Genomic DNA, 57,671 nt, shown 5'->3' on the forward strand with positions numbered 1-57,671 from the left:
CGACAGTGGCGACGCCATAATTTTTCCAAAGCTTCCGTCAACGCACGGTTATCGAGGTCAGCCACACCTTTTTTTACCAAAACGACAAAATCCATAGACGGCAACGTGTGTTGATGCAAACGGAAGCTTTCGCGGGTTAGGCGCTTTATCCGATTACGTTCGTGAGCACGTTTGACATGTTTTTTGGCGACGGTAAGACCGATGCGGGGATGCCCCAGCTCGTTCAGGCGGCCGAGGATGGTGATTTGCGGCGTGCCAGCCCGTAGTGGCTGCTGGAAGACGAAAGTGAAATGACTGGGAGTTAACAAACGTAACTCCCTAGGAAATGCTAGCTTAACCACTGAGATGGTTAGCTTTTATTACTTAGAAACAGTCAGACGAGAACGGCTTTTCGCACGACGGCGAGCCAGAACTAGACGACCATTTTTGGTGGCCATACGAGCACGGAAACCGTGGCTACGGTTGCGCTTCAATACGGACGGTTGGAAAGTGCGTTTCATAGCGATTTCTACCTAAACTTAAAATAATTACTGATTCAGTAAACGCGTTTGGCTGCTCGGAGTGAAGACACCGACGCCTCAATCGCAACATATAAAGAAGCGGGATTGTAATAATTGTACAGTCCTGAGTCAATTGACATTGCGCACGCCCGCACAGAAGTTTTCTGTATCGGGAGTTTACCAAGAGCCTGTCCGTGTTTACTGCTGGTCTCTTTTTGACCTGAGCCATCAAGATAACAGTCATCACACGTAGGGCTGAAGATTATACGGACTCCCGAATAAAGCGCAAGGATCGCCGTGAGATCCTTTGTGGAATAATGAGGATCAGTTACCGGAAAAGGGGAAGGTAGTACCAGTATAATCTGAAATATTTCGGGATCGTTGACGATGAGGGGCACGAAAAGCTGTGCGCTGGGTTACACTCCCAGCAGAAGTTATGCCCTGTGGATAAAAAGGATCTAATCTGTGAGGAAGGGGAGGATCTATTGCTCCTTTTGCGCTATGATCCGCCATTCCGATCGCATCTACTACTCTGGGATCACTACTCCGGGATCGTGGGGAGATGTTAGTCGTAAAAACAACCGAAAAACGGTTCGCATGTCACCTTGGCTTGCTACAGGCCTATTGGCGTGTGTCAAAAACGATGAGTTGCAAAAATCCTGATTTCTTTCTTTTATTGATCTTGTTCGAGTGGAGTCCGCCGTGTCACTTTCGCTTTGGCAGCAGTGTCTTGCCCGATTGCAGGATGAGTTACCTGCCACAGAATTTAGTATGTGGATACGCCCCCTACAGGCGGAACTGAGTGACAATACTCTGGCGCTTTACGCCCCTAATCGTTTTGTGCTGGACTGGGTCCGTGATAAGTACTTAAACAATATCAATGGTTTACTTAATGACTTCTGTGGTAGTGAGGTTCCCTTACTGCGTTTCGAAGTGGGAAGTAAACCGGCGGTAAGAGCGGCACACAGTCATCCAGTTACAGCCAGCGTTAGCGCGCCTGTCGCTCCGGTTACTCGCAGCGCACCTGTGCGCCCGAGTTGGGATAGTTCGCCCGCTCAGCCTGAACACTCTTACCGTTCGAATGTTAACCCGAAGCACACATTTGATAACTTCGTTGAGGGTAAATCGAACCAACTGGCCCGGGCAGCAGCACGTCAGGTGGCTGATAATCCGGGTGGTGCGTACAACCCGTTATTCCTCTATGGCGGTACAGGCTTGGGTAAAACTCACCTGTTACATGCCGTGGGGAATGGCATTATGGCCCGTAAAGCCAATGCCAAAGTGGTTTACATGCATTCCGAGCGTTTTGTGCAAGATATGGTTAAAGCCTTGCAGAACAACGCGATAGAAGAGTTTAAGCGCTATTATCGTTCGGTTGATGCACTATTAATCGATGATATTCAGTTCTTTGCCAATAAAGAGCGTTCGCAGGAAGAGTTTTTCCACACCTTTAATGCTTTGCTGGAAGGTAATCAGCAGATCATTCTGACGTCAGATCGCTATCCAAAAGAGATCAATGGCGTAGAAGATCGTCTGAAATCGCGGTTTGGTTGGGGTCTGACAGTGGCGATCGAGCCACCGGAACTGGAAACCCGTGTCGCGATTCTGATGAAGAAAGCGGATGAAAATGATATTCGCTTGCCGGGTGAGGTCGCGTTCTTTATTGCCAAGCGTCTGCGTTCTAACGTGCGTGAGCTGGAAGGGGCATTGAATCGTGTGATCGCCAACGCCAATTTTACGGGCCGGGCAATCACCATTGATTTTGTACGCGAAGCGCTGCGTGACCTACTGGCATTGCAGGAAAAGCTGGTTACTATCGACAATATTCAAAAGACTGTTGCTGAATATTATAAAATTAAGGTCGCTGACCTGCTCTCCAAACGGCGTTCACGTTCGGTAGCCCGCCCACGTCAAATGGCGATGGCGTTGGCGAAAGAGCTAACCAACCACAGCCTGCCTGAAATCGGCGATGCGTTTGGTGGCCGCGACCATACCACGGTGTTGCACGCTTGCCGGAAAATTGAGCAGTTGCGTGAAGAAAGTCACGACATCAAAGAAGATTTCTCTAACTTAATCAGAACATTATCCTCCTAGCGCTATGAAATTTATCATTGAACGTGAGCATCTGCTAAAACCGCTGCAACAGGTCAGTAGCCCGCTGGGTGGACGCCCTACGTTGCCTATTCTGGGTAACTTGTTGCTGCAAGTGACGGAAGGTTCTTTGCGCCTGACCGGTACCGATCTGGAGATGGAGATGGTGGCCTGTGTTGCCCTATCCCAGCCCCATGAGCAGGGTGCTACCACAGTGCCCGCACGGAAGTTTTTTGATATCTGGCGCGGTTTGCCGGAAGGGGCCGAAATTACCGTCGCATTAGATGGCGATCGTCTGCTGGTGCGCTCTGGCCGTAGCCGCTTCTCGCTATCCACCTTACCGGCGGTAGACTTCCCTAATCTGGATGACTGGCAGAGTGAAGTTGAATTCACTTTACCGCAAGCCACCTTGAAGCGTCTGATTGAGTCCACTCAGTTCTCGATGGCCCATCAGGATGTGCGCTATTACTTGAATGGTATGCTGTTTGAGACCGAAGGCGAAGAGTTGCGTACGGTCGCGACCGATGGCCACCGTTTAGCGGTATGTTCAATGCCGATTGGCCAAACACTGCCGTCACATTCGGTGATCGTGCCACGTAAAGGCGTGATGGAGTTGGTGAGGTTACTGGATGGTGGTGATACACCGCTGCGCCTGCAAATTGGCAGTAACAACATCCGCGCCCATGTCGGTGATTTTATTTTCACCTCTAAGCTGGTCGATGGCCGTTTCCCTGATTATCGCCGCGTATTGCCGAAAAATCCGGACAAAACGCTGGAAGCGAGCTGTGATTTGCTGAAACAAGCTTTTGCCCGAGCGGCTATCTTATCTAATGAGAAGTTTCGTGGCGTTCGGCTCTATGTTAGCCAAAATCAGCTCAAGATCACGGCCAATAACCCTGAGCAGGAAGAAGCAGAAGAGATCCTTGATGTCAGCTACGACGGGACGGAAATGGAGATCGGTTTCAATGTCAGCTATGTGCTTGATGTGCTTAACGCACTGAAGTGCGAAGATGTGCGCCTGTTACTGACTGATTCAGTTTCGAGTGTGCAGATCGAAGATGGTGCCAGTCAGGCCGCGGCCTACGTTGTCATGCCAATGCGTCTTTGAACTATGACGGGCTATTTTACTTGCCAGCTTGAGATTGGGCAGTGCTCGTACTCCTCACGTACTGATGTACGCTCCGGGTACTGTGCGCTGGCCGCACTCAATCTGCCTGCGACAATTACGCCCTCTACCAGAGTTAAAACGATAGCGCCATTAGCCATTGATAGTTTGTTCGCTCTTACGGTTCGATAATGAAGAAATTTGCAGCATGGCTTTGACGCGTTTACTGATTAAAGATTTTCGCAATATCGAATCGGCAGACTTGGCGCTGGCGTCGGGTTTTAATTTTTTAGTCGGCCCCAACGGCAGTGGCAAAACCAGTGTGTTGGAGGCGATTTATACCTTGGGTCATGGCCGCGCTTTTCGCAGTTTGCAGGCCGGGCGAGTGATTCGCCACGACTGTGCCGAGTTTGTGCTGCATGGTCGGGTTGATGTGAATGAACGTGAGTCATCCGTCGGCCTGAGTAAAAGCCGACAGGGTGATAGCAAAGTGCGCATTGATGGCACTGACGGTCATAAAGTGGCTGAATTGGCACAAATGCTGCCGATGCAGTTGATTACCCCTGAGGGTTTTACGTTATTGAATGGCGGGCCAAAATTTCGGCGCGCTTTTTTAGACTGGGGTTGCTTTCATAACGAACCTGGTTTTTTTACGGCCTGGAGCAATCTGAAAAGGTTACTTAAGCAGCGTAATGCCGCGCTGCGCCAGGTTAGTCGCTATGCGCAAATTCGACCATGGGATCAAGAGATAGTCCCGTTGGCCGAGCGTATTAGCGAGTGGCGGGCGGCATACAGTGACGCAATTGCGGCAGATATTTCAGCCACATGCGCCCTGTTCCTGCCAGAGTTCGCCCTGAGTTTCTCTTTCCAGCGCGGCTGGGATAAGGAGAGCGACTACGGTGAGTTGCTGGAACGCCAGTTTGAGCGTGACCGCGCGCTAACCTATACCGCCATCGGGCCGCATAAAGCGGATTTCCGCATTCGGGCTGATGGTACGCCGGTAGAAGATCTGCTATCGCGCGGTCAGCTAAAACTGCTGATGTGCGCACTGCGGTTAGCGCAGGGTGAGTTTCTCACCCGACAGAGCGGGCGGCGTTGCCTGTATCTGCTTGACGATTTTGCTTCCGAATTAGACACCGGCCGTCGTCGTTTATTGGCCGAGCGTTTGAAAGCTACCCAGGCCCAGGTTTTTGTCAGCGCAGTGAGCGCTGAGCAAGTGGCCGACATGGTGGGCGAAAAGGGCAAGATGTTCCGCGTGGAACATGGCAAAATAGAGGTTCAACCACAGGATTAAAAATGAGCGAGAAACGTTGATGTCGAATACTTATGACTCCTCAAGTATCAAGGTATTAAAAGGGCTGGATGCGGTTCGTAAGCGTCCGGGCATGTATATCGGTGATACTGATGACGGTACCGGTCTGCACCACATGGTATTCGAGGTTGTGGACAACGCTATCGACGAAGCCCTCGCTGGCCACTGTAAAGAAATTATCGTCACCATCCATTCCGACAACTCGGTTTCTGTACAGGATGATGGCCGTGGTATCCCAACCGGCTTGCATGAAGAGGAAGGGGTATCGGCAGCTGAGGTCATCATGACCGTGCTGCATGCGGGCGGTAAGTTTGATGATAACTCTTACAAAGTTTCCGGCGGTTTGCATGGCGTGGGTGTGTCAGTTGTTAACGCCCTGTCTGAGAAACTGGAGCTGGTCATTCGCCGTGAAGGTAAAGTTCACGAGCAGACTTACAAAATGGGTGTGCCGCAAGCACCTCTGAAAGTGGTGGGTGAAACTGATCTGACCGGGACTACCGTGCGTTTTTGGCCGAGTTTCGAGACCTTCACCAATAACACCGAATTCCAGTATGAAATTTTAGCTAAACGACTGCGTGAGCTGTCATTCCTGAACTCAGGTGTTTCAATCAAGCTGAAAGACAAACGCAACGACAGAGAAGACCACTTCCACTACGAAGGCGGTATCAAGGCGTTTGTTGAGTACCTGAGCAAGAACAAAAACCCGATCCACCCGAAAGTGTTCTACTTCTCTACCGTGAAAGATGACATCGGTGTGGAAGTGGCATTGCAGTGGAATGATGGTTTCCAGGAAAACATTTACTGCTTTACCAACAATATTCCACAGCGTGATGGTGGTACTCATCTGGTTGGTTTCCGTACGGCGATGACCCGCACGCTGAACAGCTACATGGATAAAGAAGGTTACAGCAAAAAAGCGAAAATCAGTGCCACCGGTGATGACGCCCGTGAAGGTCTGATTGCCGTGGTTTCGGTAAAAGTGCCAGATCCTAAGTTCTCCTCACAGACCAAAGATAAGTTGGTCTCTTCTGAGGTGAAAACGGCGGTTGAAACACTGATGAACGAGAAGCTGGTTGAGTATTTGCTGGAAAACCCAACTGACGCCAAAATCGTGGTCGGTAAAATCATTGACGCAGCCCGCGCCCGTGAAGCCGCGCGTAAAGCCCGTGAAATGACCCGCCGTAAAGGCGCGCTGGATTTAGCTGGTCTGCCAGGCAAACTGGCCGACTGCCAGGAGCGTGACCCGGCGTTGTCCGAACTCTACTTAGTGGAAGGGGACTCTGCGGGCGGCTCAGCTAAACAGGGCCGTAACCGTAAAAATCAGGCCATTTTGCCGCTGAAAGGTAAAATCCTGAACGTTGAGAAAGCGCGTTTTGACAAAATGCTCTCTTCGCAAGAAGTGGCAACGCTGATCACTGCGCTGGGTTGTGGCATTGGTCGGGATGAATATAACCCGGACAAATTGCGCTATCACAATATCATTATCATGACCGATGCCGACGTCGATGGCTCTCACATCCGCACGTTATTGTTGACCTTCTTCTACCGTCAGATGCCGGAAATTATTGAGCGTGGACATGTATTTATCGCTCAACCGCCACTGTACAAAGTGAAGAAAGGCAAGCAAGAGCAGTACATCAAAGATGATGATGCGATGGAGCAGTACCAGATGTCGCTGGCACTGGATGGCGCAGCATTGCACATCAATGCCCATGCACCGGCACTGGCTGGTGAGCCATTAGAAAAATTGGTTGCTGAGCACTACAGTGTTCAGAAAACTATCGCCCGCATGGAACGCCGCTTCCCGCGTGCTCTGCTGAATAACCTGATTTATCAGCCAACTCTACTAGAAGAAGATTTGAGCAATAAAGAGGTTGTGACGCAGTGGATTGATTCGCTGGTGGTGTTGCTGAATGAGAAAGAGCAGCACGGCAGCAGCTACAGTTCAGTGGTGCGCGAAAACCGTGAGCGTCAGTTGTTCGAGCCAATTTTACGTATCCGCACCCATGGTGTGGATACTGACTATGAGCTGGACTTTGATTTCATCCATGGTGGCGAATATCGCAAAATCTGTCTGTTGGGCGATAAACTGCGTGGCTTAATCGAAGACGACGCCTTTGTTGAACGTGGCGAGCGCCGTGTACCGGTTTCAAGCTTCGAAGACGCACTGGATTGGTTAGTGAAAGAGTCCCGTCGTGGTCTGGCAATCCAGCGCTATAAAGGCCTAGGCGAAATGAACCCAGAACAACTGTGGGAAACCACGATGGACCCAACCAGCCGTCGTATGCTGCGAGTTATGGTGAAAGATGCCATTGCAGCAGACCAGTTATTCACCACCCTGATGGGTGACGCGGTTGAACCTCGTCGTGCCTTTATCGAAGAGAATGCGCTGCGCGCAGCCAATATCGATATCTAATCTGCGGGTAAGATAAGCGATAAAAGATCCAGAGCAGGAGACTGTCTCTGGATTTTTTTGTCTGAAAACCGCCCTTATCGTCGCAACAATCATGTGGCGCACAGACTTACTAGCATTTGAGCGCTGAATCGCGTTAGCATGAGGTATTAGTTAAATAAATTTGAGGACCCTATGGCTATTGAATTGATCGCTATCGATATGGACGGCACCTTACTGAATCCACAGCATGAAATCACACCACGAGTAAAGCAGGCCATTGACGCCGCTCGCGCAAAAGGTGTTTGCGTGGTATTGGCCACGGGCCGGCCCTATATCGGGGTCCAACGCTATTTACGCGAATTGAATATGGAAAACAGTGGCGATTATTGCATCAGTAATAATGGTGCATTGATCCAAAAAGCTGCCACCGGTGAATGTATTTTGCAGGAAACCCTCAGTTTCGAAGATTATCTCTATTTCGAAACATTATCGCGCAAAATGGGCGTCAGTTTCCAGGCTTTTGATTTTGATACCTTATATACCGCCAACAAAGACATCAGCAAATACACTCTACATGAAGTGCTATTGACGGGTATCCCATTGAAATATCGTGCCGTGGAGGAGATGGACCCGACATTACGCTTTCCAAAAGTGATGATGATCGATGAGCCAGAGGCTCTTGACCGCGCATTAACAATGATGCCCGCTGAGGCTTTCGAGCGTTTCACCATCATGAAAAGCGCACCTTTCTACCTGGAAATTTTGAGTAAGCGAGTTGATAAGGGGACGGGGGTGAAAATGCTGGCTGACCATTTAGGCATTGCACAGGAAAATGTGATGGCGCTGGGTGATCAGGGTAATGATATCGCGATGGTTAATTACGCTGGCGTGGGTGTGGCGATGGGGAATGCTATTCCTGAACTAAAAGAGATTGCGCAGTTTATTACTACGACGAATAGTGAAGATGGTGTGGCGGTGGCAATTGAGAAGTATGTAGTTTGATTTTTGATTTCTGGTTAAGTGATGATCGGTTCGGTTGACACGAGATTAGTGCTCACCTAACCTCTGATGCCTCAACCGCCAAAGGGGTTACAAGCGCGTAACCCCCTTGGAACCCCTGCGCTAGCGCACGTGCTCGGTTGAGATATCAGAGGCAAAGTGAGCGCTGATGTCATATCAACCAGCGCTGTTCATCAATCCAAACTAAATCAAACACCAATCCAAACTAAATCAAACCAAAAAAACCATCACTGAATAACACTCATCACACTCTTTTGTGCCGCCATCATCGCCGGATATTTGGCGACTAAATTAGCCATCATAGTGTTATACAACGCCGCTTGCTGTGGAGTCTGGAACTGAACGCCGCCATTATTAAAGGTGACCTGCGTACCCTGCTGTTGCAGGAAATCCCCTACCTGGGCCAAATCTTGCACAAAAGCAGAAACTACCGGAATGGCTGGGATCAACACATTGGCGGGCTGAGTCACAATATTATCAAAGGCTTTACTGAATACCGCTTTCAAATCATCAGGCTGTTTCAACGCGGCTACAGCACTATCGGCCTGGGTTTTGGCAGTGCGGATCTGCTGCGCCAACAGGTTCAAAGCACCCGCTGACTGCTGCAATGCATCGCGCTTATTGAGATAATCCTGCGCCACACGAATCTCATTGATCTGTGCAATAGCAGGCGTCAGGCTAGCATCCACAGATTTCGTTAGTTGCTGCGAAAAAGTGACTAAAATCGCGTAATCGCTGACATAAGGGCCAAACTTCTGCTTTTGATCTTCACTCAGTGTTGGCAGCTTCATCCCGCTACGCATTACGGTGTTTTGCAGATAATCAATAAAAGCCTTACGTTGTTCTGGCTCTTTATCACCGCAAGCAGTGAGTTGAAACACTACCAGTAACGCCAGGAATGGCGCAAACCAACGCGAATATCGGGTCGTATTCAATGCAAAAGTCATGTGAAACTACTCCTGTAATAGGGACTTATCTTCACTACATCCCACTCTTATCACCCAATGACAGTGTTAAGGATAGCTAAGGGGAGCGATAAACGCTCCCCTACTGACGAGCCAAATACCAGACTTACTGTAACAGCGAAATATCAGCAACCTGCAAGAATAGCTCGCGTAATTTACTCAGCAATGTCAGTCGGTTAACGCGAACCGCATCATCTTCCGCCATCACCATCACGCTGTCGAAGAACTCATCGACGGTTTCCCGCAGCGCAGCCAGTTCCACCAATGCCTCTTTATACTGACCGGCAGCAAAGATGGGTTCCAGCTTATCGCGCAAGACCACCAAGTGAGTCGCCAGTTTCAGCTCTGCCGGCTCTTTTAGTACCGAAGCACGGACATGGTCATTCAGGGTATCAGTCGATTTTGCCAGAATATTCGACACGCGTTTGTTCGCGGCAGCCAGTGTGGCGGCAGCATCGAGTGTACGGAAATAGGTTACCGCTTTCACCCGAGCATCAAAATCAGCCGGTCTGGTTGGACGACGCGCCAATACCGCCTGAATGGTATCAACGCTATGACCTTCATCCTGATACCAGGCACGGAAACGGCCCAGCATGAACTCAATCACTTCATCGACCACTTTGGTGTTGGTCAACTTGCTGCCGTACAGGCGCACCGCCTCTTCGGTCAGGGTTTGCAGATCCAGCGGCAAGTTCTTCTCGACGATAATACGCAGCACACCCAATGCCGCACGGCGCAGTGCAAACGGGTCTTTATCGCCTTTCGGATGTTGACCGATACCAAAGATACCCGCCAGCGTGTCCATTTTATCGGCAATCGCCAGCGCACAGGCAATGGGATTAGATGGCAAATCATCGCCCGCAAAACGTGGCTGATACTGCTCATTCAGTGCAACCGCAACGTCTTCAGCTTCACCGTCGTAGCGGGCATAGTGCATCCCCATCACACCTTGAGTGTCGGTGAATTCGAAAACCATGTTGGTCATCAGGTCACACTTGGAGAGCAAACCGGCACGCGTTGCGTGGTTAACATCCGCGCCAATTTGGGCGGCAACCCAGCCTGCCAGCGCCTGAATACGATCGGTTTTATCGCGCAAGGTGCCCAGTTGCTGTTGGAACAGCACGGTTTCCAGACGTGGTAAATTATCTTCCAGACGTTTTTTGCGGTCGGTATTAAAGAAGAACTCTGCATCAGCCAGACGTGGGCGAACCACTTTCTCGTTACCGGATATAATCTGCTGAGGATCTTTAGATTCAATATTGGTGACGAAAATGAAGTTTGGCATCAAATTACCGGTGGTGTCATAAACCGGGAAATACTTCTGATCGCCCTTCATGGTGTACACCAGCGCTTCCGCAGGGACGGACAGGAATTTCTCTTCAAATTTGGCGGTCAATACCACCGGCCACTCTACCAGTGACGCCACTTCTTCCAGCAAGCTTTCGCTCAGATCGGCGACACCGCCAATCTTCTGTGCTGCCAGCTCTGCATCACGCTTGATGATAGCTTTACGCAATTCATAATCGGCGATCACTTTGCCGCGTTCCAGCAGGGCCTGCGGATATTGCTCGGCATTATCAAGCGCGAATTCCGCTTCACCCATAAAGCGATGACCACGGATAATGCGGTCTGAATCGATACCCAACACGGTGCCAGGAATTAATTCGCTGCCTAACAACATGGTCACAGTATGGACTGGGCGAACGAATTGAGTCTCTTTATCACCCCAGCGCATCAGTTTAGGGATCGGCAACTTAGCCAGTGCGGCATTAACCATTCCCGCCAGCAGTAATTGGGCCGATTCCCCTTTGACATGAGCGCGATACAGCAGCCATTCACCTTTGTCTGTGACCAGACGCTCAGCTTGATCGACGCTAATCCCACAACCGCGTGCCCAACCCTCAGCCGCTTTGCTAGGTTTACCTTCAGCATCAAATGCTTGAGCGATTGCCGGGCCACGTTTTTCGACTTCGCGATCGGCCTGAGCGGCACTTAAATTCACTACTTTTAGTGCTAAACGGCGCGGTGCGGCATACCAAATCACCTCGCCATGAGGCAAATTGGCGCTATCCAGCTCGGCGGTAAAATTGGCAGCAAAGGATTCGGCCAGAGAACGAAGAGCCTTCGGCGGCAGCTCTTCCGTGCCGATTTCCACCAGGAAAGTCTGTTGAGTCATGACAGCCTCTTAGTTCTGATTCTTTTTGCACATAGGGAAGCCCAACGCCTCGCGGGAGGCATAATAAGCCTCGGCGACAGCTTTGGTCAGTGTGCGGATACGCAGGATATAACGCTGACGCTCAGTCACTGAGATGGCTTTGCGGGCGTCCAGCAAGTTAAAGGTGTGGCCTGCTTTCAGAATACGTTCGTAAGCTGGCAGCGGCAGTGGAGTTTCCAGCGCCAGTAGCGATTTAGCTTCTTTCTCATACTGCTCAAAGCAGGAGAACAGGAAATCCACATCGGCATATTCGAAGTTATAGGTGGATTGCTCCACTTCATTCTGATGATAAATATCACCGTAAGTGGTTTTGCCCAGCGGGCCGTCACACCAAATCAGGTCATAGACGCTATCTACGCCCTGAATGTACATCGCCAGGCGCTCCAGACCATAGGTGATTTCACCGGTGACTGGTTTACATTCCAAACCGCCGACTTGCTGGAAGTAAGTGAACTGTGTCACTTCCATCCCATTAAGCCACACTTCCCAGCCCAGACCCCAGGCCCCCAAAGTTGGGTTCTCCCAGTTGTCTTCGACAAAGCGAATGTCATGGATAGTCGGGTCCAGACCCAGCTCTTTCAACGAACCTAAATAGAGTTCCTGAATGTTGTCTGGCGAAGGTTTAATGATCACCTGGAACTGGTAATAGTGTTGCAGGCGGTTCGGGTTTTCACCGTAGCGACCATCGGTCGGGCGGCGTGAAGGTTGCACATAAGCGGCAGCGATTGGCTCAGGGCCAAGTGCACGCAGGCAGGTCATGGGGTGGGAAGTACCCGCGCCGACTTCCATGTCCAGTGGTTGAACAATGGTGCAGCCTTGGCGCGCCCAATAGTCCTGTAACGTCAGGATCAGGCCCTGAAAGGTCTTGGTATCAAACTTTTGCATGTTGGATTCGCACGCGATACAAGTGGATTAAAATAGAATAAGGCAGTATACCCGTTGACTGGAAGATATACAGCCAGAATCCAGTAACACATGCGAATTGATGTGAAAAATAACCTCAACTATTCAGCCACTCCGCTACCAGGTAATGGGGGGCGGGGCTAAAAAATAGTGCTGATTCTCCTTTATCGTTACTATATTTTTTATTTTTCTCTCTTTCCATTCGGGGTTGGGATCACAATAAGAGGTGCCGGGTTCCAGCGTGCAGTCATCATCTCTGATGTCACTTATGTGAGGGGGAAAAGAGGGTGTCGAGGCAAATACCGGGCCAATACCGATTACGGAAATAAGCGGGGCAACTAATACCAGTCGTCTTATAAAATAGCTATTCATAGTAAAACCTCATTATCAGGCTAATTAATGGCAAAAAATCAATATTAAATTCTGCCTACTGATTAATTATCGTGCGGTTAACCTGATAATCAAGAATATGCTAATACAAAAAAGCGATAGGTTGCTTATCTCCGCCTGAACAGCGATTATCCCCAACGATAGCTGACAACAAAAAAGGCAAATAAATATGAGCTTACAACGCTGCGGCTGGGTTACAGCTGATCCGCTCTATCTCGCTTATCACGACACTGAATGGGGGATCCCGCGCACCGAAAGTCAGGCGCTGTTCGAAATGCTGTGCCTGGAGGGCCAACAAGCGGGGCTGTCGTGGATAACCGTGCTGAAAAAACGTGAGCGCTATCGTCAGTGCTTCCATAATTTTGATCCGGCCCGTGTGGCAAAAATGGGGCCAGCTGATGTCGAGGCACTGATGCAGGACAGTGGAATTATCCGCCATCGAGGGAAAATTCAAGCCATTATTACCAATGCCCAAGCCTATCTCGCGATGGAGGCCAACGGAGAGGATTTTTCGCGTTTTATCTGGAATTTTGTTGATGGCGAACCCAAAGTGAATCATTGGTGGTGTCTGGCCGAGTGCCCTGCCACCACACCGACCGCCGAAGCAATGTCAAAGGCACTGAAAAAACGGGGTTTTAAGTTTATCGGCGCCACTATTTGCTATGCATTTATGCAGGCAAGCGGTCTGGTGAATGATCATCTGGCAAGCTGCTTCTGCCATCCGGATAACGCACTGAAATGATTAGAGATTATCAACCTGACGATCTTGATGCTCTAATGCCATTATGGCTGACCAGTACCATTGCCGCGCATCCTTTTGTTGCCGAGCAGTACTGGCACGAGAGCAGCCCGTTGGTGCGTAATACCTATCTGCCAGCGGCAAAAACCTGGGTCTATTTACAACAGGAAGCCGCTCCCGGCTGCGGGGAATCTATTGTTGGATTTATCAGTATTCTCGAAGAACAACTGGTGGGGGCCTTGTTTGTTGAGCAATCTTTTCATGGTAAAGGGATTGGCAAACTGCTGATGGATTACGTTCAACAATGCTATAACACACTGACACTGGAAGTTTACCAACAAAACCAGCGCGCCTGCCGCTTCTATCATCGGCAGGGTTTTACAGTCATTGGGCAAACTTATAATATTGAAACTCAAAGTACGATCCTGACGATGCACTGGCAGCGCCCACTTAATTAATCCCCTTTTTTATTTCCCCTATCACCTGACAAACTTTAATAATGCCAGCGGCGAATAACCACATTATTCTGTTGATGAATATATATTCACAATGGAGATAATAAAGATGGCTAATATAAAAAACAAAAAAATCCTGTTGTTTACATTAATCTATCAACTATTTATTGGAATAGCTTTCGCCACAGATAACAAAACAAAAAATACAATATATGGCATCGATAATACGTCAAAAGAAAATATACAAAACTGCTTATATTACAAATACAACACTCAAAACAACATACCCTGCCAGAATGCATCTAATATTACAGATGAAACATGGATCCCTATTGATAAAGACAGTAATTTAGATATAAAAACAATTGATTGCGATACAGACTGTCATATCACCAATACCATGACCCTACCGCTCTCTGCTATTTTCCCTCAGGAGAGTTCAGATACACAAAATCAAGAAAGATCACTATTACTTAGCTTTGAAGTAACCAATAACACCTTTGATATTACTTTTAATAATTTTATGGATGTCACTGTTGATGATGGCATGGTTTTAATTATGTCACCGGACTCACAGAGAATTGATTTCCCGTTACATAAAGAGGCAACACATATTTCTTTTCTGTTCTCTTGGCTTAAAGATGAATTATCTCTCAGTTTTTTAGAAACGGCACAAGATGAATTACTCCATGTATCCCCGACAATTTCAATGTCTCTTGGTTATCTCATTAATCAAGAGCCCCTCGATGTAGCTATTTTTAATAGTAATTTTCGGCAACCGCTGGTTTTACAAAAAGTGATGATGGCAATACACAGTGAGCCACAGAGAACCAAACGCGGCGCGGCAGGGATCGCGGGATGCTTTATATCTGGCCCACTGGCACTCTACAATGTCGTGACCCAAGGGCGTTGTAATCAGGTTGAGTCGGCGTGGCAACATATTAAGACATTTTTTGCCGGAAAGGATGCATCCAACAGAGTGGTGGCCGGCACGAGTGAGCCTTTAAAACCTAAACCTGTTGCGGTGACCGCCGCACTGAAAAAAGCCCCCCTGAGCCTCACATTATCCCAGCTAAATACCGGGCTACATGGTCAGTCGCTAACCCTACCCGCCGTGTCTCATTATTGCCAGACACCATTAGAGCATGTTATCGGTGCCCGTTTTCCCCGTCAAATCAGGTACTCCTGTGCCACCTGGCTGTCATCGGTATTAGCCGATTTTACCCTGCTGTTCGGTAGCAGTTTACGCACCTGGTCAACGGAGTACCTGATCCAGACACTGAATGGTATTTTGGACAGAAATGCCATTGACAGTGACCACGATGCTGTAGATGCCTTTATTCGTGAGCCAACTGCGGGTAATCGCTTGATCAAAACCATTAATGATGTCGCCGAGGAACAAGGCCGATCCGTGTTAATTGATAGCATCACACAATCCTTCGCCCTCGCTGAACAAAATTATATTCAATATTTAATGACCAATAACCCGCCGGGGGCCAGCAACACAGAGTCCTCTGCCAGTTGTCATAGTGAAAGTGACTACGACAGTGAGAACTTTAGTGATAGCAGCGATAGTGACAGTGACATCGCATCACCGCAGCAAGCTCAGCAATATCCGCTGGGAACATATCAGATGCCAGTCTCTTCCTATGTTTATCAAGACGTACTGCCCCGCATACTGCATAACGGCGAGTGGCAGGTAACACCAGAAAGATTCGATATTGAAGTCATTCAGGGCACTCACGAGCAAACCCGTCACAGCCTATATGACTTACTCGAAACCGTCGCAACATGGGAAAACACATATAATGAACAGAACGTTCACTGTAACCACCATGGCATATTCCCGACCGACATGGAGACCAATCGATATGCAGGCCAAATAACCAGTCGGCTAATAAAAAATTATGCCCAGCATCCTCATCCGGATCAGACCATTATTGTTGTGAGATTCAATCATCAAATTGTCAGTGCCAGTATTGCAGGCAGCTACTCTAATGGTGTCAATCCGACAATTAAGCACGGCACAATCAGGGCAACATTAACCAACCCAGCCTACGTCTTAACACCTCAAATGGAAGGCGCAATCAGAGGCGCGGGATCAGCCGCACTGCACGCCATGATCCAGCAGCTAAAAGCCAATGGTGTCTCTATGATTGACGCCGAAGTGATTTCGACGCCCTCAGCAATGATTAAAAAACGCATAGGTTTTGTTTTCATCCCTGACCCATGGGAGGCTTACCGCTTCTCCCCTACACTTCCTTCCCCAACCGAGGCTGAGCTATAGGCCCTCACCCCTATTCGAACACCGCGCCCCCTATTAGGCTACCTATAGGGGGATCTCATAAAACAACACGCCAATCAATGACCTTTTTGTCCCTATTTTGTTGATAAACCCACCAAGTGAACCTTTCGGCGGACAATATGAGAGTTTTCTCACTAGTATTCCCCCATTTTTTGTCGGATAACGATGGTATAGAAACATCAGCCAATAAAATGAAGGCTGGTTAATGACTTTTAGTCTGCTATTGGGCGAAATTGCTAGATTTTCGCCGAAATAGAGTGCCATTTAAGGAAAATTTGATGAAAAACCGCATATTGGTCAGGGTCGCTGTCGTCTCTGTTGCGCTGACCCTTTCCGCCTGTACCACCAACCCCTATACCGGTGAATCACAAGCGGGGAAATCCGGCTATGGCGCAGGGATCGGGGCCGCTTTAGGGGCGGGGATCGGCATGTTGTCATCATCGAAACATGATCGTGGCAAAGGTGCGTTAATTGGTGCCGCAGCAGGGGCCGCGCTGGGTGGCGGTGCGGGCTACTACATGGATGTGCAGGAAGCCAAGTTGCGCGAAAAAATGAACGGCACCGGTGTCAGTGTGACCCGTCAGGGCGACAATATCGTATTAAATATGCCCAATAATGTCACTTTTGATACCGACAGTAGTAACCTAAAACCGGCGGGAGCCAACACCCTGACCGGGGTCGCTATGGTATTGAAAGAGTATGATAAAACCGCCGTCAATGTGACGGGTTTTACCGATAGCAGCGGTGCCAGAGCCCATAACATGACACTTTCACAGCAGCGCGCTGATAGTGTGGGCAGCGGCCTGATTATGCAGGGCGTGGCTGCCAACCGTGTCCGCACCAGCGGCGCAGGCCCGGATAATCCAGTCGCCAGTAACAGCACTGCCGACGGTAAAGCACAAAACCGCCGGGTAGAGATAACGTTAAGCCCGCTGTAACCCCTATGCCATATGCGGATCAACACTCAGGTTTATCCGCACTTTCCTAACGGTAGCCACTTCCCGGTCATCATAACAAGTCGGGTTTGATGCGATAAGTGCAGCGGCGGGCGCCGGATAATATGTGCTCAACGCGTTCGACAGGTACACCCAAAACTTGCTGGAATACCGCCAGTTCGGCGCGACAAAACCCCTGGCAATGGGTGGCTGCCGCACAGATGGGGCAGTGATTTTCGATCAACAGCAACGCGCCATCCGCCTCTACCTGCATCTCTGCCATATAACCTTCGCGCGTGCGGATCGCCACCAGCCGCTCAACACGTTCGGTCACATCGGCCGCCCCTGCCATCGCCTGACAATATTGATTGCGGGTCTCCTGCTCACGGCTATCAATCAGCAGCTCAAGGGCGCTGTCACCTAATTGGCTGCGGATCAAACGCAACAATTGCACGGTCAACTCGCCATGAGCATCAGGGAAATGCGCGTTACCGGCCTCGGTTAACTGCCATAGCTGAATCGGGCGGCCCACTCCCTGCGTTTTTGCCTCGGCGACCACCAGCCCCTCTTTGGCCAGTTTGACAAATTGCTGTCGGGCCGCTTCACCGGTCGTTCCCAGCAGCCCCCCGGCATCACTCGCTTGCAGCGGGCCACGGGTCTTGAGCAGCATCAGCAAGCGCCTGGCAACCGACTGTGGCGGGCTGGTGGTATGATCGATATTCATATCTTCCCCGGTATTATGGCAACTTTCTTAATTTTTGATGAATCATTACCAGCATAACATTTACCAAGCCAATGCTTGACTTATTATCGATGACTGACCTACCTTATTCCAAGAATTTACTTGTTTAACTTTATCGTAACAACAAAATTAACTCAACAACCAGACTTCTGGCAGGATGGAAACGTGATAATGAATGATGCAAGCCGTTGGAGCGACCTGTTCTCCGGTAAAAATGCGGCCTTTGCCATCGCCCTGTCGGGGGGCGTTGTATTACATGCGATCAATATTTATATCGCCACCACCATTTTGCCCTCCGTGGTGCTTGAGATTAACGGCCTGAGCCTGTACGCCTGGAATACCACCCTATTCGTCACCGCCTCCATCCTCGGCTCGGCGCTCTCTGCCCGGCTACTCAGTGGTTACGGCCCACGTAGCGCCTACCTGTTCGCCTCGCTGGTCTTTATGTTGGGCAGCGCCTTATGCGCCATGGCACCCAACATGCCGATGATGCTGGTGGGCCGAACCGTGCAAGGTTTAGGGGGCGGTTTCCTGTTTGCGCTCTCTTACGCCATGATTAATCTGGTCTTTCAGCAATCACTATGGCCACGGGCAATGGCCCTGATTTCTGGCATGTGGGGTGTTGCAACTCTGATTGGCCCTGCTATCGGCGGTATTTTTGCTGAAATGGACGCCTGGCGCTTTGCATTCTGGACATTGCTACCAGTGACCCTAATTTATGCCATTTTTACCTGGCGTATCCTGCCGGCGGGCAGATCCAGCACCGACGTCTCGGCTCTGCCGGTCACCCAATTGGTGCTATTAACCGCCATTGTCCTGACCATCTCGGCCAGCAGCATCGCCAGTAGTGGCCTGATAAACATGGCGGGAATGGCGCTGGCGGTGGTGCTGTTACTGCTACTATTCCGCATAGAGTCCCGCGCCACCGCGCGTCTGCTACCAAAAGGGGCACTGCGCCTTAGCTCACCGCTGGCGGCACTCTATATCACCATCTCTCTGCTGGCAGTCGGCATCACCTGCGAGATCTTTGTTCCCTACTTCCTGCAAACACTACACGGCCAGTCACCACTGATTTCCGGCTATATTGCCGCCACCATGGCCGCGGGTTGGACGATTTCTGAGGTGATGAGCGCCGGCTGGAAAAAATCAGGTGTTCGCTGGGCGATTATCAGCGGCCCCATCATTGTTCTGGCGGGGATTGTGGCGCTGGCTATCCTGATGCCAGCCGCCTCACTCGGTAACTGGCAACAGATGGCCCCTATCGCCATTGCGCTAACACTGGTGGGTTTTGGTATCGGTTTTGGCTGGCCGCATCTGCTGACCCGCATTCTGCAAGTGGCGGCTGATGAAGATAAAGACATTGCCGGGGCGTCGATTACCACGGTGCAGATGTTTGCGACCGCCGTCGGTGCCGCGATGGCCGGGATGGTCGCCAATCTCTCCGGCCTGAATTTCCCCGGTGGCGTTGCGGGGGCAGAGAACACCGCCCACTGGCTGTTTACCCTGTTTGCCATTGCCCCTGCACTGGCGATCATTACCGCGCTACGTTGTGCCGCGATCCGCTCGCACAGCCTCACGGCGAAGCATATCGTCAGCAGCGAAGCGTGATTTTTTAATGAGTCGTAACATGATGAGCGAGATTAGTGCTTGATCTCGCTGTCGTGTTCGCTGTTATGCTGGCTTCAGATCTCACTTGCCCAAATTAATTGGAGTTTGCGATGAAGCCTGCCATTGTGCTGTACAAAAGTCTTCCCACCGACCTGCATCAACGATTAGCGCAACATTTTACCATTAACAGTTTTGATGGTTTAACCCCGGAGGATCAGCCTGAGTTATTATCAGCGCTGCAACAGACGGAGGGGCTGATCGGTTCCGGCGGTAAGATTGATCAGGCTTTTTTGCAATTAGCACCACGGCTGCGTGCAGCCTCAACCATTTCTGTCGGTTATGATAATTTTGATGTGGAGGCGCTAAATCAGCGCGGTGTGGCGCTAATGCACACCCCCACCGTCCTGACCGAAACCGTGGCTGACACCATGATGGCGCTGGTGCTCTCTTCGGCACGGCGAGTGGTGGAGTTGGCCGAGCGAGTCAAAGCGGGTGAGTGGCAAGGGAGCATTGGTGATGAGTGGTATGGTGTGGATGTTCACCATAAAACCATCGGCATTCTCGGTATGGGTCGCATTGGTATGGCGCTGGCCCAGCGGGCGCATTTTGGTTTTAACATGCCGGTGCTGTACACCAGCCGCCGTCCCCACGAAGAGGCCGAAACACGCTTTGGCGCGCGCCGCTGCTCACTGGATACTTTGCTGGCGGAGGTTGATTTCCTCTGTATTACCTTGCCGATGACCGAGCAGACTTACCATATGATTGGCCGCAGCCAACTGGCAAAAATGAAGTCCAGCGCCATCTTAATTAATGCCGGCCGTGGGCCAGTGGTGGATGAGCAGGCGCTGATTGCCGCCCTGCAAGATGGCACTATTCATGCCGCAGGGCTGGATGTGTTTGAGCAAGAGCCGCTGCCGGTGGACTCGCCACTCCTCAAATTGCGCAATGTGGTTGCCGTGCCACACATTGGTTCTGCCACCCATGAAACCCGTTACAACATGGCCGCCTGCGCCGTGGATAACCTGATTGCCGCACTGACTGGCACTGTCAAAGAGAACTGCGTCAACCCGCAAGTTTTGCCGCAATCATAAACTGAACCACTGGCCTGCTTGCAGGCCAAAATCTCTCCTCCACCGCTCTCCTCCCTACAAAAGCCCCGTAAGGATGAGGCTATTTCTTCACCAGACGGCACACTGATATTCATCAAACTCTATTCAGATCTAAGGAAGATGTGCCATGAAACGTCTCACTGTCCCTTTGCTACTGGTGCTCTCTCCTGCGGCGATGGCGAATTGGTCACTCCCGCACTTTCCCACCTTTACTGAGCAGGATAGCGGGATTTTTCTCAGCAGCAGCACATTGACCAAAGGTGAATATCCGCTCAAGTTTTATCAGGATAAACAGTGCTGGCAGCCCACTGGCGCGGTGAAGTTGAATCAAACTTTCTCACTGCAACCCTGCCAGAATCAAGCGGATATCTCATGGCGACTGTTCCGCGATGGTCAGTATCAGGCGCGCATTGATACCCGCAGCGGCACACCAACCCTCACTCTTAGCCTCAAAGAGCCGGTGACAGAGATCGTCAAGGTGGTGGTGCACAGTTGCCAGCGCTGGGATGGCCAGCCAGTAACCATTGATGTGAGCCAAACCTTTGCCGAAGGTGAAATAGTGCGAGACTTCTACTCTGGCCAAACGGCAAAAGTCTCCCTCGGTAAAATCACCTTGCAACCCGCGCCCGAGAGTGGCGGCTTACTGCTGCTGGAGTCGTCGCAAACCCAGCAAGCCGCGCCATTCAGTTGGAAAAATGCCACGGTCTACTTTGCCCTGACTGATCGCTTCAAAAATGGCAACCCAACCAATGACCACAGCTATGGCCGTCACGGCGACGGGATGCAGGAGATCGGCACCTTCCACGGTGGTGATTTGGCGGGATTAACTGAAAAACTGGATTACCTGCAACAACTTGGCGTCAACGCATTGTGGATCAGTTCGCCGCTGGAGCAAATTCACGGCTGGGTCGGAGGCGGCACCAAAGGTGACTTCCCACATTACGCCTACCACGGCTATTACGGGCTAGATTGGTCCCGTCTGGATGCCAACATGGGTACCGGGCAGGAGCTGCATACGCTGGTTGAACAGGCGCATAAACGCGGTATTCGTATTCTATTTGATGTGGTGATGAATCACGTGGGTTATGCCACGCTGGCAGATATGCAGAGTTATCAATTCGGCGCACTCTATCTGCAAGGCGATAAGCTGGAGAAAACCTTAGGTAAAAACTGGACGGATTGGACACCTGGCAGGGGTCAAACCTGGCATAGTTTCAATGATTACATCAATTTCGGTGATAAAGCGGCATGGGATAACTGGTGGGGCCAGAAGTGGATCCGCACGGATATTGGCGATTACGACTCCCCCGGCTATGACGATCTGACCATGTCGCTGGCTTTCCTCCCGGACATCAAAACTGAATCCACCCAAGCCAGCGGCTTACCGGTGTTTTACCGCAACAAACCGGACACCGCCGCGCGGGAAATTCCTGGTGCCACCCCACGTGATTACATGACGCATTGGTTGAGCCAATGGGTTCGCGATTACGGCATTGACGGTTTTCGGGTGGATACTGCCAAACATGTGGAGAAACCCGCCTGGCTACAACTTAAGCAACAAACCACCGCCGCGCTGGCCGCCTGGAAAGCCGCTCACCCCGATCAGGCGCTGGATGACTTACCTTTCTGGATGACCGGTGAGGCATGGGGCCACGGTGTGATGAAGAGCGATTACTACCAAAACGGCTTTGATGCCATGATTAACTTTGATTTTCAGGATCAGGCAAAACAGGCGCTTACCTGCTTCTCATCCATTGATGGCACTTATCAACAGATGGCGGATAAACTGCAAGGTTTCAATGTGTTGAGCTATATCTCCTCACACGATACCCGGCTGTTTTTTAAAGACGATGCGCAGCAGTCATTGGTAAAACAGCAGCGGGCGGGTGATCTGCTGCTACTGGCACCGGGGGCGGTGCAGATTTTCTACGGCGATGAGAGCGGGCGAGAATTCGGCCCCACCGGTTCTGATCCACTACAGGGCACCCGTTCAGATATGAACTGGAATGAAATATCTGGTGCGAAAGGCGCGCTATTGGCGCACTGGCAGAAAGTCAGCCAGTTCCGCGCCCGCCATCCCGCCATTGGCGCGGGAGAACAGAAATCGCAACAAACCGCTGATTATTATGCCTTTAGCCGTCAACATCAGGGCGATAAAGTGCTGGTAGTTTGGGTCGGGGACAAAAAAGAGTAGATCAGTGTATTATCCTGCAATAATCATTCCTGCCGATATTTTCGCTCGGCAGGAAGAAATCCTTCCGCATTGCACCCGCTTTTATCTGCGAGTATGGTACTTGTTCACTTACGGATAACAATAAATTTTCATTTATGAAGTTCTCACTTTTCGGCGACAAATTCACCCGCTACGCGGGGATCACCAGACTGATGGACGACCTCAACGACGGCCTTAGAACCCCAGGTTCTATCATGCTCGGCGGGGGTAATCCGGCGCATATCCCAGAGATGGATGCTTACTTCCAGCAACTGTGTCAGGAGATGCTGGAACGCGGGCAATTGACTGAGGCGTTGTGCAATTACGACGGGCCACAAGGCAAAGATTTGCTGTTAAAAGCATTGGCGAAAATGCTACGCGACGAGCTGGGTTGGCAGATTGAGCCACAGAATATTGCACTGACAAATGGCAGTCAGAGCGCATTTTTCTACTTATTTAATTTATTCGCAGGCCGCTATGCTGATGGTAGCCGTCGTCGGGTCTTATTCCCGCTGGCTCCTGAGTATCTCGGTTATGCCGATGCCGGTCTGGATGAAGACTTATTTGTCTCCGCCAAACCCAATATTGAGCTGTTGCCAGAAGGCCAATTCAAATATCACGTTGATTTTGATCACCTCAATATTACCGATGATATTGGTTTGATATGTGTATCGCGCCCCACTAATCCCACCGGTAATGTGATTACTGATGAAGAGTTAATTCGCCTGGATGCTATCGCTCAGCAGCGTGATATTCCGCTATTGATTGATAATGCTTATGGTGTGCCCTTCCCCGGTATCATCTTTACCGATGCTACCCCGCTGTGGAACCCGAATATCATTCTGTGCATGAGTTTGTCGAAGCTGGGCCTACCGGGTTCACGCTGTGGCATTGTCATTGCCGATGAGAAAGTGATTTCGGCTATCACCAATATGAATGGCATCATCAGCTTGTCGCCGGGCAGCATGGGGCCAGCGATTGCCGCCGAAATGATTGAGCGTGGTGATTTATTGCGCTTATCCAACGAGGTGATTCGGCCATTCTATTTTGAGCGGGTGCAGCAGACCATTGCTATCCTGCGCAAATATTTGCCGCCAGAGCGCTGCCTGATCCACAAACCCGAAGGAGCCATCTTCCTCTGGCTCTGGTTTAAAGATCTGCCAATCAGCACCGAACTGCTCTATCAGCGCCTGAAAAAACGCGGCGTACTGATGGTGCCAGGCCACTACTTCTTCCCCGGTCTGGGATATGACTGGCCACATACCCATCAATGTATGCGGATGAACTACGTCCCTGCTCCGGAAGAGATTGAAAAGGGCGTGGTGATACTGGCGGAAGAGATTGAGCGGGCGTTTCAGGAAGCAAAGTGATTTCTGAGAATATCTGAAAATAAATAGCTCAGGGCCACCCATTAGGCGGCCCTGATAGTTTTTACAACCGAACCCAAAGTCATTGGCGCTACATCGTTGTCCAGAACAGCACCGCGAGTATCTGCGGCGACATAATCCGTAAAAACATCGCCAGTGGATAAACCGTAGCATAAGAGAGCGCCGCCGCACCGCTGGTCGGATGCAAGCCATTGGCAAATGCCAGCGCCGGTGGATCAGTCATTGAACCGGCTAACATGCCGCACAAGGTCAGGTAATTCATCTTGGCTAACATGCGCGCCAGAATTCCCACCGTCAACAGTGGTATACCGGTAATCATCGCGCCGTAACCAATCCACGCCAACCCATCACCATTGACTAGCGTATTGATAAAGTCACCGCCGGATTTCAAGCCAACCACCGACAAGAACAGCACAATCCCCAGTTCACGCAGCGCCAGATTGGCACTCGGCGGCATAAACCAATACAGCTTGCCGATACTGCCGATACGCCCGAGGATCAGCGCCACCACTAGCGGGCCACCGGCCAGCCCCAAACGTAATGCCGCTGGGAACCCCGGAATAAACAGCGGAATAGACCCCAGCAATACACCCAGACCGACGCCGATAAAGACCGGTAACATCTGCACTTGTTGCAACTTCTGTTGCGCGTTCCCCACCACGGCGGAGACCGCCTCGATAGCCTCTGGGCGGCCGACCAAATTCAGGATGTCACCAAATTGCAGGCTGGCACTGTTGCTGGCGACCAGCTCAATACCCGCACGATTTAGCCGAGTGATCGCCACGTCATACTTCTGTTTCAGATTAAGATCACGGATCTTTTTACCTAATACCGCCTCATTGGTCACCACCACACGGGCGGTTTGCAATACCGTCCCAGCAGTGGAGAGTGTGACATCCACCTCTTCACCCACCACCAGCCGCACTTTCTCCAGGGCTTCGCGCTGCCCAACTAGATGCAGGTAATCCCCCAGCTCGATCACCGTGCCAGGCAGCGGCACCATCAGCAAATCACCGCGTTTCAGGCGGGAGCAGACCACCTCATCACTGTTGAGCAGGGGCACTTCCTGTACTGACAAACCATTCAAATTGGGATTGCGTACCGCCACATTCATAGTTTGCAGCAATTCACGGTTCTGCCCATTACTGCTATCAAAATCTTTTGCTTCGCGGTCAACGTTGATTTTAAAGAATAAACGAATCAGCCACATCACCAGCAAAATGCCGCAAATGCCGAATGGATAGGCCATGGCATAGCCCATCCCCATCTGGCTAACCAATTGTGGTGGCGAACCTAAATCAGTAAGGATTTGTTGTGCCGCCCCGAGTGCTGGCGTATTAGTGACCGCTCCGGAAAAGATACCCAAAATGATGGGTAGCGGCACCGCAAACAGCTTATGGATAATCGCCGTCACCAAGCCGCCGACCACCACCATCAGAATGGCAAAACAGTTAAGTCGCAGCCCCGAGACGCGCAGTGAAGAGAAGAACCCCGGCCCGACTTGAATACCGATAGTGTAAACAAACAGGATCAGTCCAAACTCCTGAATGAAATGCAGCATGTCCCCGTTAAGAACAACTTCATATGTTTGTGCGAAATGGCCAACAATAATGCCGCCAAATAGCACCCCGCCGATACCTAACCCAACACCATAGATCTTCCAATTACCGATCCATAACCCCAATACGGCGACCAGCGCCAACATACTGACGGTAAGGGCGATAGCACTCATAAATCACTTCCTTGCCTAAGTTTAAAAACTGGTCGGCCAAGTGGATAGTTACAAAACACATACATGGCCTTAAATTCTTACAATTAGTAAGGATTCTGTCAGAAGGGAGGGCAGTTGAATGTGGGATACACCACAAAATGCACCGGAGAGCGGGGAATCTCTCCGGTGAAAAATAAACAGCAAAAAGCTTAACGCTAAAAGGACAAAACAAGGAGAGGGTAATCGCTACTGACACCTCACGCAGAGGTGTCGGTCATCATTACTGCTGGTCAGTCGTGACCGGGCTATCTAACACTTGCTGCTCTTGTGGAGCCGCACTACCGATAGTAATACGCTGTGGTTGCAGCGCTTCAGGCACCTGGCGCAACAGATCAATGTGCAGCAGGCCATTTTCAAACTGAGCATTATCAACATTCAGATGCTCAGCGAGCGTGAAGGTCAATGAGAACTCTTTACGCACCAAGCCCTGATGCAGGTATTCAACCTGTTTTTCAGCCGGTGCTGGCTTACCGCGCACGGTCAGGCGTGGGCCTTCAACTTCGATATCCAGTTCGCTCTGTTTAAAACCGGCCAATGCCAGTGAAATGCGATAGTGGTTATCATCAGTTTTTTCAATGTTGTATGGCGGGAAGCCTTGAGCATCCTGACTGCCTTGCATTGAGTTAGCCAGTTTATCAAAACCAATCCACTGACGAAGTAATGGTGACAAATCATAATTACGCATAGATATACTCCTTCTTTGAAGCGAGATAATAATCAGCCACGAATTAATGATATAAGCAGCCCTAACACAAAACAGTGGCGTTATATTATTTACGGTTATCAATTCGTGACCGGTTAGCCCCCGATTACGGCAGGCTGAACTCTGCTATTAAATAACTGACTTCTTCTATGTAAAGGCTAATTATTTAATTTCAATACGACGTGGTTTTAAATTTTCAGGTACTACCCGTTCGAGATCGATATACAATAAGCCGTTAACCAAGTTGGCACCTTTAATCTTAACATGCTCAGCCAACTGGAATTTACGCTCAAAATTGCGCTCAGCAATACCTTGATATAAGTAGGTGCGCTGTGCAGGTTCCCCAGCATGAGAACCACGAATAATCAATATGTTATCTTGAGTAGTGATCTCCAAATCCTGCTCAGAAAAACCCGCCACCGCGATAGCAATGCGGTAGTTATTGTCGTCAACCAGCTCAACATTATATGGAGGGTAACCCCCATTACTTTGGTTCTGACCGGACTCTAATAGATTAAATAGTCGGTCGAAACCGATAGCTGAACGATACAGTGGAGCAAGCTCAGAATTACGCATAAAAACTACCTCCTAAATAGATTAGCAAGGGTGTTATCCTATTTTAAATTAAGCCCTCCCTATATAGACAGGCCCATGGTCAGAATACCCTGTCGGCGTATTCTCTCTGACCTAATAATAAGATGGTAGCAGTCTGCTTATTTTCAAGAGTAAAAAACAAAAAAATTTACGAGAAAAATCCCAATAGCGGGTTTTTACCTGACTAATATTCGATAAATCAGCTGCTATAACTTACACTTAAATGAAATCGCGCCATAAGATTGAATCTTTGACTATAGGAACTGTCTGTAAGAGAGTGTAAAAAATCACGACAAAACCTGACACTATCTAGTGTGATCGCCTGGCATGATGATGAGAGCTTAAAAAACAATGAGAAACACAGTTATCCCTTTTGTTACTGGCTGTTCGCTGCTGTTATCCAGCGGCTGCTCCAGCATTATGACGCACACCAGCAGCAGTCAGGGCTACTACTCCGGCACAGAAGCCAATGTGGCGATGCTCAAAGATGACAATACCGGCTGGGCGCTACGCCCCTTGCTAGCTGTAGATCTGCCCTTCTCCGCAGTAATGGATACTCTGCTGCTGCCGTATGACTATATGCGCTCAGACAGTGAAGATAAAATGGCTAGCTCCCCACGTGAACGTGTCCGCCAGTCTGAAGCAGCAAATCAGTCAACGGCACATATTGGTGAAACGCCAGCGCAATAATCTAACCCGCATTTACGGTAAAGATTTGAGCGAACCCTTCTATTTCCCGCATAAATGCAATCTGGGTGCCATCCGGTGAAAACACCACTGCGTCTGCTAATGGGGCGACGGCACTACGTGCAGTCAGCCGCTGAAGTTGGCCGCTGGTACTATCACACCGCATCACGCTGTTATCACAAACAAACGCCAGACTATCTCCTTGCGGATGCCAGCTAAAGGCGGATTGAATTCCCCACGGGCTGGATGTCAATTGCCGTGGTTCACCGCCATTGGGGGAGACTAGCCACAGCTGCACAACACCATTATCATCTCTCATCAGGCAAGCAATGGCACTGCCATCAGGTGAGGCGCGCAACCAGTGACGCGGGCTGGTGACAAGCCCAGGAAAGCGGCGCTCAGTGGTATAAGTAACCCGCCGCTGACTGGCACCGGCAGGTGGTGCAGGCAGTGTGGTTGGCGTCCCCTCTAGCGGCGCATCGCCAGCGCGAGCATAATCTCGGTGATGCTCAGGCAGATCAGCAATAAAGATTTCCGGGATTTTTTCCCCTTGCGCCGAAAGGGTATCGCCAATAAAGGCGAGCGCCCAGCGCTGGCGAGTGCCATCCGCTCTCCGATAACCCTGTGTGCCAATCCACCCCTCTTCATAAGCGCGACTTATTTGATCACTGCCCGCTTGTGGTGTGGGTGTAGTGCGGCTGATCAACACACAAAAGTGGCTGCCATCATATTCACGAGGGTGCTGTTTAGGCGGATTGACCCCATGCAGCGGCAGCGCAATGCCGACATTGCGGCAATCCAGCGCCGGGTCTAATTCATGCAGCACATGGTCGTTATAGGTAAAGCTAAGGCGGCTGCCGTCAGGGCTGAAAACGTGGACATGTGTGCCGCCGCGCAAAGCACCAGGCGTATAAGGTGCCGTGATATCCATGGCATCTAGGGTGACCGCCAGCTCTCTATCCGGCTCCGCAACAATCACCCCACGCCGATGATGAAAATCATAATGCCAATGGCTGTCTGGATACTCCGGCCCGTGGATAAACACGTAGCGCGCGGGCAAGTCGGGGCTGACCGTCACGACTCCAACATGAGCGCCATGCTGAGCACGATAGATCACCTCAATATCGCCGGTGACACAATTAACCCGCTCAATGGTTAAGCCACTAAAAGTACCGCCATTAGGCCGCACGTCGTACACCAGCCACTGGCTATCCGGCGTCCAGACATTGATATTGGTGAGCTGATGCCCTCTGGGATCAAAGGTAAGCTGCTGCTCCCGGCAAGGGGCATCTTTCTGGTTGATCATTCTGGCTCCGGTGATGCGACGGGCTAAGTTATTCCATAAAATTTTATCACTAATAATCCACTGTATACCGTCATGAAAAACATAGAATGTTATAAGAGTATTGAACAAGCAAATTACAGTAAAAATAATTTATTAAGCTGATAAATTCAGATTTCATGCAGAAATGATAACTCCGGATGGAATAACCTCAACTTAATGTGTTATAGATACTAAATTACTGCACCCGCTTGCTGTAACTTCCTAATTTATCTTAAAATAATCGCTAAGGGGCATAGTTGTGTCTTCTTTCCATAACTGGTTATCTGAAAAATCATCTGGTGATTGGCATATTTATATCAAGCGCCTTTCCGGTAATGATACTGGTGCGACAGGCGCACATCAGGCTGGAGTCTATATCCCAGCGGAAGTAATTGAGAAACAATTCTCTTCTATTGTTCGAACTGATATTAGAAATCCGGATATTAATTTGTTGGCAAGAATAAGTTCGCATGGCAATCTTGAGAGTGTAGTCAGAGCTATTTATTACAATAACTGTCATTTTGATGGTACACGTAACGAAAAACGAATTACTTGTTGGGGGAAAGGTAGTCCACTGTTAAATAAAGAGAATACCGGGGCGCTGACTATTTTCGCTTTTCATAGTGTGCCCAATAACACCTGTGACTTTATCGATGTTTGGCTATGCAACTCTCTGGTAGAGGAAGAACTACTGGAATCTATGACGGGGGAAGTCATCCCTGGTTTTTCAGTTTCAGGCCCATCGAATCAGGTTCTGGGCGGTTTTGCTATAGCAAGCTATAGCTGGAAGTCCACTAATTATCCGATCCCAGAACAATGGTCTATTTCATTCCCGCCAGGTGTTGAGATCATTAGTTATCTCCCTAAAGTATTCCAATTCAAAAGTCTAAACCCGGATGAGCTATTACTCGAAAAACGCGATGCTGAATATTCTCTGTTTCGTCGAATAGAAGAATTACATGTTTTGGAACGGGTACAAGCAGGGTTCTCGTCAGTAGATGACTTTATTAGCTTAGCAAACTCAGTAAGTAATCGCCGCAAATCGCGAGCGGGAAGATCTCTGGAATTACATCTGGAGAATACATTTATCGAAAATAGCCTTACTGATTTTGTTACTCAGAGTGTTACTGAAGGCAATAAGAAGCCGGATTTTCTATTTCCCTCTGCTGAAGCTTACTATGATACTGAATATCCTTCAGAAAAATTAAGAATGCTTGCAGTAAAAACCACCTGTAAAGATCGCTGGCGCCAGGCACTAAATGAGGCTAACCGCATTGATATCATTCATCTTTTCACTCTTCAAGAAGGGGTATCTGTTAATCAGTTCCAAGAAATGAAAGATGCAGGTGTCCAATTAGTGGTTCCTAAACCTCTTCACGAAAAATATCCTAAATCTATTCGTAATGAGTTGATTTCTCTCTCTGATTTTATTGAGGAAACCAAAAGTATATATAATCCTTAACGAAAAAAATGACTGAATTCTCACTTTTTTCTGGTCGGAATTTGGTCAGCTACTTATCATTTGGCTAATTCCTTGAGTATCAATTTGAGTATTTACTTCACTACTACAAATCCACTCTTCCACTCTCGTTGAAATATCATTATCTGTTAGCTTGTGCTTACCCCGTAATGCACATTCCCAAACAACTAAAATTTTCCAGCCATCATCCGAGAGATGATTTATAACCTCATAGTCTCTTTTTACATTCCCTTGGATTTTTTTAAGCCAAAAATCGGTGTGTGAAGCTGGGATCTTAAATAAATGGCAATTATGCTTATGCCAAAAACAGCCATGAACAAAAATTATCGCCCGATATTCATCAACAACAAAATCGGGCTTACCGAGAAGTTCTTTCACCTGAACTAGGTAAGAAAAACCTAACTGGTCAAGTATTTTTGCTAACTTAATCTCTATGGCTGTATCCCTTGCCCGGATAGCTCTCATATTTTTACTACGAGTTTCCGAAGAGTGAACATCAGCCATAATTATTAAGCCGCCTTATCTTTTCGTACTTTTTCTATTTTTACCGCTTTTGCTATAAATGGAGCCAATAATTGAGCTACAGCATCAAAAACGGGAACAATAACAGAATTGCCAAATTGACGATAAGCTTGTGTATCAGATACAGGAATACGAAACGATTCCTTACCCGGAATTTCAAATCCCATCAAACGTGCGCACTCTTTGGGTGTAAGGCGGCGCGGGCGTTTTACCTGATTTTTTTTATCATCAAAATCTTTTTCACCTAAAACTTTATCCCACCCACGATCAATTAAAATCTCTGAGCCATCCTTGTGATAACGGGCTGATAATGTTCTGGCTACACTATTACTGTTTGTTGGGTCAACTAATCCAAAACCAAAACCATTCCCTTTTGCCTGATGCTTTTTGGCATAATTATATAAATACTTCCACAGGTGCGGTGTCAGTATGTACTTATCATCAACAACAGGCTCAAGTAATTCGCCAAATGTCGGGCGTTTTTCAGGGAAAAATTTATGGATATCTTTTAATGTAAAGTCTTTATCGATATTAAGATCTTTACGAAATCCCACTAAAACAATACGCTCTCTATGTTGGGGGAGGAAATTTTTTCCATCCACAATTTTAGGGTCTTGTGATCCGACTTCATCAGCATCTGCGACCGAATAACCCAACTCATCGAGTGTATTCATAATAATCTGAAAAGTTCTACCTTTATCGTGACTTTTTAGATTCTTAACATTCTCAAGTACGAAAATAGCGGGTTTCTTTGAGGCAATAATTCTGGCGACATCAAAAAATAATGTACCCTGAGTTTCACACTCAAATCCATGGGCACGGCCTAAAGAATTTTTCTTTGAAACCCCGGCTAGTGAGAATGGCTGACAAGGAAAACCAGCAAGTAAAACGTCATGATCGGGAATATTTTGGTCTATATATTTATAGGCTTCTTCATCTGATATTTCCGCAGTCTCACTAAGAGTAATCTCACGTATATCTGAATTAAATCGATGCTCGTTGGAGTCGCAATACCAATTGGCTTTATATGTCCGAACTGCATAAGGGTTCCATTCGCTAGTGAATACACACTGTCCGCCAATGGCCTCAAAACCTTTTCGGATACCGCCAATCCCAGCAAAAAGATCAATAAAGCGGAATTGATAATTAGGATGATGTTTTGGTGGTGAAGGTAGCATATTTTGTAGCATATCAATTTCAGCCTCAGTTAGAGGCTTCTGTATAGATTTCCCGTTATACCAGCGATTGAGGGCTTCACGAGTCCATTCACACTTACTGACTTTCCGCAGAACTTCTGCGACAGCTTTCTGATCGTAGATTTCTAGCACTCGTCGAACAAGTTCTTTATCTTGTTGTAATCTTTTTTGTTCTTTCTGCTGTGCTTGTTCGGCAATCTGATTTGCGATTAAATTCAATTCTTCCATCTTAGGATTGCTCACTTAGGGAATTTTCAATGTAAGATTATCACTCATTTTACCCAGATGAAAGGGAACTGTATAGAAAAACAGTATATCTATAATGATAGCCCCTCGCCCTCTTCTCGTATTGCTTAGTACCTCTGTTAGACTGATTTTAGATAACTATCAGAAACTAATTCATAATTTTCAAATTGATGCTCCTTTCTCAAATTAACTAGATATCTAGAATAAAAAGTCTAATATAGATTTTTTATTCTAATTGATGTGACCTATGCTAAGCCGCTACCAACCCATTGCCGACGCGATAGCCACGCTTTTTTATCCCTATGCGGAAGTCGCCATTCACGACGTAACTAGCCAATCGCTGGTCTATATCGCCAATAACTATTCGCAGCGAGAATTAGGCGAGGACTCCAACCTCAGCGACCTGCAATTTGACCAGCATTCGCAGGTGATCGGCCCGTACCAAAAGCGTAACTGGGATGGCCGCCAACTGCGCTCCATCAGCACCGTGCTGCGGGATGACCAAGGGCAACCTATCGGGCTGCTGTGCATCAATCTGGATATTACAGTGTTTGAAAGTGCCAAAGCAGCGCTGGATATGTTTCTGTCAGGCCATCAACTGCAACCACAGCCTGATGTGCTGTTTCAGGATGATTGGCAGGAGCGTATCAATACTTATATCCATAATTGGCTGCAACAGCAGCAACTCACACTGGCGACACTAAACAGTGTCAGTCGCCGAATGTTGATTGAAGCGCTCTATCAGCAAGGGGCATTTAACGGCAAAAATGCCGCAGGTTACGTCGCAAAAATTCTTGGTATTGGCCGAGCCACTGTTTATAACCAGCTGAAAAATATAAAAAACCGCTAAAAAATTTAAGGAGCCGACATGAATACACTATTTGATGCCATCAAAGAGGCCCACCAGGTTTTGCGTCCGCAAGTGAGAGTGACGCCACTGGAGTACAGCCCGCTGCTGTCGCAACACAGTGGTTGCGAAATTTATCTCAAATGTGAGCATCTGCAACACACCGGTTCTTTTAAATTTCGCGGTGCCAGTAATAAGTTGCGGTTATTAACAGATGAGCAGCGCCAGCAGGGGGTTATTACTGCTTCTACCGGTAATCATGGTCAGGCGATGGCGTTGGCGGGGAAATTGGTGGGGGTCAAATCCACCATTTATGCTCCGGAACAGGCGGCGGCCATCAAGCTGGAAGCCATTCGCGCACTGGGCGGCCACATTGAGCTGATACCGGGGGATGCTTTAAATGCCGAGTTAGCCGCCGGTAGCGCCGCGCAGCAGCAGGGCAAAACCTATATTTCCCCTTATAACGATGCACAAATTATTGCCGGGCAAGGCACCTGTGGCATGGAAATGGTGGAGCAACAGCCGGATCTTGATGCGGTATTTGTTGCCGTCGGCGGCGGCGGTCTGATTTCTGGTATTGCCACCGTGCTGAAGAAACTCTCTGATAAAACACAGATTATTGGCTGCTGGCCCGCCAATGCCACCAGCATGTATACCAGCCTGCAAAACGGGCAAATTCAGGAAGTGGTAGAGCAAGAGACGCTGTCAGACGGAACTGCCGGTGGCGTCGAGCCAGGGGCTATCACTTTCGCGCTTTGCCAGCAGTTAATCGATCAAAAAGTGCTGGTCAGCGAGCAGGAAATTAAAGAGGCGATGCGCCTGATTGCCCGCACTGACCGCTGGATGATTGAAGGCGCGGCTGGCGTGGCATTGGCCGCAGCCCTGAAGTTGGCACCACAATGGCAGGGTAAAAAGGTGGCGGTGGTGCTGTGCGGAAAGAACATTGTGCTGGAAAAATATCTGGGAGCCGTCGGCGAATGATCACCCTCAATAAACAACAAATTCTCGACAGGTTCGATGCAGATGCCATCACGTTACTGCTCAAACAGGGCTTTATTGCTTTTAGCCAAAAACAGGTACAAATGCCACCGGTACAGCATTTACTCTTTCCGCAAGCCAATGGCGATTGTTGCATTAAAAGTGGCTATTTAGAGGGTGACGAGCAGTTTGTGGTGAAGATTTCCGGTGGATTTTATGATAATCCAGCGCAAGGACTCGCCAGCAATCAGGGTTTGATGATGGCATTTTCGGCCCAATCCGGTGAACCACAAGCCATTTTGCTCGATGAGGGTTGGCTGACCGCACTGCGCACAGCACTGGCCGGGCGCATTGTGGCGGAACTTTGTGCGCCTAAGCATATTCACGCCATTGGTATTATTGGCACCGGTATGCAGGCGCGGTTGCATTTGATGTACCTGAAAAGTGTGATTTCATGCCGCCAACTGTGGGTTTGGGGCCGCAGTGAGACGGCATTAGAGGAGTATCGGCAATATGCTCAGGAGGAAGGTTTTGAGGTCAATACCACGCTAAATGCCGCTGAATTAGCCGGTCACTGCCAATTCATTGTTACCACCACTCCCAGCCGAGAGGCTATCCTGCACGCTGCAGATATTCAGCCTGGCACACACATTACCGCCGTCGGTGCCGATGGTGCGGGCAAGCACGAACTGGCACCTGAGTTAGTGGCGAAGGTCGAAAAGATTTTGGTGGATTCATGGGCGCAATGCACTGAATTTGGTGAGATTTCATTCGCATTTCAACAGCAGCTTTTGGCGCATCACATCTTGACCGAGATAGGGACTGTTTTAGCGCAAAACACCTCTTTCAGAGACCATGATCAGCAGATTACCTTGGCAGATTTAACCGGGTTAGGGGTGCAGGATGTGCAGATCGTAAAGGGGATTTTGAGGGGATAAAAAGGGGAGTGCCGGCCTGGCCTCCTGCTCGGTTGAGGCCGTGGAGGTCAAGTGGGCGCTGAACGCTATCAACCGAAATCTGCTCCCATCGACCACTCAAAACAAGATCTATCCCCCTGTTGTTTTATTACCATTCCGCCCCGCTACTTGCTCGCTCAGCAAGTATTGAACAGACAAATGTCACATCTCCCCTCCGTGAACAAAAATAACTTGTGATTAACATCACATTTTAAAAACAAACCAAGCCACGTAAAACGTGATTAATATCACTCTTTAGTGGGTTTTTAGCTTAAAAATTCTCCAGCGTGACTTTATTACAGCTCAATAATGTGATCACCATCAACAAGTGACCCCCCATGACGGGGTGGCTAGTGTGATTTACGTCACACAATCCTCATGAGCTACGCGTGAGTAAAGGAGCGTGCTAGAGTTTGTTTTGCATACAGCGTGTTTGTATTCGATAGCATCGGCGGGTTTTGCAGAACTGCCTCAACAAAACAATTATATCGCGCTCTTATTGATAGCGCGTACCAATAGGGGTGTTTTATGTTTTCACCAGACGCAAAGGTCAGAATTCAAAATTTTGGCCGCTTCCTCAGTAATATGGTTATGCCCAATATCGGTGCATTTATCGCCTGGGGTATTATCACCGCACTGTTTATTCCTACCGGCTGGCTGCCAAATGAGACGCTAGCCAAGCTGGTCGGCCCGATGATCACCTACCTGTTACCACTGCTGATCGGTTTTACTGGCGGTCGTTTGGTGGGTGGCGATCGTGGTGGCGTGGTGGGTGCGATCACCACCATGGGGGTTATCGTTGGTGCGGATATGCCAATGTTCCTCGGTGCGATGATTGCAGGCCCACTGGGCGGCTGGGCAATCAAACGTTTTGACCGCTGGGTAGATGGCAAAATCAAAAGCGGCTTTGAGATGCTGGTTAACAACTTCTCAGCCGGTATCATCGGTATGCTGTTGGCGATCCTGGCCTTTATGGCGATTGGTCCACTGGTAGAAGTGCTGTCTAAAGTACTGGCTGCTGGCGTGCATATCATGGTGCAGAACAACCTGCTGCCATTAGCCTCGATCTTTGTTGAACCTGCAAAAATCCTGTTCCTGAATAACGCGATTAACCACGGTATCTTCTCACCACTGGGCATCCAGCAGGCGACTGAAACCGGTAAGTCTATCTTCTTCCTGATCGAAGCGAACCCAGGTCCAGGTTTGGGTGTGTTGATGGCTTATATGTTCTTCGGTAAAGGCAACGCTAAGCAATCTGCTGGCGGCGCGGCTATCATCCACTTCTTCGGTGGTATTCACGAAATCTATTTCCCATACGTGCTGATGAACCCACGCTTATTGCTGGCGGTGATTCTGGGCGGTATGACTGGCGTGTTCACCCTGACTATGCTGAATGGCGGTCTGGTGTCACCGGCCTCTCCTGGTTCTATCCTGGCGGTATTGGCGATGACTCCGAAAGGTGCCTATTTTGCCAACATTGCTGCGGTTGCAGCGGCGTTTGCTGTCTCCTTCGCGGTTTCTGCTGTTCTGCTGAAAACTTCTAAAGTGAAAGATGACGAAGAAGACAGTCTGGAAGATGCCACTCGCCGTATGCAAGATATGAAAGCGCAGTCCAAAGGGGCACAAGCGGCGAATGCTGCCGCCGCGGCGGGCGACTTAAGCACCGTGCGTAAAATCATCGTTGCCTGTGATGCCGGTATGGGTTCCAGTGCGATGGGGGCTGGTGTGCTGCGTAAAAAAGTACAAGACGCGGGTTTGAAACATATCTCCGTGACAAACTGCGCCATTAACAACCTGCCGGATGATGTGGATCTGGTTATCACGCACCGTGATTTGACCGAGCGGGCGATGCGTCATGCACCGCAGGCACAGCATATTTCGTTGACTAACTTCCTCGACAGCCAGCTGTATAGCAATCTGACAACCCGTTTGGTCGAAGCGGGTATTGCGACCGCGACCGCTCAGAAAGTGATTGAAACACTGGACGATAGCTTCGAAGCCTCTGAAGCTAATCTGTTCCGCTTGGGTGCAGAAAATATCTTCCTCAATCAACATGCGACGGCCAAAGAGCAAGCTATCCGTTTCGCCGGTGAGCAGTTGGTGAAAGGCGGTTATGTCGAGCCGGAATATGTTGAGGCGATGTTGGAACGTGAAAAACTGACCTCCACCTATCTGGGCGAATCTATTGCCGTGCCTCACGGGACCATTGAAGCTAAAGACCGTGTGCTGAAAACCGGTGTGGTGTTCTGCCAATACCCTGACGGCGTGCGCTTTGGCGATGAAGAGGACGAAGTGGCCCGCTTGGTGATTGGTATTGCTGCCCGCAATAACGAGCACATTCAAGTGATTACCAGCCTGACAAACGCGCTGGACGATGAATCGGTGATTGAGCGCTTAAGCAAAACTACCAGCGTGCAAGAGGTGTTGGATTTGCTTGGCGGTAAGAAGTAAACCCGTAATAACTGAATCGGGCCGTTGGGAGTAAACGGCCCTTTTACAGCAAAAAAAGGTAACGAATATGAAAGCATTACATTTTGGCGCAGGTAATATTGGTCGAGGCTTTATCGGTAAACTTCTTGCTGATGCTGGCGCGCAACTGACTTTCGCTGATGTTAACCAGCCGCTGCTGGATGAGTTGAATAAGCGCAAAAGTTATCAGGTCAACGTGGTTGGCGAGCAGGCGCGAGTAGAAGAAGTCAAAAATGTCAGCGCAGTAAACAGTGGTAGCCCAGAAGTGGTGGCACTGATTGCGCAGGCCGATATTGTCACCACCGCTGTTGGCCCACAAATTTTGGCCCGCATCGCCGGTACTGTGGCGCAGGGCTTGATTGCCCGCCATCAACAAGGTAACACCCGCCCGCTGAATATTATTGCCTGTGAAAATATGGTGCGTGGCACCAGTCAGTTAAAACAGCATGTTTTTGCCGCTCTGCCGGAGAGTGAGCAGGCGTGGATTGAGCAACACGTCGGTTTCGTCGACTCTGCGGTTGACCGCATTGTGCCGCCATCAGAGGCGGGCAGTACCGATATTCTGGCGGTGACGGTCGAGACGTTTAGCGAGTGGATTGTTGATGGCACCCAGTTTAAAGGGCAGCCGCCAGAGATAGCCGGTATGGAGTTGACTGACAATCTGATGGCGTTTGTGGAGCGTAAACTCTTCACCCTCAATACCGGTCACGCCATTACCGCCTATTTGGGCCAGCTTGCGGGTCACCAGACCATTCGCGATGCGATTCTGGACCCCGCGGTGCGCCAGACAGTGAAAGGCGCAATGGAGGAGAGCGGCGCAGTGCTGATTAAGCGCTATGCTTTTGATCCAGAAAAACATGCTGCTTATATCAACAAAATTCTCTCCCGCTTTGAAAACCCTTACCTGCATGACGATGTTGAGCGCGTTGGCCGTCAGCCACTGCGTAAACTGAGTGCGGGTGATCGTTTGATCAAACCGCTGCTGGGGACGTTGGAGTATCAATTGCCGCACGATAACCTGGTCACTGGCATTGCCGCCGCCATGAGCTATCGCAGTGAGCAAGACCCGCAAGCACAGGAATTGGTTGAGTTACTGGCGAAATTAGGGCCGAAAGATGCGTTAGCGCAAATTTCAGAGTTGCCTGCGGATAGCGAGGTTGTCGAACAGGCGGTGAATGTGTATAACGCCATGCAGGATAAGCTGGCGCACTGATCCTCAGCATTGGCCTGGTATCACTATCAGGCCAATGATTACGCATTTAGCATTCACCAACCACTCCAGTGACAAACGATGATTGAAAAAACACAGGCATTTGAGAATCGGGTACTGGAACATCTGAACGCCGGAAAGACGGTTCGGAGTTTCCTGATGGCCGCTGTTGAGTTATTGGCAGAAGCGCTGAATATTCTCGTGGTGCAGGTTTTTCGTAAAGATGATTATGCGGTGAAATATGCCGTGGAGCCGTTGCTGGTCGGGGATGGGCCGCTGGGTGAGTTATCGGTGCGGTTAAAACTGGTTTATGCCTTGGGTGTGATTACGCGTCATGAATATGAAGATGCTGAGTTATTGATGGCGCTCCGTGAAGAGCTAAATCACGATGGCACCGAGTATCGCTTTACTGACGACGAAATCCTCGGGCCATTTGGTGAATTACATTGTGTTGCGGAGCTGCCTCCTGTCCCCACTTTTTTACGCCCCGATGAAGCAGACGCCTCGCTAATTGCCATGCAACGCCAGCGCTATCAGCAAATGGTGCGCTCAACCATGGTGCTGTCGATAACTGAACTGCTCTCCCGCATCAGCCTGAAACAAGTTTCCAAGCTTTCACCCCTCGGCCACGTCTAAATTAGCGCAACACGCTAAGCCACTCATCCACCAACAGCCACAGTGCGGTGATTGCCATCAAACCACCCATCACGCCATTGAATAACCGCAATTTCCAATTCACCCGCAGCGCATGACGCAATTGATCGCCCATCACGGCCCATACGGCGACACAAGGCAGATTCAATAACGCAAAGCCGCCAACAATCAGCAACGTGTGGCTCAGTGTTGCGCCCTCACGTGGGGTGAATAAGATGGCGACATTCATTGCCATCAACCATGCTTTCGGATTGATGGCCTGAAACAGTGCCCCCTGAGTAAAGCCCATCGGCTGCTCACCATCTTTGGCATTAGGGCTACCGGCATGATAAATCTTCCACGATAACCACAATAAATAGCCGCAACCCAATGTCACCAGCGGCAGGCGGATCACGCCCACCCAACTGAGGATCAAGGCCAGCAGTGTGGTCATTAATGCGCATTGCAATGCACAACCAAAGGTAATGCCTAACATCATCGGCAAGGTGCGGCGCAAACCAAAGTTAACGCCAGATGCGGCCAACAACAGGTTGTTCGGGCCGGGGGTGATCGACATGACGGTGACGTAACTGATAAAAGCGCTATCCAACATGGACTTATCCTCTGTTTTCTTATTTTTCAAAAAGCGTGCGGCCAAGAGATTTAGCATAAACATCAATCCGTGATGGCGTCAGAAGCAGAAGTTATCTATTGTTATGGGTACAGTTTAAGTGTGTCAAAACTGTACCCATCGATCCTGTGGAGAACTGTCACCATGTCCCTTGTTATGAATGAAATTCGCTACTTGCAGGTGGCAGACAATCTGGCGCAAGCCATTAAGAATGGCAGTTTGCTGGCGGGTAGCCGCCTGCCATCAGTACGCGGTTACGCCCAGAGCCATCAGGTGAGCATCAATACGGTGGTGGCGGCGTATCGCACACTGGAAGATAGGGGCCTGATTGAGGCGCGTCCGCAGTCGGGATTCTATGTCTGTAGCCCCTCGACCGCCGTGGTGCCGACGGCCACGGTGGGTAAGCCGGTAGACGAAGTGCTGGATTTGATTGATACCGTTTTTGCCGCGCAACAAAATCCGCGCTTTACCAATATTTCGCTCGCCTGCCCGCAGACGGCAGATTTTTATCCGAGCGCGAAATTGGGGCGCATTATGGCCTCGTTACTGCGCCGTGAGCCGCAATTAATCAGTCAATACGCTCTGCCCCCCGGTAGCCAGCGCCTGCGCCAGCAGATTGCTCGCCGCGCTATGACTCTGGGGATGCTGGCCAATCCGGCAGATATCACCATTACCCATGGTTGTATGGAGGCGCTGCAACTGGCGCTGCGAGTCACCACCAAACCGGGGGATTGCGTCGGGCTGGAGTCGCCGACCTATTTCTACCTGATGCCACTGCTGGCAAGTCTCGGCTTGAAAGCGGTGGAGATCCCAACTGATCCGCAACAGGGCTTATCGTTGGATGTGCTGGAGTTGCTGCTTAAGGAGGGGCGGTTGAATGCACTGATCGCCATGCCCACGGTGCAAAATCCATTGGGCTACACCATGCCATTGGCGGCTAAAAAGCGGCTGGCGCAGCTAATGAACGATCATCAAGTGCCCTTGATTGAAGATGGGTTATATGCCGAAATTCAATTTGGCTCCACCTTGTCCCCGGCGGTAAAAGCTTTTGATAGCGATGGTTGGGTGCTGTTTTGCTCTAGTTTTACCAAAACACTGGCGCCAGATTTCCGCATCGGCTGGATTGACGGCGGCCGCTTCGCCGAAGCCCTGCACAAGCTAAAGGCGGTCTCCTCAATGGCGGAATCGGCACTGTTGTCGGAAACGCTGGCGCTGTTCCTTGAGTCTGGCGGCTATGATCACCACCTGCGCAGCTTGCGCCGCCGTTATGCTCAGCAGGTACAGCAAGCCCAGCAGTTGATTACGCGCTACTTCCCACAAGGCACCAAAGTGACTCAACCGGCGGGCGGATTTGTATTCTGGGTTGAATTCCCTGAGAGCGTCGATACGGTCGCGCTGTTTCATCAAATGCTGAAAGAACAGATCTGCCTGACACCGGGGACGCTCTATTCGCCCAGTGGCCGCTATCGTAATGCCTTTCGCCTTTCGTGCTGTTATCCGTTCAACAATCGCTATACCGAGGCATTGGCGAGGCTGGGGGTAGTGGCGTGTGAAATCAGTGGCCTGCCAGCGGGAATGCAGTGGCTTGCTGCTGAAAGGCCAGCATCCTGATACACTATCTATATCGATGCACAATCAGTGCTATTCTATCTCCAACTTTAGCGAAATATCGTGCCCATCAGTGGCATGTACGGGCCAATACTATGAAAGAACATGCAGAGATCAAACGTCTAAGCGATATGCTGGATGCGATGAATCACAAAGACCCAGCCGTTATCCAGCAGGGCAATGTGGATTTAATCGCGCAGCATATGAAAGAGAAAGAGAAAATGGCTGCTGAGATCCAGCGCCTGAAAGAAGTGCGGGTCAAAAATCTGAGCGCCGAAGCCCAGAAATTGGCTCAACTGCCGTTCAGCCGTGCGATTACCAAGAAAGAGCAGGCAGATATGGGCACCTTGAAGAAAGCGGTACGCGGCATCATTGTGGTACACCCAATGACAGCATTAGGCCGCGAAATGGGCCTAAAAGAAGTGACCGGTTACGCTAAAAAAGCGTTCTGATCGTCGCGCCGAATAAATCCGGGTAGGTGGCATGACCGCCACCCGGTTTTTTGTGGATATTATCAGTCAAATAGCGATAGCTACGCTCTGTACAAGCCAATAAATCCATATCACTCTTCTTGACATATGTTAAGCATATGCTAGTGTTTTGATAGCACTTCTATCAGGAGAAAAAATATGAGAACCGTATCTATTTTTAAAAATGGGCAGAATCGGGCAATTCGTTTACCAAAAGATATGGATTTTGAGGGGGTCACAGAACTAGAAATAATAAAAGATGGCGATAATATAATCTTACGCCCAATACGACCAACATGGGTGTCATTTATGGATGAAGATAAAGCAGATGATGACTTCCTTGCCGAAAGACAAGATGTTATCGAAGAGGGACGCTTCGAGTTATGATCAAAAAAATATATATGCTTGATACAAATATTTGTTCTTTTATTATGCGGGAACGGCCAGCTGAAATAATTATAAAATTACAACAATGTATTGAGCATCAGAATAAGATAGTCGTTTCAGCTATCACCTATTCAGAAATGCGCTTTGGGGCTATTGGCAAGAAAGCATCACCAAAACATACCTATTTAGTTGATGAATTCGTTAAACGATTGGATACAATTTTACCGTGGGATGTCGCGGCTATTGATGCCACAACAAATATTAAAATAGAGTTAGCAAGGCAGGGTACGCCAATAGGTGGGAACGATGCGGCAATAGCCGGACATGCTATTTCCAGTGGTGCGATATTAGTCACTAATAACGTAAGAGAGTTTGAAAGAGTTAAAAAGTTGCGAATAGAAGATTGGGCTAATTAATTATTATTTATAAAATCAATACATCCAGAAAACATAATTAATTCATAAAATTAATTGTCACTCTCTGGTCAGTGTTCATATTTAGGGGGATTTAGTCTCGACTGCCATCCTTGGCATTGACCTTGATTTCCCTACAGTTATCGGTTTTTTGACATCATTGTCAATGATGTCACCTAACTCTTCCCCAGCAAACGCCGATTAAAATCCTCAATCTTCCCTTCAGCAATGCGGGTTAGCATGGTTTTGCTCCAACTGGCGGATAATCCGGCAACGGCCAGCAGGCGGTGATACTGCTCTTCATCGAACGGCATGTGCCAGGCGATACCAATGGCCTCGGCGACTGAAATATTACTGATGCGCGCTAACAGTTCCAGCGGATGACTTTCGCTGACTTTGCCGGGTGAGATCACGCGGTACAACCAGCCACAGTAGCCGGTTTGCTGCATCAGCACCGACATATCCTCAATCGCAAAATGGAAGTTGAGTTTGTAACAAGGGGAGCGTGGTTGGGTGACCTGAATCATGGCCTCGCCCCAGCGGTAAATATCCCCCATATAGACACTCTGCTCAGTCATACCGAGGGTGGAGATATTTTCGCCGTAGGCCGGTGGCGAGAAGATCTCTGCTTGCTCCGGAAACTGCTGCGCCCAGTGAGCATAATGCTCCCGTGGGTAGTGACATAGCGCGCGGTCTGGGCCGCCGTGAAAGCGTTTTTCCGCTTGCTCATCCCCCTCCAATCCTAGTGGTGTGAGCATGATCCCGCCAACCACCTGACGTTTACCAATGGCGCTTGGGGAACTGCCGTGATAAGGCTCGATTTTACCGATATAAACCTGTGGATGCTTCATCTGCTCTCCTTGTCTGCGTTCGGAAGGGAGAGCCAGAATACCTGCCTGATTGCTGAGCTGCAAAAGAGATTTTGATAGCACGATAGAGACGAAGAAATGAGCAGGAATAACCGTATTGACTACTCCTGCTCGATCACTGGGCTTAGTGGATAATCAGAAAGTTCCCCAATTATCTTGCTGATTGACGCGACCGTTATCTGGGCCAGGGCGTGGTGTTGATGCGCTATTTTTCGTTACTGGCGCGGGGATATTGGCTTGAACTGAGTGGGTCTCCGCGTCGGACAAACGGAACACCGCGACCGCTTGCGCCAGTAAGATAGCTTGCTCCGCCAGTGAATCAGCGGCGGCGGCAGACTCCTCCACCAGGGAGGCGTTTTGCTGCGTCGTGCTATCCATCTCGGAAATCGCCTGGCTCACTTGCGTGATGCCACGGCTTTGCTCATCAGATGCCGAGGCAATTTCTGCCATGATATCGCGCACATGGGTCACTGAGCGGACGATCTCTTCCATCGTCTGACCGGCGTTTTGCACCAGCGAGGTTCCGGCGTTCACTTGGGACACAGATTCGCCAATCAGCCCCTCAATCTCTTTCGCGGCTTGCGCACTGCGCTGTGCCAAATTGCGCACTTCACTGGCGACCACAGCAAAGCCCCGGCCCTGCTCGCCGGCGCGGGCGGCTTCAACGGCGGCATTCAGCGCCAAAATATTAGTCTGGAACGCAATGCTGTTAATCACTGAGGTGATTTCTGAAATCCGTTTAGAGCTGCCGGAGATATCATTCATGGTGCGCACCACATCACTAACCAGCTTGCCACCCTGCTGCGCAGTTTGTGATGCTTCGGTTGCTAACTGATTGGCGTGATGGGCATTATCGGCATTCTGCTTAACCGTAGCATTCAACTGCTCCATACTGGCGGCGGTCTCTTCTACGGCAGCGGCTTGCTCCTCAGTGCGGGAGGATAGATCGGTATTGCCCGCCGCAATTTCGCCGGAGGCATGGGACACCTGACTGACACCAATGCGGATCTCATCAATCATGGCGCGCAGGTTCTCATTCATCCGCGCCACAGCATTCATCAGCAGGCCCAGCTCATCAGTGCGATTGGAGGTGGTCGCCGCCGTTAAATCACCGGTGGCAATGCGCTCTGCCATCGCCAGTGTGGTGCGTAATGGCACAGTAATTTGACGGGTCATGCGCCATGAAATCAGCAAACCCAACAGCAAGGCGGCAATGGCGGCGATGGTTAACTGCAATTGCGCATTATTGATCTCGTCGTGAGTGCCTTGCAGCTCTTGAGTGAACAGATGAGTTGCCAGCTTATTCAACTCATTGGCATTGGTTTCCATCACTTTACCCACTTCCAGCTCTTGCTGATAAGCCGGTAGATAGGCCAACACATTCTCTTTATAGCTGCCCAGACTGGTGATAACCGGGGCTAACAATTTTTGTTGATCCGGCGATAACACCGGCATAAATGCATTGGCTGCACTGTTGGCGATATTGATTGAGGTAATGAGCGACGACTCGGCCTCCTGATTGCGATCCAGCAATAAGCCCCGCGCGTTATAGCGCACGGTCATCAGCTTCTGGTTCATCTCAGCGAGCAGAATTTGCGTATTGGTGTCTGCACCCTCGTTGAGCAAACTTTGTTGTAACTCATTGAGGTTCTTCTGTGTTTCGGAGATATTCCAGCTTTTGCGCACATCATCTTTATGTGCCACTGCATTGACGAAATTACTCTGCTGTTGCAGGTATTCGTCTACCACATCGGCAATGCTACCTATCGTTTTGCGGTTATCTTCCGACCAACTAAGCCCCTCGCTCTGGGTCAGCAGATTTTTTATATTGTTGATGTGTTGCGAGTTTTCTTGGATGTATTTCAAGTCATAAGTGCGCTCATATAATGCACGATTATATTTTGCCTGATTGGCTTCATCGTTAATTTTGTAGCTTAGGTCGACTTTGTAAGCGTGCTCTTCAATGACGGAGAAATGATAGGCGGTGGTTCCTGCGATGATCCCAACCAACAACAACATCAGGAAAAAGCTCAATCCCAGCTTTTTACCGACTTTCACGTTTTCAAAGTTGCCAAAAACTTTGCTCAATGCTGCCATGTTATCTCCGTTATGCGGTGTCTTTGCTGCAAATCAATCAGCGTAGGTGAATGGGGTAGGTCTAATTATTAGAGGAGTGAAGGGGCGCTGGACGTGGGGTAGCCTTGGCAAGAGTGCTGTCCCTAACGTTTTTGTGGCGACACTTATGGGGCCATGATTCATAGATTCATGCCATAAATGTCAGTGCCTCTCTTGTACAATCTATCGGCAGGAATTGGCTAAACTTTAACAGTAAAATGAGCAATAAAAATGCCAGCAAGAGTGAACTTGCTGGCATCGATTTAGTCCCGGAAACATGCGGTTTAAGGCAGGTTTACGCGGTGCTAGCTAATTATTTGGCTTGAGCGAAACGTGCTGCTGCTTCGTCCCAGTTAACCACGTTCCAGAATGCTTTGATGTAGTCTGGGCGACGGTTTTGGAATTTCAGGTAGTAAGCGTGTTCCCACACATCCAGGCCCACAATTGGGAAACCTGACGCGCCAGCAACAGCTTCACCCATCAGCGGGCTATCTTGGTTAGCGGTAGAAACAACCGCCAGTTTACCGTCAGCTTTCAGTACCAGCCAGGCCCAGCCTGAACCGAAACGGGTGGCAGCAGCTTGCTCAAATGTGGCTTGGAATTTCTCAAAGTCACCGAAATCGCGCTCAATAGCGGTTTTCAGGTCACCGGTCAGGGTGGTGCCCAGTTTCAGGCCCTTCCAGAACAAGCTGTGGTTAGCATGGCCGCCGGCATTGTTACGCATAAAGGTGCGTTTTTCAGCTGGGACTTTGTCCAGATCCTGAATCAGCTCTTCAACACTGAATTTAGCCAGCTCAGGGAAGCTCTCCAACACCGTATTTGCATTGTTAACATAGGTTTGGTGGTGTTTGGTGTGATGGATTTCCATCGTCTGCTTATCGAAGTGTGGTTCTAAGGCGTCATAAGCATAAGGCAGGGATGGCAGTGAGTAACTCATAATCATCGTCTCCGTAGGTGTAGGGCGGTGCAAAAAAAGTAAGCACCGCGTAAGCGTTCGGATCATTATAGTTAATTAAATGATATTGAAAATGATTATCAATGCCGTACTAACTATGTGGTCTTTCTACTCGCTAATTCGCTGCGGATGAGTATAAATCGTGGCTCGGCCCGGTTTACTGAAGCCCACCAAGGTCAAATTACAGCGCTCGGCGACTTCAACCGCTAAGGTTGTTGCAGCTGAAACAGCAAATAAAATTTCTGCGCCACACATGGCTGTTTTCTGCACCATCTCATAGCTGGCCCGGCTGGAGACCAGTACCGCGCCTTGTTGCCACGGCTGTTTGGCCCGAATTCCCAGCAACTTATCCAGCGCGACATGGCGGCCCACATCTTCGCTGCCACCTAATAATTCACCCTGTGGATTGATCCACGCGGCAGCATGGGTGCATCCCGTCAACTGACCCACGGTTTGCACCTGTTTGAGTTGCGCGAGGGCGCGGTCCAGCTGATTCAAATTAAAGGTTTGGGTGAAGGGGAGCGGGGTGATCGGGCGGAAGATATCGTCCAACTGCTCGATACCGCAAACACCACAACCGGTGCGGCCTGCCATCGCTCGGCGGCGCTCTTTCAGGCCGGCAAAGCGGCGGCTTGATAACTCAATGTTAACTTCTATGCCGTTACAGCCGGGGGCGACATCAATGGCATAGATCTCTTGTGGCGCACTAATAATGCCTTCCGACAGCGAAAAACCCAGCGCGAAAGCTTCCAAATCCTTAGGGGTTGCCATCATTACCACATGAGAAATACCATTGTAGACCAGTGCTACCGGCACCTCTTCTGCCAGCCAATCCAATTGTGGCGCAGCCATTTGATGACGCTGTAGCACGTTAAGCTGTCTAGCACCGCAGATTTCGGTGGAGAGGTCATTTTCTGAAGGTTTGATCTGGCTCACTATGCGGTCCTGAAAGTTATAACCCATAATCACAATGTGGTAACATTCACGTTAAGAATAGTGTGGCTATGTACCGTTATATTTAGAAATGTATCCCACACTGCAAAGCTTGATATCGCGTAAGCGATTTTAGCGCCTCCCGTTTTGTTGTGGGAAGCGCGAACTGAATTTTAAATTTCAACAATGTGACAATGAATGAAGGAGAGACCCATGCAGGTCAGCAGAAGGCAGTTCTTTAAGATCTGCGCTGGCGGTATGGCGGGAACCACGGTCGCGGCACTCGGCTTTGCGCCGTCAGTGGCGCTGGCGGAAACGCGCAATTATAAATTGCTGCGTGCCCGTGAAACGCGGAATACCTGCACATATTGCTCTGTCGGTTGTGGGCTGTTGATGTATAGCCTCGGCGACGGCGCGAAAAATGCCAAAGAGAGTATTTTCCATATCGAAGGGGACCCGGATCATCCGGTCAACCGTGGTGCGCTTTGCCCGAAAGGTGCAGGGCTGGTGGATTTCATCCACAGCGAAAGCCGCCTGAAATACCCTGAATACCGCGCGCCAGGTTCGGATAAATGGCAGCGAATCACTTGGGATGATGCTTTTGATCGCATTGCCAAGTTGATGAAAGAGGACCGGGATGCGAATTTCATTAAGACCAACGACGCGGGCGTGACCGTCAACCGTTGGCTGAGCACCGGTATGCTGTGTGCTTCCGCATCCAGTAACGAAACGGGTTATTTGACCCAGAAATTTAGTCGCGCTCTCGGTATGCTTGCCGTAGACAACCAAGCACGTGTCTGACACGGACCAACGGTAGCAAGTCTTGCTCCAACATTTGGTCGCGGTGCGATGACCAACCACTGGGTTGACATTAAGAACGCGAATTTGATTATCGTCATGGGCGGTAATGCGGCAGAAGCGCATCCGGTGGGATTCCGCTGGGCGATGGAAGCCAAAATCCACAACAATGCCAAGCTGCTGGTGATAGACCCGCGCTTTACTCGTACTGCTTCGGTGGCTGACTTCTATACGCCAATCCGTTCCGGTACTGATATTGCGTTCCTGTCCGGCGTATTGTTGTACCTGATGACCCACGAAAAAATTAACCGCGAATACGTCGAAGCGTACACCAACGCCAGCTTGCTGGTGCGGGAAGACTTTGCCTTCGACGACGGTTTGTTCAGTGGTTATGACGCCGAAACCCGCAAATACGACAAAACCAGCTGGAACTATCAGTTGGATGAGAACGGCTTTGCCAAACGGGACACCACCCTGCAAGACCCGCGCTGCGTGTGGAATTTGCTGAAACAGCATGTCAGCCGCTATACGCCGGATGTGGTATCCAATATTTGCGGCACGCCAAAAGAAGATTTCTTGCAGGTTTGCGAATATCTCGCGGAAACCAGCGTGTCCGATAAAACCGCCACCTTCCTGTATGCCCTGGGCTGGACACAGCACTCAGTCGGCGCGCAGAACATCCGCACCATGGCGATGATCCAGCTGCTGCTGGGCAATATGGGGATGGCGGGCGGCGGCATTAACGCCTTGCGCGGTCACTCCAACATTCAGGGGTTAACCGACCTTGGCTTGCTGTCACAAAGCTTGCCGGGTTACCTGAATCTGCCGTCAGAAAAGCAGCCGGATATTGAGACCTATCTGAAGGCTAACACGCCGAAAACCCTGCTGCCGGGCCAGGTTAACTACTGGAGCAATTACCCGAAATTCTTCGTCAGTTTGATGAAAAGTTTCTATGGCGATAAAGCCCAGAAGGAGAACGGTTGGGGTTACGACTGGTTGCCGAAGTGGGATAAAGGCTACGACGTCTTGCAGTATTTCGAAATGATGTCGCAGGGCAAAGTGAATGGCTATATCTGCCAGGGCTTTAACCCGCTGGCGTCGTTCCCGAACAAAAATAAAGTGGTCGCTTCACTGTCGAAACTGAAATTCCTGGTCACTATTGATCCGCTCAATACGGAAACCGCGAACTTCTGGCAAAACCACGGTGAATTTAACGATGTTGATCCATCGAAAATTCAAACAGAAGTGTTCCGCCTGCCATCCAGTTGCTTCGCTGAAGAGAATGGCTCGATTGTGAACTCTAGCCGCTGGTTGCAATGGCACTGGAAAGGCGCTGATGCTCCGGGACAGGCGCTGAACGATGGCGCAATTCTGGCGGGCATCTTTAGTCGTCTGCGTGAGAGATATCGCCGGGAAGGTGGTGCGGTGCCAGAACAGGTGCTCAATATGACCTGGGATTATCTGACCCCCGACAATCCGGAGCCTGAAGAGGTGGCGCAGGAGAGTAATGGTCGTGCACTGGCGGATATCACCGATGCTGACGGCAAAGTGCTGGTCAAAAAAGGTGAGCAGCTCAGCACCTTCGCGCACCTGCGTGATGACGGCACCACTGCCAGCGGTTGCTGGATCTTTGCTGGTAGCTGGACACCGGCCGGTAACCAGATGGCACGCCGCGATAACGCCGACCCATCTGGCCTTGGCAATACGCTAGGCTGGGCGTGGGCATGGCCGCTTAACCGCCGCATTCTGTACAACCGTGCTTCCGCTGACCCGCAAGGCAAACCTTGGGATCCGAAACGCCAGTTGCTGGAGTGGGATGGGGCCAAGTGGACTGGGATTGATATCCCCGACTACAGCGCCGCCGCACCGGGTAGTGATGTTGGGCCGTTTATCATGCAGCCTGAAGGGATGGGTCGCCTGTTTGCCATCGACAAAATGGCGGAAGGGCCGTTCCCTGAGCACTATGAGCCATTCGAAACGCCGCTGGGGACTAACCCGCTGCATCCGAATGTGATATCCAACCCGGCCGCCCGCGTCTTTAAAGACGATTTGGCCGCGATGGGTTCTCATGAACAATTCCCATATGTCGGCACCACCTATCGTTTGACCGAGCATTTCCACTACTGGACCAAACATGCGCTGCTCAATGCCATTGCCCAGCCGGAACAGTTTGTGGAAATTGGTGAGAAACTGGCCGCGAAGAAGGGCATCAAGCAGGGAGATACCGTGAAAGTCAGCTCCAACCGAGGCTATATCAAGGCCAAGGCGGTGGTGACCAAACGTATTCGCACACTGAATGTCCACGGGCAAGAAGTGGACACCATTGGTATCCCGATCCACTGGGGATTCGAGGGGGTAGCGAAAAAAGGCTTCCTGGCTAACACACTGACGCCATTTGTCGGTGATGCCAATACGCAAACGCCAGAGTTCAAGGCGTTCCTGGTTAACGTGGAAAAGGTGTAACGGAGAGAACCTATGTCACTGCAAACTCAAGACATTATCCGGCGCTCCGGCACCAACTCCCTTACGCCGCCGCCACAGGATCGTAACCACCAGGAGGAGGTGGCGAAGCTTATCGATGTCACCACCTGTATCGGCTGTAAGGCCTGCCAGGTGGCGTGCTCGGAGTGGAACGATATCCGTGATGAAGTGGGCCATAACGTCGGGGTGTACGATAACCCCGCCGATTTGACGGCCAAATCATGGACGGTGATGCGCTTTTCTGAAATCGAAGATGAAGAGAGCGGCAAGCTGGAGTGGCTGATCCGTAAGGATGGCTGTATGCATTGTGCTGATCCGGGCTGTCTGAAGGCATGTCCGTCGGAAGGGGCTATCATTCAATATGCGAATGGTATCGTCGATTTCCAGTCAGAACACTGTATCGGTTGTGGCTACTGCATCGCCGGTTGCCCGTTCGATGTGCCGCGCATGAACAAAGATGACAATCGGGTGTACAAATGTACCCTGTGTGTCGACCGTGTGGGTGTCGGCCAGGAACCGGCCTGTGTGAAAACCTGCCCAACCGGCGCGATTCACTTTGGCACCAAAGAGTCGATGAAAGAGGTGGCGGCTGGCCGCGTCGCCGAGCTGAAAACCCGTGGCTTCGATAACGCCGGGTTATATGACCCTGCGGGTGTTGGCGGCACTCACGTGATGTATGTACTGCATCACGCGGATAAGCCCCAGCTCTATCATGGCCTGCCGGACAACCCAACCATCAGCCCGACTATCACTTTCTGGAAGGGCATCTGGAAACCGCTGGCAGCAATTGGCTTTGCGGCCACCTTTGCCGCCAGTATCTTCCACTATGTGGGGGTCGGCCCGAATCGGGTTGAGGAGGAGGAGGAGGGCGATAAGCCGGAGGCCACACCATCCGAGACCACCGACAAGGCACCAGAGACAACTACCGCTGAGCACTCAGACGACGGGGAGACGCGGAAATGAAAAAAGAGAAACGGATCCAGCGCTACAGTGCGCCGGAGCGTATCAACCACTGGATAGTGGCCTTCTGCTTTATGCTGGCGGCGATCAGTGGTTTGGGATTCTTCTTCCCGTCATTTAACTGGCTGATGAATATTTTTGGTACGCCACAGTTGGCGCGCATCCTTCACCCCTTCGCCGGGGTGATTATGTTCGCCGCCTTCTTGATCATGTTCTTCCGCTACTGGAAACATAATCTGATTAACAAAGAAGACTTGGAGTGGGCTAAAAATATCCATAAAATCGCCATGAATGAGGAAGTGGGCGATACTGGACGCTATAATTTCGGACAGAAATGCGTATTCTGGGCTGCTATTATTAGTCTGGTGCTGCTGCTGGTCAGTGGTGTAGTGATTTGGCGGCCTTACTTTGCGCCCTCTTTCCCCATCCCGCTGATTCGTCTGGCGCTGCTGGTGCACTCGCTGGCGGCTGTGGGGCTGATTCTCGTGATTATGGTGCATATCTATGCCGCTTTGTGGGTGAAGGGCACCATAACTGCGATGGTAGAAGGTTGGGTACCGGCAGCATGGGCGAAAAAGCACCATCCGCGCTGGTATCGTGAGGTGAATGCCAAACGGCAACTTCAGAAAAAACAGGAAGAGAAACCCTGATGAGTATTCGCATTGTCCCTAAAGATCAACTTGGGCAACAGCGCGAAAAAGGCACAACGGCGGGGAATATCCCGCCGTTACTTTTCGCGAATTTAAAAAGCCTCTATACCCGGCGCACTGAACGTTTACAGCAGTTGGCGCTGGATAACCCGCTGTCAGATTATCTGGATTTCGCGGCAAAAATTACCCAAGCGCAGCAAAAAGCGCTGCATGACCATCCGCTGGTGTTGGACATGAAAGCCGAGCTGGAACAGTCCGCTGCTAGCGGTAAACCGCCACTGGATTTGAGCCTCTTTCCGCGCACTGAACATTGGCGCAAGCTACTGTCTGCGCTGATTGCCGAGCTGCGCCCGGATGCGCCGGATCATATTCTGGCGGTGCTGGATAATCTGGAAAAGGCGTCAGTCCATGAGCTTGAACTCTACGCCGATGCGCTGTTAAATCGCGAATTTGCGCAGATCGGCAGCGAAAAAGCGCCCTTTATCTGGGCCGCGCTATCATTGTACTGGGCGCAGATGGCCAGCCAAATCCCCGGCAAAGCCCGCGCGGAATATGGCGAACATCGTCAATTCTGCCCAGTATGCGGCAGTATTCCGGTCTCCAGTGTGGTGCATATCGGCACCAACAATGGCCTGCGCTATTTGCACTGTAATTTGTGCGAAAGTGAGTGGCATGTGGTGCGGATCAAATGCAGCAACTGCGAACAGACCCGCGATTTGAACTACTGGTCGCTGGACAGCGAAAATGCGGCCGTGAAAGCGGAAAGTTGCGGTGATTGCGGCACTTACCTGAAAATTCTGTATCAGGAAAAAGACCCGCAGGTCGAAGCGGTGGCGGATGATTTGGCCTCGTTGATCCTCGACGCCAAGATGGAAGGCGAGGGTTTCGCGCGCAGCAGTATCAATCCGTTTGTGTTTCCCGGAGAATAAGGCATTCCCCAGATTTGGCGACCTGCGTGACTATGAGCACTGAACCACACCATCTTTACAGCCAGTTACCGGCCATTGACCGCCTGTTACGGGAGCCAGCCATGGCCCCGTTACTGGCAGAATATGGCCCCGCGCTGTTGACCGACACCCTACGCCAGATGCAGTGCGAAGCCCGTGAGCACATTAGCCAGTTTCAAGCGCTGGCGGATTGGTGCGCGGACTGGCCCGCGGCTTTACGTCAGCGGTTGAGTCAACGTCAGCCCGCGTTAAAACCGGTCTTTAACCTCTCCGGCACGGTATTGCACACCAATTTAGGTCGTGCGGCACTGGCGGAATCTGCCATTGCAGCGGTGAATGATGCCATGCGCGGCGCGGTCACCCTTGAATACTCCCTGAGCGGCGCGGGCCGTGGCCATCGTGATCGCGCGGTGGCTGATCTGCTCTGCGAACTGACGGGCGCGGAAGATGCCTGTATCGTCAATAACAATGCGGCGGCGGTGCTTTTGCTGCTGACGGTGATGGCGACAGGCAAGCAAGTGGTGGTCTCACGGGGTGAACTGGTAGAGATCGGCGGCGCGTTTCGCATCCCTGATGTGATGCGCCAGGCGGGTTGTGAACTGGTTGAAGTGGGTACCACCAACCGCACCCACCTAAAAGATTACCGGCAAGCCATCAATGAGCAAACTGGCCTGCTGATGAAAGTGCATACCAGCAACTACAGCATAGCCGGTTTCACCGCCGCCGTTGCCGAGCCGCAACTGGTGGCGTTGGGGCAGGAGTTTGCCATTCCGACCGCCACCGATCTCGGCAGTGGCTCGCTGGTGGACATGACCCGTTATGGCTTACCCGCCGAACCGATGCCGCAGCAGTTGATTGCGGCTGGGGTGGATTTGGTCACTTTCTCCGGCGACAAATTGCTAGGCGGGCCACAGGCGGGGATTATCCTCGGCAAAAAACAGTGGATTGAGCGCTTACAGCAGCATCCGCTCAAGCGAGCACTGCGGGCCGACAAAATGACGCTCGCCGCGCTGGATGCCACCTTGCGTCTCTATCAACAACCGGACAGGCTCACTGAGCTGCTGCCCACGATGCGGCTATTGACCCGTCCGGCAGAAGCTATCGCCGAGAGTGCACAGCGGCTACTGGCGGCACTGAGTGATCGCTATTGCACTGATTTTACCCTAGCGGTGGAACCCTGTTTATCGCAAATCGGTAGCGGCTCATTACCGGTTGACCGCTTACCCAGTTGGGCCGTAACCTTTACACCTAACGATGGCAGTGGGCGCACGCTGGAAGCACTAACAGCGCGCTGGCGTGAGTTGGCGAAGCCAGTGATTGGCCGCGTGGCTGATGGGCGTTTATGGCTAGATTTGCGCTGTTTGGAGGATGAAACCGCGTTGCTCAGGGAATTGGCACCATGATTATTGTTACAGCAGGCCATGTCGACCATGGCAAAACCACGCTTTTACAGGCGATTACCGGGGTTGATGCTGACCGCTTACCGGAAGAAAAACAGCGCGGGATGACCATTGATCTCGGCTATGCCTATTGGCCGCAGCCTAACGGCACCACTCTTGGATTTATTGATGTCCCCGGTCACGAGAAGTTTTTAGCCAATATGCTGGCGGGCGTGGGCGGTATCTTTCATGCCTTGCTGGTGGTGGCGTGTGATGATGGTGTGATGGCGCAAACTCGCGAGCACCTGGCGATTTTACGACTCACCGGTCGCCCGACACTCACCGTCGCGCTGACCAAAGCGGATCGCGTTGATGATGAGCGCATCGCGCAGGTACGCCAGCAGGTGATGGCGGAGTTGACTGCGCAAGGCTGGCTGCCAGAACAAGTGACCCTGTTTGTGACCGCCGCCACTGCCGACTGTGGTATCAGCGAATTGCGCGCGCATCTGGCGCAATGTTATCAGCAAGATAAAATGCATGATCGGTTACAGCGGCGTTTTCGCCTCGCTATCGACCGGGCATTTAGCGTGAAAGGGGCCGGTTTGGTGGTCACTGGCACGGCACTGGCGGGCAAAGTGGCGGTGGGCGATACGCTATGGCTTACCGGCAGTGATTGCCCGGTGCGGGTGCGGGGCATTCATGCCCAAAATCAAAATACCCAACAGGCGCAGGCGGGCCAACGTATTGCCCTGAATATCAGCGGTGATATCAGCAAGGAGCAGATCAATCGCGGCGACTGGCTGTTAGCGCAGCAACCCCCTGCGGCGGTGGATCGAGTGCTGGTTACCGTCGATGCAGATGCGCCGATACAACACTGGCAGCCACTGCATCTACACCATGGTGCCAGCCACATTACCGGGCGTTTTTCGCTGCTGACCAATCCAGCATCCCCCGACGTTCTATCTGCCAATAACATCTCCAGCGACAATAACATTTCCAGTGACAATACAGGTCCATTGATCCTGGCCGAGCTGCTACTGGATAGCCCACTGTGGCTGGCTGAGAATGACCGCCTTATTCTGCGGGATATCGCGGCGAAGAGAACCTTAGGCGGCGCGCGGGTGATTCATCTGTCGGTGCCGAAACGCGGTAAACGTCAACCGGCCTATTTAGCCTGGTTAACGGCGCTGGCGCAGGCCAACACTGACCGCGAGGTGCTGGATTTACATCTGGCGCAAGGGCCGGTCTCTTTGCGCGATTTCAGTTGGGCGCGCCAGTTGGCTGAACCTGATATGGCGGCACTGTTGGCGGGGACGGAGAGCGTGGTCGCCGGTGATATTGTGCTGTCGCAACCCCATGCTCAGCAGGCGCAGCAAACCCTGCTGCATGTATTGTGCCTCTATCATCAGCAGCATGGCGATCAGTTGGGGCTAGGGCGCGCGCGCTTGCGGCGCATGGCCTTGCCGACGCTAGATGAAGGGCTGGTTTTTCGGCTGATTGATCACCTGCTGGCGCAAGGGGAGTTAAAAAACAGCCGTGGCTGGCTGCATCTGCCGGCGCATGGGCTGGAATTTACCGAACAGGAGCAGGCGCAGTGGCAGCAAGTCGCCCCCTATTTTGCGGATTCGCCGTGGTGGGTACGTGATTTAGCGGCCCAGCTGCATATGGATGAAGACGAGATGCGCAGGTTACTGCGCAAAGCGGCACAACTGGGCCACATCACGGCAATCGTGCCGGATCGCTACTATCTGAGCCAGCGTATTGAGCAGTTCGCGGATTTGGTCCGTGAGTTGGACGCCACTAAAGGCAGCGCCTGCGCTGCGGACTTCCGCGACAGATTAGGTGTGGGCCGCAAGCTGGCGATTCAAATCCTTGAATTCTTTGACCGCAGCGGATTTACCCGCCGCCGAGGCAATGACCATTTGCTGCGCGACAGTGGGCTGTTTTCGGCGATGACTGAATAGAACAGTTAAACGGAGCCCTAATATGGGGTTGACCGCCAGAGTTTACGACTGTTACCGGCCACAAACTGCTGTCAATGATTTTGCTCAGTGTGCGGGTTAAATGTGC

Annotated in this window: 49 protein-coding genes (2 of these 49 cut by a window edge); 31 read left to right on the top strand and 18 right to left on the bottom strand. The window is 50.5% G+C overall.

The window, feature by feature from the left end; all coding sequences use genetic code 11:
• A protein-coding gene (yidD, locus tag AACW11_RS19440; RefSeq protein WP_032906726.1) for a membrane protein insertion efficiency factor YidD crosses the window boundary here: on the bottom strand, positions 1 to 18 show its 5' portion. Its footprint begins 240 nt before the window's first position; 18 of the gene's 258 nt are visible here — the first part of the coding sequence; the start codon lies at positions 16 to 18; the stop codon falls past the left edge of the window.
• Positions 1 to 341: the 5' portion of a ribonuclease P protein component gene (gene rnpA, locus AACW11_RS19445; RefSeq protein WP_032814795.1), read on the bottom strand. The gene continues 19 nt to the left of window position 1, outside the view; only the first 341 of its 360 coding nucleotides appear in the window; it begins with the start codon at positions 339 to 341; its stop codon lies off the left edge, out of view. The genes yidD and rnpA overlap by 37 nt, the downstream gene beginning before the upstream one ends.
• Positions 342 to 359: 18 nt before the next feature.
• Positions 360 to 500 carry a 50S ribosomal protein L34 gene (gene rpmH, locus AACW11_RS19450; RefSeq protein WP_019212655.1) on the bottom strand — a complete coding sequence of 47 codons (141 nt, stop codon included), beginning with the start codon at positions 498 to 500 and terminating at the stop codon, positions 360 to 362.
• 702 nt (positions 501 to 1,202) lie between these two features.
• Here rpmH and dnaA point away from each other — a divergent pair.
• From dnaA to yidA, 5 genes are all read left to right on the top strand, one after another.
• Positions 1,203 to 2,594: a chromosomal replication initiator protein DnaA gene (gene dnaA, locus AACW11_RS19455; RefSeq protein ID WP_005271546.1), complete on the top strand. Its 1,392-nt coding sequence runs from the start codon at positions 1,203 to 1,205 to the stop codon at positions 2,592 to 2,594.
• Positions 2,595 to 2,598: 4 nt separating this feature from the next.
• Positions 2,599 to 3,699 (top strand): DNA polymerase III subunit beta, encoded by a 1,101-nt coding sequence (gene dnaN, locus AACW11_RS19460; protein WP_005271547.1) that lies wholly within the window; start codon positions 2,599 to 2,601, stop codon positions 3,697 to 3,699.
• A gap of 205 nt (positions 3,700 to 3,904) precedes the next feature.
• Complete coding sequence (recF, locus tag AACW11_RS19465) at positions 3,905 to 4,990, top strand: DNA replication/repair protein RecF (protein WP_005271548.1); 1,086 nt, start codon at positions 3,905 to 3,907, stop codon at positions 4,988 to 4,990.
• A gap of 19 nt (positions 4,991 to 5,009) precedes the next feature.
• The gene (gyrB, locus tag AACW11_RS19470; protein ID WP_212585235.1) at positions 5,010 to 7,424 is read left to right on the top strand and encodes a DNA topoisomerase (ATP-hydrolyzing) subunit B; all 2,415 of its coding nucleotides are present in this window, start codon (positions 5,010 to 5,012) and stop codon (positions 7,422 to 7,424) included.
• A 171-nt stretch (positions 7,425 to 7,595) separates the two neighbouring features.
• Positions 7,596 to 8,405 (top strand): sugar-phosphatase, encoded by an 810-nt coding sequence (gene yidA, locus AACW11_RS19475; protein WP_212585236.1) that lies wholly within the window; start codon positions 7,596 to 7,598, stop codon positions 8,403 to 8,405.
• Positions 8,406 to 8,650: 245 nt separating this feature from the next.
• Here yidA and AACW11_RS19480 read toward each other — a convergent pair whose 3' ends face one another.
• The 3 genes from AACW11_RS19480 to glyQ form a co-directional block, all read right to left on the bottom strand.
• Positions 8,651 to 9,370 carry a DUF3053 domain-containing protein gene (locus tag AACW11_RS19480; RefSeq protein WP_212585237.1) on the bottom strand — a complete coding sequence of 240 codons (720 nt, stop codon included), beginning with the start codon at positions 9,368 to 9,370 and terminating at the stop codon, positions 8,651 to 8,653.
• Positions 9,371 to 9,494: 124 nt separating this feature from the next.
• Positions 9,495 to 11,564, bottom strand: coding sequence for a glycine--tRNA ligase subunit beta (gene glyS / locus AACW11_RS19485; RefSeq protein WP_212585238.1), 2,070 nt, complete (start codon positions 11,562 to 11,564; stop codon positions 9,495 to 9,497).
• Positions 11,565 to 11,573: 9 nt separating this feature from the next.
• Positions 11,574 to 12,488: a glycine--tRNA ligase subunit alpha gene (glyQ, locus tag AACW11_RS19490; protein WP_005271562.1), complete on the bottom strand. Its 915-nt coding sequence runs from the start codon at positions 12,486 to 12,488 to the stop codon at positions 11,574 to 11,576.
• A 577-nt stretch (positions 12,489 to 13,065) separates the two neighbouring features.
• Here glyQ and AACW11_RS19495 point away from each other — a divergent pair.
• From AACW11_RS19495 to AACW11_RS19510, 4 genes are all read left to right on the top strand, one after another.
• Positions 13,066 to 13,638 (top strand): DNA-3-methyladenine glycosylase I, encoded by a 573-nt coding sequence (locus tag AACW11_RS19495; protein ID WP_212585239.1) that lies wholly within the window; start codon positions 13,066 to 13,068, stop codon positions 13,636 to 13,638.
• Positions 13,635 to 14,093: an N-acetyltransferase gene (locus AACW11_RS19500; RefSeq protein WP_212585240.1), complete on the top strand. Its 459-nt coding sequence runs from the start codon at positions 13,635 to 13,637 to the stop codon at positions 14,091 to 14,093. The genes AACW11_RS19495 and AACW11_RS19500 overlap by 4 nt, the downstream gene beginning before the upstream one ends.
• Before the next feature lie 556 nt (positions 14,094 to 14,649).
• Positions 14,650 to 16,377: a hypothetical protein gene (locus AACW11_RS19505; RefSeq protein ID WP_249192798.1), complete on the top strand. Its 1,728-nt coding sequence runs from the start codon at positions 14,650 to 14,652 to the stop codon at positions 16,375 to 16,377.
• A 296-nt stretch (positions 16,378 to 16,673) separates the two neighbouring features.
• Positions 16,674 to 17,333 carry an OmpA family lipoprotein gene (locus tag AACW11_RS19510; RefSeq protein ID WP_212585242.1) on the top strand — a complete coding sequence of 220 codons (660 nt, stop codon included), beginning with the start codon at positions 16,674 to 16,676 and terminating at the stop codon, positions 17,331 to 17,333.
• A gap of 70 nt (positions 17,334 to 17,403) precedes the next feature.
• On the opposite strand, the gene AACW11_RS19515 is transcribed toward AACW11_RS19510, so the two are convergent.
• Positions 17,404 to 18,054 carry a helix-turn-helix transcriptional regulator gene (locus AACW11_RS19515; RefSeq protein WP_212585243.1) on the bottom strand — a complete coding sequence of 217 codons (651 nt, stop codon included), beginning with the start codon at positions 18,052 to 18,054 and terminating at the stop codon, positions 17,404 to 17,406.
• A 189-nt stretch (positions 18,055 to 18,243) separates the two neighbouring features.
• Here AACW11_RS19515 and AACW11_RS19520 point away from each other — a divergent pair, with 189 nt between their 5' ends.
• The 4 genes from AACW11_RS19520 to AACW11_RS19535 all read left to right on the top strand — a co-directional run bounded on the left by AACW11_RS19520 (position 18,244) and on the right by AACW11_RS19535 (position 24,371).
• On the top strand, positions 18,244 to 19,680 hold the full coding sequence (locus tag AACW11_RS19520) for an MFS transporter (RefSeq protein WP_212585244.1): 1,437 nt from the start codon (positions 18,244 to 18,246) through the stop codon (positions 19,678 to 19,680).
• 110 nt (positions 19,681 to 19,790) lie between these two features.
• The gene (ghrB, locus tag AACW11_RS19525) at positions 19,791 to 20,771 is read left to right on the top strand and encodes a glyoxylate/hydroxypyruvate reductase GhrB (RefSeq protein ID WP_212585245.1); all 981 of its coding nucleotides are present in this window, start codon (positions 19,791 to 19,793) and stop codon (positions 20,769 to 20,771) included.
• Positions 20,772 to 20,916: 145 nt separating this feature from the next.
• The gene (locus AACW11_RS19530; protein WP_212585246.1) at positions 20,917 to 22,983 is read left to right on the top strand and encodes an alpha-amylase; all 2,067 of its coding nucleotides are present in this window, start codon (positions 20,917 to 20,919) and stop codon (positions 22,981 to 22,983) included.
• A gap of 134 nt (positions 22,984 to 23,117) precedes the next feature.
• Complete coding sequence (locus AACW11_RS19535; RefSeq protein WP_212585247.1) at positions 23,118 to 24,371, top strand: valine--pyruvate transaminase; 1,254 nt, start codon at positions 23,118 to 23,120, stop codon at positions 24,369 to 24,371.
• A gap of 88 nt (positions 24,372 to 24,459) precedes the next feature.
• Here the strand turns inward: AACW11_RS19535 and AACW11_RS19540 are convergent, their stop codons facing one another.
• The 3 genes from AACW11_RS19540 to ibpA form a co-directional block, all read right to left on the bottom strand.
• A complete protein-coding gene (locus AACW11_RS19540; protein ID WP_005271589.1) occupies positions 24,460 to 26,121 on the bottom strand; it encodes a putative transporter in 1,662 nt (553 codons plus the stop codon).
• Between the two features lie 259 nt (positions 26,122 to 26,380).
• On the bottom strand, positions 26,381 to 26,845 hold the full coding sequence (ibpB, locus tag AACW11_RS19545) for a small heat shock chaperone IbpB (protein WP_212585248.1): 465 nt from the start codon (positions 26,843 to 26,845) through the stop codon (positions 26,381 to 26,383).
• A gap of 180 nt (positions 26,846 to 27,025) precedes the next feature.
• Positions 27,026 to 27,439: a small heat shock chaperone IbpA gene (gene ibpA, locus AACW11_RS19550; RefSeq protein WP_212585249.1), complete on the bottom strand. Its 414-nt coding sequence runs from the start codon at positions 27,437 to 27,439 to the stop codon at positions 27,026 to 27,028.
• 369 nt (positions 27,440 to 27,808) lie between these two features.
• Here ibpA and AACW11_RS19555 point away from each other — a divergent pair, with 369 nt between their 5' ends.
• Positions 27,809 to 28,147 carry a YceK/YidQ family lipoprotein gene (locus tag AACW11_RS19555; protein WP_212585250.1) on the top strand — a complete coding sequence of 113 codons (339 nt, stop codon included), beginning with the start codon at positions 27,809 to 27,811 and terminating at the stop codon, positions 28,145 to 28,147.
• A 1-nt stretch (position 28,148) separates the two neighbouring features.
• Here the strand turns inward: AACW11_RS19555 and AACW11_RS19560 are convergent, their stop codons facing one another.
• Positions 28,149 to 29,450, bottom strand: a complete 1,302-nt coding sequence (locus AACW11_RS19560; RefSeq protein ID WP_212585251.1) for a DUF3748 domain-containing protein — start codon at positions 29,448 to 29,450, stop codon at positions 28,149 to 28,151.
• A 277-nt stretch (positions 29,451 to 29,727) separates the two neighbouring features.
• Between AACW11_RS19560 and AACW11_RS19565 the strand changes: the two genes are divergently transcribed.
• Positions 29,728 to 30,930, top strand: a complete 1,203-nt coding sequence (locus AACW11_RS19565; protein WP_339379071.1) for a type II restriction endonuclease — start codon at positions 29,728 to 29,730, stop codon at positions 30,928 to 30,930.
• A gap of 45 nt (positions 30,931 to 30,975) precedes the next feature.
• Here the strand turns inward: AACW11_RS19565 and AACW11_RS19570 are convergent, their stop codons facing one another.
• Both AACW11_RS19570 and AACW11_RS19575 read right to left on the bottom strand, forming a co-directional pair.
• Positions 30,976 to 31,452 (bottom strand): very short patch repair endonuclease, encoded by a 477-nt coding sequence (locus AACW11_RS19570; RefSeq protein ID WP_212585252.1) that lies wholly within the window; start codon positions 31,450 to 31,452, stop codon positions 30,976 to 30,978.
• A gap of 5 nt (positions 31,453 to 31,457) precedes the next feature.
• Positions 31,458 to 32,894, bottom strand: coding sequence for a DNA cytosine methyltransferase (locus AACW11_RS19575; protein WP_249192799.1), 1,437 nt, complete (start codon positions 32,892 to 32,894; stop codon positions 31,458 to 31,460).
• A gap of 265 nt (positions 32,895 to 33,159) precedes the next feature.
• On the opposite strand from AACW11_RS19575, the gene AACW11_RS19580 reads away from it, so the two are divergent.
• The 6 genes from AACW11_RS19580 (at position 33,160) to AACW11_RS19605 (ending at position 40,008) form a co-directional block, all read left to right on the top strand.
• Positions 33,160 to 33,762, top strand: a complete 603-nt coding sequence (locus AACW11_RS19580) for a helix-turn-helix transcriptional regulator (RefSeq protein ID WP_212585253.1) — start codon at positions 33,160 to 33,162, stop codon at positions 33,760 to 33,762.
• Between the two features lie 18 nt (positions 33,763 to 33,780).
• Positions 33,781 to 34,740, top strand: a complete 960-nt coding sequence (locus AACW11_RS19585; protein ID WP_212585254.1) for a threonine/serine dehydratase — start codon at positions 33,781 to 33,783, stop codon at positions 34,738 to 34,740.
• Positions 34,737 to 35,675, top strand: coding sequence for an ornithine cyclodeaminase family protein (locus AACW11_RS19590; protein ID WP_212585255.1), 939 nt, complete (start codon positions 34,737 to 34,739; stop codon positions 35,673 to 35,675). The genes AACW11_RS19585 and AACW11_RS19590 overlap by 4 nt, the downstream gene beginning before the upstream one ends.
• Before the next feature lie 546 nt (positions 35,676 to 36,221).
• On the top strand, positions 36,222 to 38,144 hold the full coding sequence (locus tag AACW11_RS19595; protein WP_212585256.1) for a PTS mannitol transporter subunit IICBA: 1,923 nt from the start codon (positions 36,222 to 36,224) through the stop codon (positions 38,142 to 38,144).
• Positions 38,145 to 38,211: 67 nt separating this feature from the next.
• Positions 38,212 to 39,375: a mannitol-1-phosphate 5-dehydrogenase gene (locus AACW11_RS19600; protein ID WP_212585257.1), complete on the top strand. Its 1,164-nt coding sequence runs from the start codon at positions 38,212 to 38,214 to the stop codon at positions 39,373 to 39,375.
• A gap of 78 nt (positions 39,376 to 39,453) precedes the next feature.
• Entirely contained in the window at positions 39,454 to 40,008 is a 555-nt protein-coding gene (locus AACW11_RS19605) for an MltR family transcriptional regulator (RefSeq protein WP_004876175.1), read from the top strand.
• 1 nt (position 40,009) lies between these two features.
• Here the strand turns inward: AACW11_RS19605 and AACW11_RS19610 are convergent, their stop codons facing one another.
• The gene (locus tag AACW11_RS19610; protein WP_212585302.1) at positions 40,010 to 40,618 is read right to left on the bottom strand and encodes a LysE family translocator; all 609 of its coding nucleotides are present in this window, start codon (positions 40,616 to 40,618) and stop codon (positions 40,010 to 40,012) included.
• A gap of 162 nt (positions 40,619 to 40,780) precedes the next feature.
• On the opposite strand from AACW11_RS19610, the gene AACW11_RS19615 reads away from it, so the two are divergent.
• From AACW11_RS19615 to AACW11_RS19630, 4 genes are all read left to right on the top strand, one after another.
• Positions 40,781 to 42,247 (top strand): aminotransferase-like domain-containing protein, encoded by a 1,467-nt coding sequence (locus tag AACW11_RS19615; protein WP_212585258.1) that lies wholly within the window; start codon positions 40,781 to 40,783, stop codon positions 42,245 to 42,247.
• Positions 42,248 to 42,339: 92 nt separating this feature from the next.
• Positions 42,340 to 42,696, top strand: a complete 357-nt coding sequence (locus AACW11_RS19620; protein ID WP_005271620.1) for a YibL family ribosome-associated protein — start codon at positions 42,340 to 42,342, stop codon at positions 42,694 to 42,696.
• Between the two features lie 177 nt (positions 42,697 to 42,873).
• The gene (gene vapB, locus AACW11_RS19625) at positions 42,874 to 43,101 is read left to right on the top strand and encodes a type II toxin-antitoxin system VapB family antitoxin (protein WP_048618515.1); all 228 of its coding nucleotides are present in this window, start codon (positions 42,874 to 42,876) and stop codon (positions 43,099 to 43,101) included.
• Positions 43,098 to 43,517, top strand: a complete 420-nt coding sequence (locus tag AACW11_RS19630; RefSeq protein ID WP_145496318.1) for a type II toxin-antitoxin system VapC family toxin — start codon at positions 43,098 to 43,100, stop codon at positions 43,515 to 43,517. Before vapB ends, AACW11_RS19630 begins: the two co-directional genes overlap by 4 nt.
• 173 nt (positions 43,518 to 43,690) lie before the next feature.
• Here AACW11_RS19630 and yiiM read toward each other — a convergent pair whose 3' ends face one another.
• The 4 genes from yiiM to fdhD all read right to left on the bottom strand — a co-directional run bounded on the left by yiiM (position 43,691) and on the right by fdhD (position 48,416).
• The gene (gene yiiM, locus AACW11_RS19635) at positions 43,691 to 44,365 is read right to left on the bottom strand and encodes a 6-hydroxyaminopurine reductase (protein ID WP_212585259.1); all 675 of its coding nucleotides are present in this window, start codon (positions 44,363 to 44,365) and stop codon (positions 43,691 to 43,693) included.
• A gap of 153 nt (positions 44,366 to 44,518) precedes the next feature.
• A complete protein-coding gene (locus AACW11_RS19640) occupies positions 44,519 to 46,480 on the bottom strand; it encodes a methyl-accepting chemotaxis protein (RefSeq protein WP_212585260.1) in 1,962 nt (653 codons plus the stop codon).
• Between the two features lie 331 nt (positions 46,481 to 46,811).
• Positions 46,812 to 47,435: a superoxide dismutase [Mn] gene (gene sodA, locus AACW11_RS19645; RefSeq protein ID WP_212585261.1), complete on the bottom strand. Its 624-nt coding sequence runs from the start codon at positions 47,433 to 47,435 to the stop codon at positions 46,812 to 46,814.
• 126 nt (positions 47,436 to 47,561) lie between these two features.
• Complete coding sequence (gene fdhD, locus AACW11_RS19650) at positions 47,562 to 48,416, bottom strand: formate dehydrogenase accessory sulfurtransferase FdhD (RefSeq protein ID WP_212585262.1); 855 nt, start codon at positions 48,414 to 48,416, stop codon at positions 47,562 to 47,564.
• 183 nt (positions 48,417 to 48,599) lie between these two features.
• Between fdhD and fdnG the strand changes: the two genes are divergently transcribed.
• From fdnG to selB, 6 genes are read left to right on the top strand one after another with little or no spacing between them, the layout of a single operon-like run.
• Complete coding sequence (gene fdnG, locus AACW11_RS19655; RefSeq protein ID WP_212585263.1) at positions 48,600 to 51,647, top strand: formate dehydrogenase-N subunit alpha; 3,048 nt, start codon at positions 48,600 to 48,602, stop codon at positions 51,645 to 51,647.
• A 12-nt stretch (positions 51,648 to 51,659) separates the two neighbouring features.
• A complete protein-coding gene (gene fdxH / locus AACW11_RS19660) occupies positions 51,660 to 52,628 on the top strand; it encodes a formate dehydrogenase subunit beta (RefSeq protein ID WP_212585264.1) in 969 nt (322 codons plus the stop codon).
• Positions 52,625 to 53,275 (top strand): formate dehydrogenase cytochrome b556 subunit, encoded by a 651-nt coding sequence (gene fdoI / locus AACW11_RS19665; protein WP_212585265.1) that lies wholly within the window; start codon positions 52,625 to 52,627, stop codon positions 53,273 to 53,275. Before fdxH ends, fdoI begins: the two co-directional genes overlap by 4 nt.
• Positions 53,275 to 54,204: a formate dehydrogenase accessory protein FdhE gene (gene fdhE / locus AACW11_RS19670; RefSeq protein WP_005271637.1), complete on the top strand. Its 930-nt coding sequence runs from the start codon at positions 53,275 to 53,277 to the stop codon at positions 54,202 to 54,204. Before fdoI ends, fdhE begins: the two co-directional genes overlap by 1 nt.
• 32 nt (positions 54,205 to 54,236) lie before the next feature.
• Positions 54,237 to 55,625, top strand: a complete 1,389-nt coding sequence (gene selA / locus AACW11_RS19675; RefSeq protein WP_212585266.1) for an L-seryl-tRNA(Sec) selenium transferase — start codon at positions 54,237 to 54,239, stop codon at positions 55,623 to 55,625.
• Positions 55,622 to 57,565 (top strand): selenocysteine-specific translation elongation factor, encoded by a 1,944-nt coding sequence (gene selB / locus AACW11_RS19680; RefSeq protein ID WP_212585267.1) that lies wholly within the window; start codon positions 55,622 to 55,624, stop codon positions 57,563 to 57,565. The genes selA and selB overlap by 4 nt, the downstream gene beginning before the upstream one ends.
• Positions 57,566 to 57,671: the final 106 nt, after the last annotated feature.

Origin of the sequence: Yersinia sp. Marseille-Q3913 (assembly GCF_963892745.1) — a bacterium.
Taxonomy (GTDB): domain Bacteria; phylum Pseudomonadota; class Gammaproteobacteria; order Enterobacterales; family Enterobacteriaceae; genus Yersinia; species Yersinia bercovieri.

What these genes read in the sequence shown, in the direction of transcription:
- AACW11_RS19560 (WP_212585251.1), bottom strand. Translation starts at nt 29,450, where the DNA reads ATGATCAACCAGAAAGATGCCCCTTGCCGGGAGCAGCAGCTTACCTTT.
- recF (WP_005271548.1), top strand. Translation starts at nt 3,905, where the DNA reads ATGGCTTTGACGCGTTTACTGATTAAAGATTTTCGCAATATCGAATCG.
- selA (WP_212585266.1), top strand. Translation starts at nt 54,237, where the DNA reads ATGAGCACTGAACCACACCATCTTTACAGCCAGTTACCGGCCATTGAC.
- glyS (WP_212585238.1), bottom strand. Translation starts at nt 11,564, where the DNA reads ATGACTCAACAGACTTTCCTGGTGGAAATCGGCACGGAAGAGCTGCCG.
- AACW11_RS19530 (WP_212585246.1), top strand. Translation starts at nt 20,917, where the DNA reads ATGAAACGTCTCACTGTCCCTTTGCTACTGGTGCTCTCTCCTGCGGCG.
- AACW11_RS19605 (WP_004876175.1), top strand. Translation starts at nt 39,454, where the DNA reads ATGATTGAAAAAACACAGGCATTTGAGAATCGGGTACTGGAACATCTG.
- AACW11_RS19540 (WP_005271589.1), bottom strand. Translation starts at nt 26,121, where the DNA reads ATGAGTGCTATCGCCCTTACCGTCAGTATGTTGGCGCTGGTCGCCGTA.
- AACW11_RS19575 (WP_249192799.1), bottom strand. Translation starts at nt 32,894, where the DNA reads ATGGAAGAATTGAATTTAATCGCAAATCAGATTGCCGAACAAGCACAG.
- AACW11_RS19505 (WP_249192798.1), top strand. Translation starts at nt 14,650, where the DNA reads ATGTCACCGGACTCACAGAGAATTGATTTCCCGTTACATAAAGAGGCA.
- AACW11_RS19515 (WP_212585243.1), bottom strand. Translation starts at nt 18,054, where the DNA reads ATGAATATCGATCATACCACCAGCCCGCCACAGTCGGTTGCCAGGCGC.
- AACW11_RS19495 (WP_212585239.1), top strand. Translation starts at nt 13,066, where the DNA reads ATGAGCTTACAACGCTGCGGCTGGGTTACAGCTGATCCGCTCTATCTC.
- AACW11_RS19535 (WP_212585247.1), top strand. Translation starts at nt 23,118, where the DNA reads ATGAAGTTCTCACTTTTCGGCGACAAATTCACCCGCTACGCGGGGATC.
- fdxH (WP_212585264.1), top strand. Translation starts at nt 51,660, where the DNA reads ATGTCACTGCAAACTCAAGACATTATCCGGCGCTCCGGCACCAACTCC.
- vapB (WP_048618515.1), top strand. Translation starts at nt 42,874, where the DNA reads ATGAGAACCGTATCTATTTTTAAAAATGGGCAGAATCGGGCAATTCGT.
- AACW11_RS19585 (WP_212585254.1), top strand. Translation starts at nt 33,781, where the DNA reads ATGAATACACTATTTGATGCCATCAAAGAGGCCCACCAGGTTTTGCGT.
- AACW11_RS19580 (WP_212585253.1), top strand. Translation starts at nt 33,160, where the DNA reads ATGCTAAGCCGCTACCAACCCATTGCCGACGCGATAGCCACGCTTTTT.
- AACW11_RS19570 (WP_212585252.1), bottom strand. Translation starts at nt 31,452, where the DNA reads ATGGCTGATGTTCACTCTTCGGAAACTCGTAGTAAAAATATGAGAGCT.
- yidA (WP_212585236.1), top strand. Translation starts at nt 7,596, where the DNA reads ATGGCTATTGAATTGATCGCTATCGATATGGACGGCACCTTACTGAAT.
- AACW11_RS19615 (WP_212585258.1), top strand. Translation starts at nt 40,781, where the DNA reads ATGTCCCTTGTTATGAATGAAATTCGCTACTTGCAGGTGGCAGACAAT.
- selB (WP_212585267.1), top strand. Translation starts at nt 55,622, where the DNA reads ATGATTATTGTTACAGCAGGCCATGTCGACCATGGCAAAACCACGCTT.
- glyQ (WP_005271562.1), bottom strand. Translation starts at nt 12,488, where the DNA reads ATGCAAAAGTTTGATACCAAGACCTTTCAGGGCCTGATCCTGACGTTA.
- sodA (WP_212585261.1), bottom strand. Translation starts at nt 47,435, where the DNA reads ATGAGTTACTCACTGCCATCCCTGCCTTATGCTTATGACGCCTTAGAA.
- AACW11_RS19620 (WP_005271620.1), top strand. Translation starts at nt 42,340, where the DNA reads ATGAAAGAACATGCAGAGATCAAACGTCTAAGCGATATGCTGGATGCG.
- AACW11_RS19610 (WP_212585302.1), bottom strand. Translation starts at nt 40,618, where the DNA reads ATGTTGGATAGCGCTTTTATCAGTTACGTCACCGTCATGTCGATCACC.
- AACW11_RS19590 (WP_212585255.1), top strand. Translation starts at nt 34,737, where the DNA reads ATGATCACCCTCAATAAACAACAAATTCTCGACAGGTTCGATGCAGAT.
- AACW11_RS19630 (WP_145496318.1), top strand. Translation starts at nt 43,098, where the DNA reads ATGATCAAAAAAATATATATGCTTGATACAAATATTTGTTCTTTTATT.
- rpmH (WP_019212655.1), bottom strand. Translation starts at nt 500, where the DNA reads ATGAAACGCACTTTCCAACCGTCCGTATTGAAGCGCAACCGTAGCCAC.
- AACW11_RS19555 (WP_212585250.1), top strand. Translation starts at nt 27,809, where the DNA reads ATGAGAAACACAGTTATCCCTTTTGTTACTGGCTGTTCGCTGCTGTTA.
- AACW11_RS19600 (WP_212585257.1), top strand. Translation starts at nt 38,212, where the DNA reads ATGAAAGCATTACATTTTGGCGCAGGTAATATTGGTCGAGGCTTTATC.
- AACW11_RS19510 (WP_212585242.1), top strand. Translation starts at nt 16,674, where the DNA reads ATGAAAAACCGCATATTGGTCAGGGTCGCTGTCGTCTCTGTTGCGCTG.
- ghrB (WP_212585245.1), top strand. Translation starts at nt 19,791, where the DNA reads ATGAAGCCTGCCATTGTGCTGTACAAAAGTCTTCCCACCGACCTGCAT.
- AACW11_RS19520 (WP_212585244.1), top strand. Translation starts at nt 18,244, where the DNA reads ATGAATGATGCAAGCCGTTGGAGCGACCTGTTCTCCGGTAAAAATGCG.
- fdoI (WP_212585265.1), top strand. Translation starts at nt 52,625, where the DNA reads ATGAAAAAAGAGAAACGGATCCAGCGCTACAGTGCGCCGGAGCGTATC.
- ibpA (WP_212585249.1), bottom strand. Translation starts at nt 27,439, where the DNA reads ATGCGTAATTCTGAGCTTGCTCCACTGTATCGTTCAGCTATCGGTTTC.
- yiiM (WP_212585259.1), bottom strand. Translation starts at nt 44,365, where the DNA reads ATGAAGCATCCACAGGTTTATATCGGTAAAATCGAGCCTTATCACGGC.
- fdhE (WP_005271637.1), top strand. Translation starts at nt 53,275, where the DNA reads ATGAGTATTCGCATTGTCCCTAAAGATCAACTTGGGCAACAGCGCGAA.
- AACW11_RS19595 (WP_212585256.1), top strand. Translation starts at nt 36,222, where the DNA reads ATGTTTTCACCAGACGCAAAGGTCAGAATTCAAAATTTTGGCCGCTTC.
- AACW11_RS19500 (WP_212585240.1), top strand. Translation starts at nt 13,635, where the DNA reads ATGATTAGAGATTATCAACCTGACGATCTTGATGCTCTAATGCCATTA.
- dnaN (WP_005271547.1), top strand. Translation starts at nt 2,599, where the DNA reads ATGAAATTTATCATTGAACGTGAGCATCTGCTAAAACCGCTGCAACAG.
- ibpB (WP_212585248.1), bottom strand. Translation starts at nt 26,845, where the DNA reads ATGCGTAATTATGATTTGTCACCATTACTTCGTCAGTGGATTGGTTTT.
- AACW11_RS19480 (WP_212585237.1), bottom strand. Translation starts at nt 9,370, where the DNA reads ATGACTTTTGCATTGAATACGACCCGATATTCGCGTTGGTTTGCGCCA.
- gyrB (WP_212585235.1), top strand. Translation starts at nt 5,010, where the DNA reads ATGTCGAATACTTATGACTCCTCAAGTATCAAGGTATTAAAAGGGCTG.
- fdhD (WP_212585262.1), bottom strand. Translation starts at nt 48,416, where the DNA reads ATGGGTTATAACTTTCAGGACCGCATAGTGAGCCAGATCAAACCTTCA.
- AACW11_RS19640 (WP_212585260.1), bottom strand. Translation starts at nt 46,480, where the DNA reads ATGGCAGCATTGAGCAAAGTTTTTGGCAACTTTGAAAACGTGAAAGTC.